The 55,998-nt window shown below is 60.8% G+C and carries 61 protein-coding genes and 4 pseudogenes (2 of these 65 cut by a window edge); 11 read left to right on the forward strand and 54 right to left on the reverse strand.

Going from position 1 to position 55,998, the window contains the following annotated elements:
* Positions 1-16, forward strand: partial view of a (Fe-S)-binding protein gene (locus tag IPK65_01105; GenBank protein ID MBK8161782.1) — the final stretch only. It extends 1,355 nt beyond the left edge of the window; 16 of the gene's 1,371 nt are visible here — the last part of the coding sequence; the start codon falls outside the window, past its left edge; its stop codon occupies positions 14-16.
* A gap of 43 nt (positions 17-59) precedes the next feature.
* Here IPK65_01105 and coq7 read toward each other — a convergent pair whose 3' ends face one another.
* From coq7 to IPK65_01125, 4 genes are all read right to left on the reverse strand, one after another.
* A complete protein-coding gene (coq7, locus tag IPK65_01110) occupies positions 60-704 on the reverse strand; it encodes a 2-polyprenyl-3-methyl-6-methoxy-1,4-benzoquinone monooxygenase (GenBank protein MBK8161783.1) in 645 nt (214 codons plus the stop codon).
* Positions 705-758: 54 nt separating this feature from the next.
* A complete protein-coding gene (gene speD / locus IPK65_01115) occupies positions 759-1,565 on the reverse strand; it encodes an adenosylmethionine decarboxylase (GenBank protein MBK8161784.1) in 807 nt (268 codons plus the stop codon).
* A gap of 75 nt (positions 1,566-1,640) precedes the next feature.
* Positions 1,641-2,099 carry a VOC family protein gene (locus IPK65_01120; GenBank protein ID MBK8161785.1) on the reverse strand — a complete coding sequence of 153 codons (459 nt, stop codon included), beginning with the start codon at positions 2,097-2,099 and terminating at the stop codon, positions 1,641-1,643.
* Positions 2,071-2,493, reverse strand: coding sequence for an OsmC family protein (locus IPK65_01125; protein MBK8161786.1), 423 nt, complete (start codon positions 2,491-2,493; stop codon positions 2,071-2,073). The genes IPK65_01120 and IPK65_01125 overlap by 29 nt, the downstream gene beginning before the upstream one ends.
* A gap of 98 nt (positions 2,494-2,591) precedes the next feature.
* Here IPK65_01125 and crp point away from each other — a divergent pair, with 98 nt between their 5' ends.
* Positions 2,592-3,230, forward strand: coding sequence for a cAMP-activated global transcriptional regulator CRP (gene crp, locus IPK65_01130; GenBank protein MBK8161787.1), 639 nt, complete (start codon positions 2,592-2,594; stop codon positions 3,228-3,230).
* A 136-nt stretch (positions 3,231-3,366) separates the two neighbouring features.
* On the opposite strand, the gene IPK65_01135 is transcribed toward crp, so the two are convergent.
* The 5 genes from IPK65_01135 to IPK65_01155 form a co-directional block, all read right to left on the reverse strand.
* Positions 3,367-4,719: a conjugal transfer protein TraF gene (locus tag IPK65_01135; GenBank protein ID MBK8161788.1), complete on the reverse strand. Its 1,353-nt coding sequence runs from the start codon at positions 4,717-4,719 to the stop codon at positions 3,367-3,369.
* Positions 4,720-4,848: 129 nt separating this feature from the next.
* The gene (locus tag IPK65_01140) at positions 4,849-6,090 is read right to left on the reverse strand and encodes a conjugal transfer protein TraF (protein MBK8161789.1); all 1,242 of its coding nucleotides are present in this window, start codon (positions 6,088-6,090) and stop codon (positions 4,849-4,851) included.
* Positions 6,091-6,266: 176 nt separating this feature from the next.
* Positions 6,267-7,064: an indole-3-glycerol phosphate synthase TrpC gene (gene trpC, locus IPK65_01145; protein MBK8161790.1), complete on the reverse strand. Its 798-nt coding sequence runs from the start codon at positions 7,062-7,064 to the stop codon at positions 6,267-6,269.
* Between the two features lie 76 nt (positions 7,065-7,140).
* Positions 7,141-8,166, reverse strand: coding sequence for an anthranilate phosphoribosyltransferase (trpD, locus tag IPK65_01150; GenBank protein ID MBK8161791.1), 1,026 nt, complete (start codon positions 8,164-8,166; stop codon positions 7,141-7,143).
* 20 nt (positions 8,167-8,186) lie between these two features.
* Positions 8,187-8,768, reverse strand: a complete 582-nt coding sequence (locus IPK65_01155; GenBank protein ID MBK8161792.1) for an aminodeoxychorismate/anthranilate synthase component II — start codon at positions 8,766-8,768, stop codon at positions 8,187-8,189.
* A 427-nt stretch (positions 8,769-9,195) separates the two neighbouring features.
* On the opposite strand from IPK65_01155, the gene yjjJ reads away from it, so the two are divergent.
* The 3 genes from yjjJ (at position 9,196) to IPK65_01170 (ending at position 11,733) form a co-directional block, all read left to right on the forward strand.
* Positions 9,196-10,515 (forward strand): type II toxin-antitoxin system HipA family toxin YjjJ, encoded by a 1,320-nt coding sequence (yjjJ, locus tag IPK65_01160; protein MBK8161793.1) that lies wholly within the window; start codon positions 9,196-9,198, stop codon positions 10,513-10,515.
* A 21-nt stretch (positions 10,516-10,536) separates the two neighbouring features.
* The gene (locus tag IPK65_01165; protein ID MBK8161794.1) at positions 10,537-10,839 is read left to right on the forward strand and encodes a HigA family addiction module antidote protein; all 303 of its coding nucleotides are present in this window, start codon (positions 10,537-10,539) and stop codon (positions 10,837-10,839) included.
* Between the two features lie 276 nt (positions 10,840-11,115).
* Positions 11,116-11,733 carry a hypothetical protein gene (locus IPK65_01170; GenBank protein ID MBK8161795.1) on the forward strand — a complete coding sequence of 206 codons (618 nt, stop codon included), beginning with the start codon at positions 11,116-11,118 and terminating at the stop codon, positions 11,731-11,733.
* 1,503 nt (positions 11,734-13,236) lie between these two features.
* On the opposite strand, the gene IPK65_01175 is transcribed toward IPK65_01170, so the two are convergent.
* From IPK65_01175 to IPK65_01190, 4 genes and pseudogenes are all read right to left on the reverse strand, one after another.
* On the reverse strand, positions 13,237-14,043 hold the full coding sequence (locus tag IPK65_01175; protein MBK8161796.1) for a DUF4935 domain-containing protein: 807 nt from the start codon (positions 14,041-14,043) through the stop codon (positions 13,237-13,239).
* 594 nt (positions 14,044-14,637) lie between these two features.
* Positions 14,638-15,871, reverse strand: a pseudogene (locus IPK65_01180) (DNA polymerase IV).
* Positions 15,872-15,874: 3 nt separating this feature from the next.
* Positions 15,875-16,474: a transcriptional repressor LexA gene (gene lexA / locus IPK65_01185; protein ID MBK8161797.1), complete on the reverse strand. Its 600-nt coding sequence runs from the start codon at positions 16,472-16,474 to the stop codon at positions 15,875-15,877.
* A gap of 89 nt (positions 16,475-16,563) precedes the next feature.
* Positions 16,564-17,230: pseudogene (locus tag IPK65_01190) on the reverse strand (SOS response-associated peptidase).
* A gap of 228 nt (positions 17,231-17,458) precedes the next feature.
* Between IPK65_01190 and IPK65_01195 the strand changes: the two are divergent.
* The 5 genes from IPK65_01195 (at position 17,459) to IPK65_01215 (ending at position 21,512) form a co-directional block, all read left to right on the forward strand.
* Positions 17,459-17,938, forward strand: coding sequence for a hypothetical protein (locus IPK65_01195; GenBank protein ID MBK8161798.1), 480 nt, complete (start codon positions 17,459-17,461; stop codon positions 17,936-17,938).
* Positions 17,939-18,012: 74 nt separating this feature from the next.
* Positions 18,013-18,645: a hypothetical protein gene (locus IPK65_01200; protein ID MBK8161799.1), complete on the forward strand. Its 633-nt coding sequence runs from the start codon at positions 18,013-18,015 to the stop codon at positions 18,643-18,645.
* 95 nt (positions 18,646-18,740) lie between these two features.
* The gene (locus tag IPK65_01205) at positions 18,741-19,754 is read left to right on the forward strand and encodes a restriction endonuclease (GenBank protein MBK8161800.1); all 1,014 of its coding nucleotides are present in this window, start codon (positions 18,741-18,743) and stop codon (positions 19,752-19,754) included.
* 193 nt (positions 19,755-19,947) lie between these two features.
* Positions 19,948-20,196: a hypothetical protein gene (locus tag IPK65_01210; protein ID MBK8161801.1), complete on the forward strand. Its 249-nt coding sequence runs from the start codon at positions 19,948-19,950 to the stop codon at positions 20,194-20,196.
* A gap of 89 nt (positions 20,197-20,285) precedes the next feature.
* Positions 20,286-21,512, forward strand: coding sequence for a hypothetical protein (locus IPK65_01215; GenBank protein ID MBK8161802.1), 1,227 nt, complete (start codon positions 20,286-20,288; stop codon positions 21,510-21,512).
* Positions 21,513-21,987: 475 nt separating this feature from the next.
* Here the strand turns inward: IPK65_01215 and IPK65_01220 are convergent, their stop codons facing one another.
* The 22 genes and pseudogenes from IPK65_01220 to IPK65_01325 form a co-directional block, all read right to left on the reverse strand.
* A complete protein-coding gene (locus IPK65_01220) occupies positions 21,988-22,221 on the reverse strand; it encodes a hypothetical protein (protein ID MBK8161803.1) in 234 nt (77 codons plus the stop codon).
* 153 nt (positions 22,222-22,374) lie between these two features.
* A complete protein-coding gene (locus tag IPK65_01225; GenBank protein MBK8161804.1) occupies positions 22,375-22,656 on the reverse strand; it encodes a hypothetical protein in 282 nt (93 codons plus the stop codon).
* Positions 22,657-23,661: 1,005 nt separating this feature from the next.
* Positions 23,662-24,621: a replicative DNA helicase gene (locus IPK65_01230; GenBank protein ID MBK8161805.1), complete on the reverse strand. Its 960-nt coding sequence runs from the start codon at positions 24,619-24,621 to the stop codon at positions 23,662-23,664.
* 102 nt (positions 24,622-24,723) lie between these two features.
* Positions 24,724-24,993: a hypothetical protein gene (locus IPK65_01235; GenBank protein MBK8161806.1), complete on the reverse strand. Its 270-nt coding sequence runs from the start codon at positions 24,991-24,993 to the stop codon at positions 24,724-24,726.
* A gap of 112 nt (positions 24,994-25,105) precedes the next feature.
* Positions 25,106-25,747, reverse strand: a complete 642-nt coding sequence (locus IPK65_01240) for a helix-turn-helix domain-containing protein (protein ID MBK8161807.1) — start codon at positions 25,745-25,747, stop codon at positions 25,106-25,108.
* 252 nt (positions 25,748-25,999) lie between these two features.
* Complete coding sequence (locus IPK65_01245) at positions 26,000-26,251, reverse strand: AlpA family phage regulatory protein (protein MBK8161808.1); 252 nt, start codon at positions 26,249-26,251, stop codon at positions 26,000-26,002.
* A 107-nt stretch (positions 26,252-26,358) separates the two neighbouring features.
* Positions 26,359-26,931 (reverse strand): hypothetical protein, encoded by a 573-nt coding sequence (locus IPK65_01250; GenBank protein ID MBK8161809.1) that lies wholly within the window; start codon positions 26,929-26,931, stop codon positions 26,359-26,361.
* Positions 26,883-27,209 carry a hypothetical protein gene (locus tag IPK65_01255; GenBank protein ID MBK8161810.1) on the reverse strand — a complete coding sequence of 109 codons (327 nt, stop codon included), beginning with the start codon at positions 27,207-27,209 and terminating at the stop codon, positions 26,883-26,885. The genes IPK65_01250 and IPK65_01255 overlap by 49 nt, the downstream gene beginning before the upstream one ends.
* A gap of 94 nt (positions 27,210-27,303) precedes the next feature.
* Positions 27,304-28,581 carry a tyrosine-type recombinase/integrase gene (locus IPK65_01260; protein MBK8161811.1) on the reverse strand — a complete coding sequence of 426 codons (1,278 nt, stop codon included), beginning with the start codon at positions 28,579-28,581 and terminating at the stop codon, positions 27,304-27,306.
* A 179-nt stretch (positions 28,582-28,760) separates the two neighbouring features.
* The gene (locus IPK65_01265; protein ID MBK8161812.1) at positions 28,761-29,570 is read right to left on the reverse strand and encodes a matrixin family metalloprotease; all 810 of its coding nucleotides are present in this window, start codon (positions 29,568-29,570) and stop codon (positions 28,761-28,763) included.
* Positions 29,567-30,139 (reverse strand): hypothetical protein, encoded by a 573-nt coding sequence (locus tag IPK65_01270; GenBank protein ID MBK8161813.1) that lies wholly within the window; start codon positions 30,137-30,139, stop codon positions 29,567-29,569. Before IPK65_01270 ends, IPK65_01265 begins: the two co-directional genes overlap by 4 nt.
* 208 nt (positions 30,140-30,347) lie before the next feature.
* A pseudogene (locus IPK65_01275) lies at positions 30,348-31,820 on the reverse strand (anthranilate synthase component I).
* Positions 31,821-31,858: 38 nt separating this feature from the next.
* Positions 31,859-32,542, reverse strand: a complete 684-nt coding sequence (locus IPK65_01280) for a phosphoglycolate phosphatase (GenBank protein ID MBK8161814.1) — start codon at positions 32,540-32,542, stop codon at positions 31,859-31,861.
* A gap of 33 nt (positions 32,543-32,575) precedes the next feature.
* Positions 32,576-33,249: pseudogene (gene rpe, locus IPK65_01285) on the reverse strand (ribulose-phosphate 3-epimerase).
* A gap of 165 nt (positions 33,250-33,414) precedes the next feature.
* Positions 33,415-34,455 carry a polysulfide reductase, NrfD gene (locus IPK65_01290; GenBank protein ID MBK8161815.1) on the reverse strand — a complete coding sequence of 347 codons (1,041 nt, stop codon included), beginning with the start codon at positions 34,453-34,455 and terminating at the stop codon, positions 33,415-33,417.
* Between the two features lie 29 nt (positions 34,456-34,484).
* Complete coding sequence (locus IPK65_01295) at positions 34,485-35,036, reverse strand: cytochrome c (protein MBK8161816.1); 552 nt, start codon at positions 35,034-35,036, stop codon at positions 34,485-34,487.
* Complete coding sequence (locus tag IPK65_01300) at positions 35,033-35,560, reverse strand: DUF3341 domain-containing protein (protein ID MBK8161817.1); 528 nt, start codon at positions 35,558-35,560, stop codon at positions 35,033-35,035. The genes IPK65_01295 and IPK65_01300 overlap by 4 nt, the downstream gene beginning before the upstream one ends.
* The gene (gene nrfD, locus IPK65_01305) at positions 35,557-36,978 is read right to left on the reverse strand and encodes a polysulfide reductase NrfD (protein MBK8161818.1); all 1,422 of its coding nucleotides are present in this window, start codon (positions 36,976-36,978) and stop codon (positions 35,557-35,559) included. Before nrfD ends, IPK65_01300 begins: the two co-directional genes overlap by 4 nt.
* Positions 36,979-37,017: 39 nt before the next feature.
* Complete coding sequence (locus IPK65_01310; protein ID MBK8161819.1) at positions 37,018-37,890, reverse strand: 4Fe-4S dicluster domain-containing protein; 873 nt, start codon at positions 37,888-37,890, stop codon at positions 37,018-37,020.
* Positions 37,890-40,112: a molybdopterin-dependent oxidoreductase gene (locus tag IPK65_01315; protein ID MBK8161820.1), complete on the reverse strand. Its 2,223-nt coding sequence runs from the start codon at positions 40,110-40,112 to the stop codon at positions 37,890-37,892. Before IPK65_01315 ends, IPK65_01310 begins: the two co-directional genes overlap by 1 nt.
* A 61-nt stretch (positions 40,113-40,173) precedes the next feature.
* Complete coding sequence (locus tag IPK65_01320) at positions 40,174-40,746, reverse strand: cytochrome c3 family protein (protein MBK8161821.1); 573 nt, start codon at positions 40,744-40,746, stop codon at positions 40,174-40,176.
* Positions 40,747-41,310: 564 nt separating this feature from the next.
* Positions 41,311-42,075, reverse strand: a complete 765-nt coding sequence (locus tag IPK65_01325) for a Nif3-like dinuclear metal center hexameric protein (GenBank protein MBK8161822.1) — start codon at positions 42,073-42,075, stop codon at positions 41,311-41,313.
* Positions 42,076-42,140: 65 nt separating this feature from the next.
* On the opposite strand from IPK65_01325, the gene IPK65_01330 reads away from it, so the two are divergent.
* Entirely contained in the window at positions 42,141-43,289 is a 1,149-nt protein-coding gene (locus IPK65_01330; GenBank protein MBK8161823.1) for a Do family serine endopeptidase, read from the forward strand.
* 5 nt (positions 43,290-43,294) lie between these two features.
* Here the strand turns inward: IPK65_01330 and tatC are convergent, their stop codons facing one another.
* The 19 genes from tatC to IPK65_01425 all read right to left on the reverse strand — a co-directional run.
* The gene (tatC, locus tag IPK65_01335) at positions 43,295-44,074 is read right to left on the reverse strand and encodes a twin-arginine translocase subunit TatC (protein MBK8161824.1); all 780 of its coding nucleotides are present in this window, start codon (positions 44,072-44,074) and stop codon (positions 43,295-43,297) included.
* Positions 44,061-44,417, reverse strand: a complete 357-nt coding sequence (tatB, locus tag IPK65_01340) for a twin-arginine translocase subunit TatB (GenBank protein ID MBK8161825.1) — start codon at positions 44,415-44,417, stop codon at positions 44,061-44,063. Before tatB ends, tatC begins: the two co-directional genes overlap by 14 nt.
* A gap of 102 nt (positions 44,418-44,519) precedes the next feature.
* A complete protein-coding gene (tatA, locus tag IPK65_01345; GenBank protein MBK8161826.1) occupies positions 44,520-44,768 on the reverse strand; it encodes a Sec-independent protein translocase subunit TatA in 249 nt (82 codons plus the stop codon).
* A 65-nt stretch (positions 44,769-44,833) separates the two neighbouring features.
* Positions 44,834-45,154, reverse strand: a complete 321-nt coding sequence (locus IPK65_01350; protein MBK8161827.1) for a phosphoribosyl-ATP diphosphatase — start codon at positions 45,152-45,154, stop codon at positions 44,834-44,836.
* Positions 45,155-45,203: 49 nt separating this feature from the next.
* The gene (gene hisI, locus IPK65_01355; protein ID MBK8161828.1) at positions 45,204-45,608 is read right to left on the reverse strand and encodes a phosphoribosyl-AMP cyclohydrolase; all 405 of its coding nucleotides are present in this window, start codon (positions 45,606-45,608) and stop codon (positions 45,204-45,206) included.
* 21 nt (positions 45,609-45,629) lie between these two features.
* Complete coding sequence (gene hisF / locus IPK65_01360; GenBank protein ID MBK8161829.1) at positions 45,630-46,406, reverse strand: imidazole glycerol phosphate synthase subunit HisF; 777 nt, start codon at positions 46,404-46,406, stop codon at positions 45,630-45,632.
* Positions 46,406-47,140 carry a 1-(5-phosphoribosyl)-5-[(5-phosphoribosylamino)methylideneamino]imidazole-4-carboxamide isomerase gene (gene hisA, locus IPK65_01365; protein ID MBK8161830.1) on the reverse strand — a complete coding sequence of 245 codons (735 nt, stop codon included), beginning with the start codon at positions 47,138-47,140 and terminating at the stop codon, positions 46,406-46,408. Before hisA ends, hisF begins: the two co-directional genes overlap by 1 nt.
* 65 nt (positions 47,141-47,205) lie before the next feature.
* Positions 47,206-47,850, reverse strand: a complete 645-nt coding sequence (gene hisH / locus IPK65_01370; protein ID MBK8161831.1) for an imidazole glycerol phosphate synthase subunit HisH — start codon at positions 47,848-47,850, stop codon at positions 47,206-47,208.
* Positions 47,851-47,899: 49 nt separating this feature from the next.
* Positions 47,900-48,493: an imidazoleglycerol-phosphate dehydratase HisB gene (hisB, locus tag IPK65_01375; protein ID MBK8161832.1), complete on the reverse strand. Its 594-nt coding sequence runs from the start codon at positions 48,491-48,493 to the stop codon at positions 47,900-47,902.
* Positions 48,494-48,561: 68 nt separating this feature from the next.
* Complete coding sequence (locus tag IPK65_01380) at positions 48,562-49,674, reverse strand: histidinol-phosphate transaminase (GenBank protein MBK8161833.1); 1,113 nt, start codon at positions 49,672-49,674, stop codon at positions 48,562-48,564.
* A 14-nt stretch (positions 49,675-49,688) separates the two neighbouring features.
* Positions 49,689-51,002: a histidinol dehydrogenase gene (gene hisD, locus IPK65_01385; GenBank protein MBK8161834.1), complete on the reverse strand. Its 1,314-nt coding sequence runs from the start codon at positions 51,000-51,002 to the stop codon at positions 49,689-49,691.
* Positions 51,003-51,031: 29 nt separating this feature from the next.
* A complete protein-coding gene (locus tag IPK65_01390) occupies positions 51,032-51,682 on the reverse strand; it encodes an ATP phosphoribosyltransferase (GenBank protein MBK8161835.1) in 651 nt (216 codons plus the stop codon).
* A gap of 22 nt (positions 51,683-51,704) precedes the next feature.
* Positions 51,705-52,967 (reverse strand): UDP-N-acetylglucosamine 1-carboxyvinyltransferase, encoded by a 1,263-nt coding sequence (gene murA, locus IPK65_01395; protein MBK8161836.1) that lies wholly within the window; start codon positions 52,965-52,967, stop codon positions 51,705-51,707.
* Between the two features lie 81 nt (positions 52,968-53,048).
* Positions 53,049-53,291, reverse strand: coding sequence for a BolA family transcriptional regulator (locus tag IPK65_01400; GenBank protein MBK8161837.1), 243 nt, complete (start codon positions 53,289-53,291; stop codon positions 53,049-53,051).
* A 64-nt stretch (positions 53,292-53,355) separates the two neighbouring features.
* On the reverse strand, positions 53,356-53,676 hold the full coding sequence (locus IPK65_01405) for an STAS domain-containing protein (GenBank protein ID MBK8161838.1): 321 nt from the start codon (positions 53,674-53,676) through the stop codon (positions 53,356-53,358).
* On the reverse strand, positions 53,669-54,316 hold the full coding sequence (locus IPK65_01410) for an ABC transporter substrate-binding protein (protein ID MBK8161839.1): 648 nt from the start codon (positions 54,314-54,316) through the stop codon (positions 53,669-53,671). Before IPK65_01410 ends, IPK65_01405 begins: the two co-directional genes overlap by 8 nt.
* Positions 54,317-54,324: 8 nt before the next feature.
* Positions 54,325-54,801: an outer membrane lipid asymmetry maintenance protein MlaD gene (mlaD, locus tag IPK65_01415; GenBank protein MBK8161840.1), complete on the reverse strand. Its 477-nt coding sequence runs from the start codon at positions 54,799-54,801 to the stop codon at positions 54,325-54,327.
* 1 nt (position 54,802) lies between these two features.
* Positions 54,803-55,585 carry a lipid asymmetry maintenance ABC transporter permease subunit MlaE gene (gene mlaE, locus IPK65_01420; protein ID MBK8161841.1) on the reverse strand — a complete coding sequence of 261 codons (783 nt, stop codon included), beginning with the start codon at positions 55,583-55,585 and terminating at the stop codon, positions 54,803-54,805.
* Positions 55,586-55,621: 36 nt separating this feature from the next.
* On the reverse strand, positions 55,622-55,998 hold the end of the coding sequence (locus IPK65_01425; GenBank protein ID MBK8161842.1) for an ABC transporter ATP-binding protein. 430 nt of this gene lie beyond the right edge of the window; only the last 377 of its 807 coding nucleotides appear in the window; its start codon lies beyond the right edge, outside the window — the gene reads right to left on this strand; its stop codon occupies positions 55,622-55,624.

A 55,998-nucleotide genomic window follows, 5' to 3' on the forward strand; every position in this document is an offset into this window, starting at 1 on the left:
GCAGGTCCGCGGCTAAAGGGGGCTCACGAGTGCAACCTCGTGCCGCCCCTGCACTTAACTCAGATCCAGTACGCCGTCTTCGTCATTACCTTCGAGGTGAGCGCCATCAGGCCGCGGACGGGCGCGGGCAGCGGCGCACCGCCGGCGTTGAGCGCGGTGGTGGCGTGGTGGGACTCGTCGATCTTCATCTGCTCGAGGATGGCGCGGCTCTTGCTATCGCGCGGCGACAGCCGGCGCAGGTGGTCCTCGAGATGGCGCACCACCTGGCGCTCCGTCTCGACGATGAATCCCAGGCTCCATTTGTCGCCGGCCCAGCCGGCGGCCGCGCCGATCGCGAGCGAGCCCGTGTACCAGAACGGATTCAGCAGGCTGGTGCGGCCGCCCAGCTCGCGGGTGCGGCGCGCGCACCACTCGAGGTGGTCGTTCTCCTCCAGCGCCGCCTGCTCCATCTTCTCGCGCACCTGCGGCAGGCGCGCGGTCAGCGCCTGCCCCTGGTAGAGGGCCTGCGCGGAGACCTCGCCGGAGTGATTCACGCGCATGAGACGCGCGGCCTCGTTCCGCTCCCGCGCACCGAGATCGGCCTCGGCACAGGCATCGGCCGGGTCCGGCCGCCCCGACGTCTCCGGCCGGCCGAACACCGTGCGCAGGCCGCGGTCGACATTGATGAGAAGGCGATCAAATGGGGAATAGTGTCGCGCGCTCATGTACTGAATCTCCCGCGCAGTAACGGCGGCGGGCACCGCCGCCGTTACTGCCAGTCACATCTTATGGATGTTCTGGCCGTAAAAGATTTCCGCCATCTCCTGCTGCAGCTGGCGCTTGATCTGGCGCTTCTCGGCCTCGTCCAGGTCTTTCTCACCGGTGCCGAACAGGTAGGTGTCGAGTCCGAATTCCTTCAGGATCATCTTGGTATGGAAGATATTTTCCTGGTACACGTTGACGTCGATGGTCTGGTAACGGTCCAGCGTGTCCTTGGAAAGGTAATTCTGGATCGAGTTGATCTTGTGGTCGATGTAGAGCTTCTTGCCCTTGACGTCGCGGGTAAAGCCGCGCACGCGGTAATCCATGATGACGATGTCCGACTCGAAGCTGTGGATCAGGTAATTGAGCGCCTTCAGCGGCGAGACGCGGCCGCAGGTCGACACGTCGATGTCGACGCGGAAGCTGCTGATGCCATTATCGGGATGGCTCTCGGGATAGGTGTGCACCGTGAGGTGGCTCTTGTCCAGGTGGGCGACGACCGCCTCCGGCAGCGGGCCGGGCGCCTCGATGTCCTCGAATATCTGCAGCGGTACAATGGACTCTTCCGCGATCAGCATCGTGACGCTCGCGCCCTGGGGATCGTAATCCTGGCGCGCGATGTTGAGGATGCTCGCCCCGATGATCTCGGAGACGTTGGTGAGGATCTGCGTAAGCCGCTCGGCGTTGTAGGCCTCGTCGATGTACTCGATATACTCCCGCCGGTGTTTGTCTGTCTTGGCGTAACAGATATCGTAGATGTTGAAGCTCAGGCTCTTGGTCAGATTGTTGAAGCCGTGCAACCTCAGTTTCTGATCTTTCGACATCTCACGTAACACCTCTCGGTCAAGTTGAAAGCGGAGTATGCTAACACATTCTGCCGCCGCCAGACGCCCTGCCCGCTACAGCGGCTTCCCCGCGATCGGCGGATGGTGGATCATCTGCACGATATTGCCGTCCGGGTCCGCGCAATAAAAGCTGCGCGCGCCGTCCCGATGGGTGCGCGGCGGCGCCTTGATCGGCACATCGTGCCGGCGCAGGAATTCGTGCCACTCGTCCACCTGTTCCGGCGTCCGGATGATAAATCCTATGTGATCAAGGCGTTGCGGCTTCAACGGAGTGAAATCCGCGGGCGCCCGGTGCAAGGCCAGGTTGTCCCCGCCGGAGGTGAGGTAGACGTTGTCCGGGTCCGGACGCCATTCGACGGTCATCCCGAGCAGCTCGACGTAGAAGCGCTCGACCGCGGCGAAGTCCCGCACGTATAGCGCCACGTGCCGCAGGCCCGCCGTCGGCGCGGGGCGCTGCAAATCCGCGGCCCCGGCGGAAGCCGCCTCAGGGACCTTCGACGATCTGGTAGTCATGACTGATGTCGACCCCGGCGCGCCGGAGCATGATCGAGGCCGAGCAGTATTTCTCGGCGGAAAGGTCCACCGCGCGCTTGACGGCCGACTCGCTCAGTCCCTTGCCGGTGACAATGAAGCGGATGTGGATGCGCGTGAACACCTTGGGGGCCTCTTCCGCCCGCTCGGCGTCTATCTCGACCACGCAATCCTGTATCGGCTGGCGGGACTTCTTCAGGATGTCGACCACATCGTAGGCGGTGCACCCGCCCGTCCCCAGCAGCACCATCTCCATGGGGCGCAGCCCGAGATTGCGCCCTCCGCCGTCCACCGGGCCGTCCATCACCACGGCATGGCCGCTGTCGCTGTTGCCGACGAACTGCGCCTGCTCCGTCCACTTGATCCTGGCCTTCATTAAACTTCTTCCCGCCCTTACCGATAAGTCATACGAAATAATAAGTTGACCGCCACAGCCGCTGTGCGCCACCCGGGCTGGGCATGCGAGGGTCCATCATGACGCAATTGCGACGAAAAATCACCAACACCACCATCGAACGATTCCTGGGCCACTGCCATCGCCGACGCTACCCCGCCAAGGGCGTGATCATCTACGCCAGCGATGCGCCGGACGCCCTGTATTACATCATCGAAGGCTCGGTCACGGTGCTGCACGAGGATGACGACGGCCACGAAATCGTGCTGGCGTATCTGAACGCGGGCGATTTCTTCGGCGAGATGGGACTGTTCGACAAGGAAAATCCCAGGCGCAGCGCCTGGGTGCGCGCCCGCACGCAATGCGAGCTGGCGGAGATAAACTACGAAAAGTTCCGCACGCTGGGCTCGCAGAATCCCGACATCCTGTTCGAACTGGCCAGCCAGATGGCCATGCGCCTGCGCCGCACCAGCAGCATGGTCGGCCGGCTCGCCTTCATGGACGTCGCCGGGCGCGTCGCCCGCACGCTGCTGGAGCTGTGCCAGCAGCCGGACGCCATCACCCACCCCGACGGGATGCAGATCCGCATCACGCGCCAGGAGCTGGGCCGCATCGTCGGCTGTTCACGCGAAATGGTCGGCCGTGTGCTGAAGAACCTGGAACAGCAGAACCTGATCACCGCCAAGGGCAAGACCATCGTAGTGTTCGGGACGCGGTAAGAACAGGACTAAGGACAAGCGTTCAGGAATGAGTAATACTCCCAAGACAAACAATAAAAAACAGAAACGGGACAGATTTGAAATCTGTCCCGTTGAAACAGAGAGGGGACGGATTTAAATCCGTCCCCTCTCTGTTTCAAAACCTGAACCCGAGCTGCATCGCCGCCCCGATTTCGTCGGCATTGCCGGCCACGCCCAGATCGAAGTGCACGCCAAAGGGCGAGAACCCGATCCCCGCCGCCGCCACACCCTGCTCGACGCCCGCCGGCACATCGCTCATGTTATGGCGATAGCCCAACCGCAGTTGGGCGGTATCGAACAGATCGAACTCGATGCCGACCGCCGCATACTGGGTTTTCGAATCAAATCCGGCCGGCTCGTTCTCCGTCAGGTCGATGTCCGCCGCGACGGTCACCCAGTCGTTCTGGCGTGCGACGCCCAGGCGCGCCATCGGCTCGATCCTGAATGTGTTTCCGAGCGCCGTCTCGTACTCGCGAGAGATCAGGTTTCTGATCGTCAGCGCCGTCTTCCAGCCGTCACCGTGATCCTTGGCGAAGCCGACGTCGACGTTGAACCCCGAATCCTTCCGCTCACCTTGGTCGAGATCGACTTCGGCATCGTCGATCTCGCTGCCGATGAAGCGATAATCGTAGGTTCTGGCACTGACGTATTTGGGCGTGAGGCCGACCGCAATCCCGCCCAGAACGTCGAACTCCCGCGCTATCGAAACGCCGACCTCGCTCAGGAAGGCGAAGCGCGCACTCACGGAGGAGGTCAGGGAGTCGGCCGGGTCGGTCACGGGCTGGGAATTCAGCGCGTCGTCGACAGTCTGCTGTATCACGGCAAGATCGGTATCGGTGATCTCGTCGGTAGCGCCGCCAACCACATAGGCATTGGCGAATACCGAGACGCCAAATTTCCGCCCCGGGATCCCGATAACGACAGCGGCATCGCCCTCGCCCGTCAGCGCCTTATCCGACAGATTCCGCAACTGTCCGATCAGGGCGTCGCCGGCGGCCTCAACGGCCGCTGACGTTGTCGCACCCGGCGTCGCGGTGTACGCATCGACGGCAGCGGAAAAATCGCCGATCGGATCCTGGCCACTGAACTCATCGATTGCGTCTATCAGCTCATCCGGATCGGAGATGCGCCCACCGACGATGGGCAGCTCCAGGCTGAAATCCTCGTCTTCACTCGCCACTGCCAGCAGGGCGGGATTCGTGAAGACGGCATTGGCGCTCGATCCGGCGGCCACGCCGACCCCGCCCATGCCGAATGAGCGCGGATCGAAAGAGCTGAATGGTACGGCGCCGGCTCTGGCCCCAAGCGACAACAGCCCCAGCGCAGCTGCACCCATGATGAATTTTTTACCGCGCATCGATATCTCCTCGTAGTCGTCTGCTGTTGGACAGGGTAGTGATAAACGCAACCGGACACCGGGCGATGAGCCTGCGCGCATGCAGACATGCGAAGCATTGGTGACAGTCAAGCTGTTGAATCGACTGACGCGGATGCGAACTTGAAGCAGCGCGCATCAGAATGGAAGAATAGTGAATACTGGACAGATTAAATGAATCTGTCCAGTTTCATTTATGGTGACGGGCTGTACGTCCGTCACCTAGAACCTGAATCCGAGTTGTAGGGCGGCGCCGGACTCGTCACCGTTGCCGGCAACGGCCAGATCGACCTGCGCGCCGAACGACGTGAATCCGAGTCCCGCGGTCATGATGTCCGTCTCGATCCCGGCGGGTATGTCGCTCAGGTTATGGCGGTAACCGAGGCGCAGTCGCGCGATCTCGAACAGGTAGAGCTCGACGCCGAGGGCGGCATAGCGGGTCCTGGGTTCGTAGCCGCCGGGATCGTTCTCGGTCAGGTCGAGATCCGCCGCCGCGGTCAGGCAGGAGTTGGTGTAGGCGATGCCGAGACGCGCCATGGGATCGAGACTGAACTCGTTATCGAGCGCCGTTTCATATTCCTGCGCGATCAGGTTCTTCACCGCCAGACCCAGCATCCAGCCGTTGTCGAACCCCTTGACCATCCCGGCATCCAGGTTCACGCCCGCATCGTCCTGCTGGCTCTCGCTCAGGCTGACCTCGGCGGTATCGATCTCGCTGCCGACGAAGCGGAAATCAAAGCTTCGCACCCCGACGAACTTGGGCGTGAGGCCGAGGGAGACTCCGCCGAGGAAGTCGTACTCCCGCGCAAGGGCGACACCAATTTCGGTGACGCGGATGAAGCGCGCGCTCACCGATGACGTAAGGGCATCAGTGGGATCGGTCACGGGCTGGAGGTTGATCGCATCGTCGATCGTCTGCTCGATCGCCGCGATATCGGCGTCGCTGACATCACCGACCGTTCCACCGAGCACGTTCACGTTCATGAAGACCGACATGCCGTATTTCGGATGCGGAACACCCACAACGACGGCGAAATCCGCCTCGGCGGACAACGCCTTGTCGGATATGCTCTCCAACCGATCGATGAGCAGTCCGCCGGCACTTTGCACCCCGGCCGCTGTTCCCGCGCCGGGTGCGGCGATATAGGCGTTGACGGCATCCTGAAACGTGCCGACCGGCTCGATCTCGTTGAACTCGTCGATGTCGTCCGCCAGCCCGCCCGGATCAGCGACCCGGCCGCCGATCACGGGCAGTTCCAGCCGATAGGATTCATCCCCCGCCGACGGCGCCAGCAACGCGGGATTGAGGAAGACGGCATTCGCACCGGTGCCGGCAGCCACACCCGCACCGCCCATGGCGTAGCTGCGCGCATCGAATGAACTGAACGGAGCCGCACCCGAACCGGTCGCCGCCGCCGCCATGACGAACGTGCCGGCCCACTGAATCGATTTCCTTCTGGACATGCGATCGGTTCCTCTCGTCTGGTGAACGCCGGCGCACCCCGGCCTCCTGCCGTATGACTCGATGCGGGGCGTGAAGCAGGAAGGGGGAACGGGCCGGTAAAGCGCCTGTCAGCGTATCGACTTTGTCCCGGCAGACTTTAGCCGGACGGCCGATGGCCAGGGTGAACGGGGCCGCGTCAGCCGAACAGTTTTCTCAGTTCGGCGCCGGGATCCGGGGCGCGCATGAAGGCTTCGCCGACCAGGAATGCGTTGACGCCGTGTGCACGCAGGCGCCGCACGTCCCCAACGGTATGGATGCCGCTCTCGGTCACCACCAGGCGTTCCCGCGGTATCCCGTCCAGCAGCTCCAGCGTCGTCTCGATGCGGGTTTCGAAGCTGCGCAGGTCGCGGTTGTTGATCCCCAGCAGCGGGGTAGCGAGCGCCAGCGCCCGCGCAAGTTCGCCGGCGTCGTGCACTTCGACGAGGACGTCCAATCCGAGTTGCGCGGCGAGCCCGGCGTATTCATGCATACGGTCATCCTCGAGCGCGGCGGCGATCAGCAGTATGCAGTCGGCGCCGAGATGGCGCGACTCGTAGACCTGATAGGCATCGACCACGAAATCCTTGCGCAGCACCGGGAGACCGCAGGCGGCGCGCGCCTCGGCCAGGTAGCGGTCGTCACCCTGGAAGAAGTCGCGGTCGGTCAGCACGGAGAGACAGGCGGCGCCGCCCGCCTCGTACGAGGCGGCGATGTCGGCGGGACGGAAATCGGCGCGCAGCACGCCGCGGCTCGGCGATGCCTTCTTGACCTCTGCAATCACGGCGGGTTGTCCGGCATCGATACGGCGGCGCAGCGCGGCCGTGAAGCCGCGTTGCGGGGGCAGACCATCGACACGCGCGCGCAGTTCCTCGAGCGACACGCGCGCTCGGCGTTCGACCACCTCTTCGGCCTTGCGGCGCAGGATGCGCTGCAGGATGTCAGATGTATTCGTCATGTGAGGCGGGAAGGGTGAGGGGTGAGGAGTGAAGCACCTCGGCCAAGGATTCTATCTGCGCCTCACTCTTCACGCCTCACGCCTCACCAAAGGAGTTCGTCAGCCGCACCAGCTCGTCCAGCCTGATGCGCGCCTTGCCGCTCGCGAGCACCGCGCGCGCCTTCTCGACGCCCTCGGCGAGGGTCCGTGTCAACCCGGCCACATAGATGGCGGCGCCGGCGTTGAGGGCGACGACGTCGCTCGCGGCGCCGGGCTTGCCGTCCAGCACGTCCTTCACCACGGCGAGGCTGTGCGCGGCATCCTCCACGACCAGGGCCGACGTCGCGGCGGGCGCCAGCCCGAACTGCTGCGGAGTGATCGTGTACAGGACGACATCGTTATTCCGCAGCTCGGCGATATGCGTGGGCGCGCCGAGGCTGATCTCGTCCATGCCGTCCTCGGAATGAACCACCAGGACGTGGCGGCTGCCCAGATTGCCGAGCACGCGCGCCAGCGGTTGCAGCCACTCGCGGGCAAACACGCCGATCACCTGGTTCGGCGCCCCCGCCGGATTGGTCAGGGGGCCGAGCAGATTGAACAGGGTACGCACCCCCATCTCGCGGCGCGGACCGATGGCGTGCTTCATCGCGCCGTGGTGGCGCGGGGCAAACATGAATCCTACGCCGACCTCGTCGACGCAGCGCGCAACCTGGGCCGGGGTGAGATCGAGCTTCACGCCCGCCGCCTCGAGCACGTCTGCGCTGCCGCAGCGGCTCGATACCGAGCGATTGCCGTGCTTTGCCACGCGGCCGCCCGCGGCGGCAACCACGAAGGCGCTGGCCGTCGAGATATTGAAGGTGCGCGCCCCGTCGCCTCCGGTGCCGCAGGTATCCACCAGGCGGTCCGGGGCCAGCTCCACCTTCTCGGCCAGGTCGCGCATGACCTGGGCGGCCGCCGCGATCTCGTCGATCGTCTCGCCCTTCATGCGCAGGCCGATGAGGAATCCGCCGATCTGAGCCGGGGTGGCCTGGCCGGTCATGATCAGGCGCATCACCGCGCCCATCTCCGCGCCGGACAGATCGCGGCGCTCGGTGACTGCGCGAATTGCAGAGGGCATGTCCATGTTCAGTCCTGCGGTTCTGATCAGCGTGTTTCGAGGAAATTCTTCAGCAGTTCGTGTCCCACCTGCGTCAGTATGGATTCAGGATGGAACTGTACGCCCTCGAGCGCGAACTCCCGGTGGCGCATCCCCATGATCTCGTCGAATTCGCCCGCCTCCGTCTGCGTCCAGGCGGTCACCTCGAGGCAGTCGGGCAGGCTGGCGCGCTCGACCACCAGTGAATGGTAACGCGTCGCCTCGAACGGGTTGGGCAGTCCGCGGAATACCCCGGCGCCGGTGTGGTGTATCAGCGAAGTCTTGCCGTGCATCACGCTGCGCGCATGCACCACCCTGCCGCCGAAGGCCTGGCCGATCGCCTGGTGGCCGAGGCAGACGCCCAGCAACGGGACGCGCCCGGCAAAGGTCCTGATCACCTCCAGCGACACCCCCGCCTCGTTCGGCGTGCAGGGTCCGGGCGAGATCACGATACGCTCAGGGGCCAGCGCGGCGATCTCATCGAGCCCGATCTGGTCATTGCGCACGACCCTCACCTCGGCGCCCAGCTCACCCAGGTACTGAACCAGGTTATAGGTGAAGGAATCGTAATTGTCGATCATCAGCAACAATTGTAATATATCCTTTTGATAAAAATATAAAAATATTCTTTACAATGTGTAGAATACCCGCTCTGATACCCGCTTTTTACTCTAATACTATATCTTGGGAGCAGCCCGTTATCCTGCTATGGCCTGCGCGCAATTATGCCCGAACTGTGCGCACTGAAGATACTTTCGGGCAACTCGTCTCTCAAAGCCGTTATGTCAACAGAATCGAAAATCAGCGACATATCCCTCTGACGTGGAGTCGCTAACACATAGGAGAATTTAGTCAATTCTCCTTAATTAGGTAGTTGAATCTTGCAGCATTCAGCATTAAATTCCGATATAGTCATAAGTATCTATTCATGAAGCAACTATTAATTTTACTATGTATATGATTATAATATTATATATTATATAATCTCCATATTATTTTCTATTCACGAATGTTGAGATGAGCCAAGAAATTCTGAGTCGCCTTGCTCGCGGGACAGCAACTGCCAGTGAACTCTGCGCGGTATCGGGACTACCACAACCCACCTTATCCCGCCGCCTAATGGCCCTGCGGGGACAGGTGTTGCCGCTGGGTGCTTCCCGTGCGAGGCGCTATGGGCTGCTACGCCGCATTCGTGACTTAGAGCCAGAGATTGCTGTACATCAAATCAACGCCTCAGGTGAAGCTCAGCGTTACGGCACACTTTATAGCCTTGCTGCAGACGAGTTCTGGTTTGAAGGTGTTAACAGTGGCCAGGCAGCAACTGGGCTATTTCCTGGTCTGCCATGGTTCTTTAATGACGCACGTCCACAGGGATTCTTAGGACGACTGTTTCCTCGCCAACACCCGGAACTCGATCTGCCAACCGATATTCGAGACTGGTCAGATGATATGGCGCTCTATGCATTGGCTCGACGTGGAGATGATGTGCCTGGCGATCTGATTCTCGGCGATGTCTCATTTTCACGATGGTGGGAACGCGCCCGCCAATCACCACTGGTATTAGAAGAATCTCAACGGCAGGCCCGTTATCCGCAACTGGCCGCACAAGTAACACAAGGCGTTGATCCTGGCTCTTCAGCTGCAGGTGAGCAACCAAAGTTCGTTGGACAGTTAAATTCTCAGGAAGGAGTGCGTTCTGTCATCGTAAAGTTCTCGCCTTCCATACATGAAAGTGTTGGACGACGCTGGGCTGATCTTCTGATAGCTGAGTCGCTCGCACTCGAGACCTTGCGTACCGCAGGAATAGACACCGTCTCGACTGAAATCATAGAAGCTGATTCTCGGATATTCCTTGAGGTAACTCGCTTTGATAGAGTACATGCACATGGCAGGCGACCTGTAGTCACCCTCGCATCTGCAGATGCTGAGTTTGCAGGCGTCGGCTTGCACTGGCCCACTATCGCACGCGAACTCGTCGCACAAAGACGCTTGACCAGTGATGATGCCGAACGCATCAATCGCGCACATGCCTTTGGACTACTTATTGCCAACACGGATATGCACAACGGCAATCTTGCATTAATGCATGAGGAGTATGGAAGTTTTCTTCTGGCACCGATTTATGACATGCTGCCAATGCGATATGCCCCTGTGGGTGGCGAAGTTTCAACACCCGAGTTTATTCCACCACCTCCAACAGGCGGTGTCCTTGAGAATTACATGGCAATGCGCGGACTAGCACGCGAGTTTTGGATGCGTGTTGCATCAGACACGCGAGTATCAGCTGACTTTCGACGATTGGCGGCAAGCAATGGGAATAGGGTGGCATTGATCTAAGTATCAGGAGGATTATCACTGATGACCACTTTACGAAACCCCAAGCGCCGGCCTACCCACCCGGGCGCCATTCTGCGCGAGGACGTGCTGACGGCGCTCGACATGAGCCAGACCGAGTTCGCTAAGCGGCTGGGCGTTAGCCGTCTCACCGTGTCTGATCTGCTGCTCGAAAAGCACGCACTCTCTCCCGACATGGCGATGCGCATCAGCCGTCTGACCAACACGACGCCGGAGAGCTGGCTGCGGATGCAGGAGGCGCTGGATCTGTGGGAGCTGGGGCAGGAGCCTGAGCGGTATAGAGACATCGAGCCTGTTGCCGCCTAGTGGAATCCACCCTGCACAAAACTCGCCCATGTCCTCGATGCGGATCGGCACAGGTCGCCCGGGTCGTCTATGGATACCCTACTGAGGACACCATCGCGGCATCGGCCCGTGGAGAGGTAGAGATCGGCGGCTGCGTGTTGTCTGACGACTCGCCGACCCGATCCTGTCGAGATTGTGGACATACTTGGTGAGATGGGCAATCGGAATTTGCGTGACATATTAAGAAAGCTGCACACCATCTCGGGCTTGATCCAAATGATCGAGTAGTTTATACGCATGAAAATAGGTATGTGGGAGCGACTTAAAAACTGGAATCGAGGCACCTATGTGCCACCACCGGAGAACGACCCCGACAGCCCACTAATCATAATTTCCCCTGGCTATTATAAACGGCCACTATTAGCCAAGGTCTTTGAAACTATATGCCAGTTTTTCCAGCGACAAGGTGCGGGCATAATTGCAGGAATTATGATATCCGTTGTTGCGGGAATCTTGCTTTATCTCATACTCCCCAGTAATTTGAAATTCGTTTCGACAACAGAACCATCTCTGCAACACTGGCCAGCATTAACCTCAGCTCAACAGAGCTTACTGGGTGCCAAGCTGCCTACCCCGCCGTCACCAATCACTATTATTTGCGTTTCGAACAATTGCATGGACTTTGCCAAGAGTCTTGCTACGGCGTTCAGAGAGCAGGGTTGGGAGGTTACAATGCAGAATGAACATATCATCTGGGGGATGGGTCCGCATATCCGTATTGCTCCCGCGGGTGCGCGGTCGGAAGCCATAGGGAAGGCCATCGAATATGTCACGGGCACTAAGGCTGTGATATCTCCAGAGCAAGATGATGAATCGCAGATATACCTTGCCATTGGAGAGCGATTGGATCCTTAGGCTATGAACCAATTACCTTGCTCGACCCGAGAGAGGAGATATGGCCACATTTTCTAAACGCCTCGGTGTAGGTGACCCCCAAGGCTCCCGCTCTTCTGAATGGGTTGTGATGTGGAAATCTGATAAAGGTGATGTCTATCTAGCGGGACGTACTCTCGGCCAGTCGTTCAGAGTCAGCCTTCACGAATCTGGGGTATGTTTCATTCGGGCGCCAGATCCTAACAAATGGACGTCACCCGGACCTCCCCCTCGATCCACCTATCGATGGACAATAAATCCACATAGCCAATTCGAGTTCCCCTTTGGCATAGTCATTCCCACCTCAGAACTCAGATCTGGCGAATGGGCTAAGCATAGAGATAAGGGCACTATCTGGATCCCGGCTGCGACAACCAGAGAACGCGCGATCGAGATTGCTGTATTTCTGACACGCGCCGAGCCGCGGCCTATTAATCAGCTCTCTGCCGCTGGCTGGAAAAATATCATTGTTCTGGAACGTCTCCCCGATGGCCGAGATCTCTGGGTTGTTGCCGGAGAAACTGAGGGATTCCCAATAGATAAGCGAGCTGAGCTCGAACAGATCAAGATCCAAGCTAAGTTATTGAACTCTAAACTTACATGCCAACCAGTCAATCCACGACTCTTATTATGTGCGATTGAGGCGAAGGGAACACGTCGCTTTGTTGAGGCAGCGGCCTAGAAAATGATGAGAGAGTCCACCATAGGAGTCATGTACCTCATTGCTCTATTAATTGCCTCAATATCTCTCGGAGGAATAGCGCAATATGCTGTGAATCTATCAAATTTTCTTCAGGGTCATATCATCACGATCTCGCATGAGGAGTTTAAATCAGACTTCTGGATGGCAGTTATATGGGGGCTCGGAATTTTCATCCTTACCTGTGGTTCCAGAGCATGGAATGGATATTGGCCTCATGAGAAAAAGTGATAAAAAGGTGGGGGTGCGCGGCCGAGTGTCCGCCGTACCACGCCACAATTGAGCACATTGATCGTCACCTGGTGGCAAGTAAGGCAAGCCTTTGGCTAATACCACGGATCGCTGTTGCCAGTTCGAGCTGTACAAGTACCCATTCGATATAGATACATATGAAACGAGAACCTTTGGTATAGAGATTAAAATAAGTTGGCCCCACATTTGTCACACTGCTCAGCAGTATCACTTGTGATTGGTTGATTGCACTTCCGACACCATCCATAGAAATCAGCTATATCCACTTCGTAGCTCTCGATCTCATTATCAATATCGAGTTTTAGTACAACACTTATTCTAAAAGGAACTCTGACAGTTATTTTCCCAAACATATAATGATCATTCCAATCATCATCTTCTATCTCTATATTCAGAGATCTCCTCGATACCGTAATAATCAGATTTATAGATAAAGACATCTAGGATGAGATCAGCGGCGACTTCATATTCGAGGAAGAGCCTATTATCATCTAGCTCATACGCATCAGTGATATCGGAGCTTTCAAAATCTTCTAAATAGCTAACACTGTCGGACTTTCCAGCTCCGCCGGCAGATTTAGTTGATTAAGGCGATCTAACTGGACATTTAATAGACTACTAATTTTCTCCCGATTCTCCCCATAAAACTCCGAGAACTTGAATTTCCTATACGTGTCATTCTGAATCGCGCTGATGATATCTTTATTTGTGGGCAAGCAAGGTTTGATTTTTTGATCTATAAACTCCGAAAGAGTTCGAGTGATGTTAACGTCTGCTTTCGATAAATTTCGTTCCGTGAGGTCATCAACTAAATGTGGGTGAAGATCAGAGTCTTGACTACAAAAATCTTTAGTATTATTCGTCACAAGAATGCACAGCTCGCCATTTATTAGGGTATTGCGCAATAAAGTTTCCCATAACAACGCGTCACGATATCCTTTCCCACTCTCTTGAAATGGGCGACGCCTCTTAAGATCACGCCTGACGATATCTTCCTGTGGAATTTCTTTATAGCTAGGGCGGGCTGCTCTTAATTCATGAAGTAGGCGGTCAAATGATGTAATAAAAGTTTGGACTTCATTTTCAATATTGATCGACGGTATTTGTATTTGTTGACTACCAGCTAATATAGAATTTAGAGCATCTATTTTTTTATTTACTTCTTTCAGAGATTCTATTAGATTTTCTCGATACTTGTTTATCGTTTCCTCAACTATAATTTCAGGAACAACAAGTTCAACAAACCCTTTAGATATCGCTTCCTTTAATATCGATATATGTGGTCCGTCTAGACGGAACTTCCTCTGTACAAACGCATTCGTATCTAAAACAAGCTTCATTGATCTCAATAATCAATTGGCAACGGTGATGGCTTCTATAAACCCTTGTTTAATCTTCTTGTTACGAACTTCATTCTAGATGCTTTTTGAGGACATCTCGCCATTGCATCGGGCAAACCTGCTCAGGTTAATCAATCAGAAAGGGCTTGTTATTAAGAGAAATGCCGAATAGCAACCGGCAGTATTGAAGCAAGATAGGGTATCCAAATATGCCTATTCCTTATTAGAACTATATCTACCTATAACTAGACGGTCAATTATTTAGATTTATACTCATTAATCCGCTTACTTCGTTAGTAACGATACACTTACATCTCACCTCACATCTTTCATTTGGTAGCATTACACTTGATAATTTTCTCTCACCCTGCCTTCCGGATACGTGCATACACCTTCAATTTCTAGTCGTGGCTCGAATTTGTATACCCTTGCATCATCACGATAATGGTGAGGATCTCGAACTTCATAATTGATCGATGCATCGATGGCAACATCATACTTACTGATTTTGATGGCGAGAAAAGCATGAATCTTCTTTTCTGTTTTTTTCTAGTTGCCATCAGATATATCAACCTATTTGCTAACAATCAATTACTAGATCGTCTGACGATGGCCATAGGGTTTCCACGCTGGCGCAATAACGTTTGGCATATCTGACCGGTTGATCATATAACCGGGTGCCAGCGTAAACTCGCCATACTTCTCGTTGACCCGATCCATCACCTCGTTGAGCTGGATCCGCACCTCGCCCTGGCCTTCAAACATATCAACTTGTTGTCCCCTCGGCTTCGGATCTAGCACGGTGATCTGCACCTGGAAGATGCCTTCGCCCTTCCACATATTGGTTAAGACGAATTGGCAGAGCTGAAAGATCGACCGGCTGTCGCTGGTCGGAGACTTGGTGCGGAAACGGTCTCCGATCCAGCCGTCGATCTTGCGCAGTCCGATCAAAAACTCCTGGCCTTCCATTTTATTCTTGCGCAGTCGCTGCCCGACCTTCTCGCTCATGTGGGTGAGATAGGTGACGAGGGTGTCTCGGTCCTTGGTGTTCGGCGGCAGTACCTTGCCGTGCCCCATCGACTTCGGCGCCGGGACATCGGTGTGGATCTTGTCGGGGTCTGCCCCTGGCACATCAGCCAGATCCTCCGGCCGAGGTTCCCGAAGCGCTGGCCCAGGATGCTGATCGGGAGTTTGTGCATGTCCCCGCACACCTGGACGCCGTATTGGGCGAGGAAATTACCGATGCCGGTGGCAATTCCGCAGAGCTGGGTGACCGGGACATCTTTCAGCCTCTCGGCCGCCTCCCAGGGCGGGATCACGGTTAATCCGTTTGGCTTCTGCAGCTTCGCGGCAAATTTGGCGGTCGTCTTGTCCCCGGCGATCCCGACCGAGCACAGCAGGCCCGAAGCGTTGAACACGATCTGCTTGACCATCTTCCCCATTCGGACAGGGGTTCCATGCAGCTTCTGGCAGCGGGTGACCTCGAGGAAGGCTTCGTCACAGGAGAACACCTCAAGATCAGGGGTCACGGCCTCCAGAGACTTCATGATGCCGGTGGAGATTCGGGCATAGACCTCGGGGCGGGCTGGGCGCTGGATCAGTTTTGGACACATCTTCAGCCCCTCCTTCACCCGCATCCCCGTTTTGATTCCAAAGGCCCGGGCCTCGTAACTTGAGGTGATGATGCACGTTCCGGTTAAGCCATTGGTCACCGCCACGGGTTTCCCCCGGAGCTGCGGGAGTCCCGCTGCTCGACGGACGCGAAGAAGGCGCTCATGTCCACGTGGATGACGGCACGTGGCCAGAGGACTGGGCAGTGGTCTTCCATTGTTCACCGATAGGAGCGGAACACGCCGACCACGACCCCCTGGATGTGGACCCGCTCGGCGGAGTAGATCATCGGGGCGATTGAGGCATTGGCCGGGGTGAGCTGGATACTGCCGTCTTTCCGTCGCTTGAGGCGCTTCAGGGTCGTTTCGGACTCATCGATCAGGGCGACGACCATCTCCCCGTCCCGGGCAGCGTCCCGGGCCTCGATAACGACGGTATCGCCGTTCAGGATACCGGCCTCGATCATGGAGTCCCCCTTCACCCGGAGTGCATAGCGGTTGCTTCCCACCACGAAGGTGGACAGATCGAAGGTCTCCTCGCCCCGGATGGCCTCGATGGGCTGACCGGCAGCGATACGGCCGAGGAGCGGCAGACCGATTCCCGGAGTCTCCGGAATCTCGACCAACCTCAGCCCCCGCTTGCGGCCCGGGGTCTGGACCACATAGCCGGCCTCGATCAGGGCCTGCACGTAGCGGTGGATGACACCCTTGGAGGTGATCCCGATCCCGGCCGCGATCTCAGTAAGACTGGGGCTGTGGCCGTGTTTCCGCCAGTACTGGCGGAGGTAATCGAGGGTTTTTTGTTGCGCGAGTGTAAGCATGTCTGGCCTCCGGATATCCTGCCAGACTAGAGAACTTTAAGAGAACTTACAAGTGATCAAAACACTGCCTTGAATTTCAGGCAGTTGGGTCAGTGTAGAGGGAGGATGAGGTCGGGGTCGGTGTTCTTCGGGCTGTTGACCCGGGTGCTGACCGGGTAGGCGATCATGGGTTGCCGGGTGTAGGGCACGAGCAACTCTTGCAGAGCCTCCTGGGGTGTCTCCGGATTCAGCCAGAGAGAGTAATCGTCAGGATCAACGATCACTGGCATCCGACCATGGATCTGCCTCGTCGCGTCATTCGCTTCTGTCGTAATGATCGTGCAGGACACAATGACTTCATCCCTCCCAGTACTCCCATAATCCGGCGAAAGAGAACACTTCACTATCAGGAATTTGGATGTAATACGGTTGCTTGGTTTTCGCTCCGGTGGGCATCCATTCGTAGTAGCCGGAAGCGGGAATCAGGCAGCGGTGCTTCTTGAACGGGGTACGGAAGGATGGCTTCTCGGCGAGGGTTTCGCCGACGGCGTTGATCATGTGGTAGCCGATCTTCTTGTCCTTGGCCCAGTGCGGGATCAGGCCCCAATGCATGGGCGTCAGGATTCGGCGCGGCGGCTCAAGCGAAAGTCGTACTACAGGGACATCCTGTGAGGGGGCGATGTTGTACCTGGGTCTGTAGGACTCGATTTTGTCCTCAAGCGCGTAGTGCTCAAGTATTACATCGAGCGAGGGGGTGAGTGTGTAGCGGCCGCACATATACCCAGCATACACTTACATCTGCGGTATGTGGACACGTGCCGAACATAGGAGGATGCAATATACACAGCATCTCCGTCTCTGATTAGTTACCGCAATAATCGGACAGGATTCTGTAGGAAGTTATATGCAACAACCAAATATCGCATTATCACGGCCGTCTCTATATTAATAAATGTCCGGACCAATGGATCTCTTGATTAACAGTTATAAGCCTTAGGACATAGCTTGGAAGTGGTAGACACAAAATGGATGTTTGTAGGTGCAGCTGCAATTGCGACTGTATCGTCACTTCTGTTTTCAGTTGGCGTCATGAATCCCTTGGTGCCGATGCCATTTTATTTGGTAATGCTTGCTTGGATTCTCTCTTACGGCTTCGTCGTCGTGTTGCCTCTGGTCTACTTGATAGAGTTCAAGCTGCTTAGTAAAAGAGAAAATCTCGGCGTACTCGTACTAATCATTGCATCTCTGTTTTCGGTTTTGAGCATTATATATTTTTGGGGTTTCTGGGAATACGGTGTCAAGTATCAAGGTAAAATGCATACTCAAGTTGTGGCCGCTGAGAATATTGTCGACTTTATTGCACTTGTTGTATTGGCATATCTAGGAATGAGCAGGAAATCAAAAGTATTGCAGTATTCTGCAAATCTATTGTTATTTTTACTCCTCTCTTGGTGCGCTTTTCCGTACCTAGGAGAACTGCCATGAAAAAGGCTTATAACAAGGCGGCCAAGCGGGACGGCTTCGCCGCCGCTTGCCATGGTCGTTAGCGGGCGCGACCGATGAACGAGGTCGTTACGTTCCTTAACCAGTGGCAGACTCTCCTGGGAGCGGTGATCACTGCGGCTGCCGCGTTCGCCGTGGCATTCCTCGTTTCACACATCGACCGCCGTCGCGAGAATCTCGCCGCAGCGATGGTCATAACCAGTGATTTGACGACAGTTGTGGGCGCCGAACGAGTCTTGAATGAGATAGCTGACCACGAGGGCATCGCAGACGAACATCTCGCGATCTGGACTGCCCAGAGATTGACCTCTTTACGTCCACGCTTGTCTCCATTGTTTGACGGTTACATCGCCCGACTGATGCTTGTTGACGTCAAGCTTTCCGCCTATCTCGAATTGTTCAAGGTCGTATATCGAGATGTGGAGTATAAGCTCGAGCGCCTTGAAGCTGATATTCAACACTACAACGTCAATGATCGATTTCCGCGTCCCGAGGAAGATGTGCGAAGAGATCTGGATCTTGTGGGCACAGGATTCCGCCGTGCAGCGGGTTACGCACGTTGTGCTGAGCGTCTACTCAACATACTCGTCCTCAGCAACTGGCCCTCGTTACACCGCCTACGGCGAACGCTATACCGCACCAAAGTGGAGAAAGACTGTGAGAAGATTCTCAAGAGCGGCGCCCTCTAACCAGCACATCGAATCGTGCTCTTCGCGCACTCGGACGCGCGTACCGCGCGCCGTCCATGTGTGTCGTTATGTTTCTTAATGGATGGCAAATAAATATGGGAGGCATGATTTTTGATCCGGGAACCTTATCTGATGGTATCTCTGAACAGGTTGGTTATAAATCAGGCATAGCACTTTCCATCGAAGCAATGTGTGATTTTCTTGCTGATACTAAATACGCTGACCTGATAGTAGATTCTGAAGAGTACATGGTAAGAATAAGATCAGAAGAATATGAAGAACTATTTTTTAAGCTGCTGCATCGTATTGGCCACACTGAAGAACAATTTACTGGTGATTACACCGGCGCATATATATGGCACAAATATAAAGACCATCGAGATGTAGTTAGCGGAGTAACTGAACTATTTGTTCAAATGTGGCCTATTTTAATGAAGGAAACGGAAAAATCTGGGGGCAGGTCAATTGATCCGACACCGTTCATACATGAGGCACACTCAAGGTATGGGCGACTAGGTCTTGATATAGCCTATGAAAGAATTATGGCTATTAGTAGGGGCTCTGAGATAAATCCGCATTCCATTATAAGGCGAGTAGACTGGAAAGAAATTAAGCAGCTTGAGGCTTTATTTAAAGGTAGTGACGACTCACCTGAGTATGGAAGGTTTATTGATCAGAGATTTATTGATTACCTCTCGAATAACCCTCATCACCTAGGAACAATGCAGTGGAGAAAGTTTGAGGAATTAACCGATGAGTATTTTCAAAGGCAAGGGTATTCAGTTGAGCTAGGTCCTGGAAGAAACGATGAAGGTGTTGATGTCCGCATTTGGCACCCCGAAAAATCACCAACAGATAGTCCTAGCGCAATAATTCAATGCAAAAGACAAAAAGAAAAAGTTCAAAAAGTAATTGTTAAAGGACTTTTTGCTGATGTTTTGTTTGAGGATGCACAATACGGGCTTATTGTAACATCTTCAGAATTATCACCCGGGTCACGTAATACTATTTTAGCAAGAGGCTATCCTATTGAAGAAGTTAATCATGAAATGCTTACTAAATGGTTATCAGAGCTAAGAACACCGGGAACAGGTATTGTTAGGGTATAGAACATAACAAGCGCCTCCACTCGACGCAAAAAAGCGGCGCGAGTGAGGCTATTCGTTAGGGCTGCCCGATGACAACGACATTCCTCCATTTCACGCCATGCGGCCTGCTATTCGATGTTGTCGGCATAGTCCTGCTTGGATTCGCGTTCTTCCTAAAGACCACAGAGTCGATGATCGAGGAATCGGGAACAACGTGGGACTCAAAGCTTACGTCACCGTCGTCGAGAACAAGAGTGATGGGATCTTTGGCACCACATTATTGTTCGTTGGCTTCGTTTATCAGACGCTCGGCTACACCCGCGTCGAATGTGCCGTAGCGGTCATTGCCAGCTACGCTGGCCTCGTTCTATTTCTGTTCGCGTACTGCACATTCTTGCGTAAAAAGATAGTCAGGAAGTGGGTGGGCAACATAGAGGCCAAGTTTCGTGAAAGGCAGCCCTAACAACCGGCTCCAGGGCGAACGCGGTGGAGGCGCGCCGTTTCTCTCTAGGTTCTGTGGCCTGCGCCGCTGAGCCTGAACGTTAGCCCGCCATGATCACTATCGAGCACCCATCAATCCGGAAGTCTGTGGCCGATCTAGGCTACGGCTTGCTTCCGGTCTTTTTTAGGGAAACAGAGAAGTACGCTTTGATTGTGAAAGCCCCAAAGGAAGCGATTCTTACCGCCCGTATAAATCAAGAAATGAGCCTCTATCTGGTGCCTGATGGCTCTAGGAGATCGCATTCACTGGGGATAATCACCGCCTTCTATGATGATCACGATGAGCCTCTGGTCTTGTTCACTCCGATGTACTCAGGTAATCAGCTCCAAATCGATATTGGCAGGGTGCTAAACCAAGACGCCTTCGAGGTGTTTTTCTTTGATGAAAATCATAGAGAAATGATGGGGGTGCGAGTTCGAGTGAACGATTCCGCGAAAGTCCGCGCAAAACTCGAGCAACAAGATTTCAACGATCTGGTTCTTGATCAAGTGGGTAATGATCTTGAGGCAATGAGGGCTTGGTTCGGAATGCGGTCAACATCAGACGACGATGCAGCATTCGTGCTGCGGTTTGAGGATAGGCTCTATCCAGATGATCTGGTATTTATAGACGCCAACCCCAATGCGTATGACTTTCATGGGGCAGAAGGAAGTCCAGCGTACACGAGTCTAGAAAGGCGGGAACCGGGCGGGTTCCAGGAACGCGATATCGTTGGGCTTCTGAAACGATCTTTTCCAGCAAGTTCCATTTATCTAAACCCGATTCGTTTAGATAGTGGAAAGGAATACGCCGATATCTTGTGTTTAACTGACGAAATCATGTTAGTGGTTCAGGGCAAAGACAGCCCAAACACCGAAGCCTCTCTACGCAGGAGCATAGAAAGGAAGAGATCTGTGATTCGTGCTCACATCGGAAAGGCATCACAACAGCTGCGAGGTGCGCTATCGTTCGCAAAAGGGCTGGGGCCAAATGCGCTCAAGGTCGGCACTTCAGATAGCGAACATTCACTGAACATACACGGTCGCCTAACCTGCGGTTTAGTTGTGGTTCGGGAATTGTTAGATGATGATTATCGCGCTTGTAGCACACCGGTATTAAACATCTCAATTGAATGCGAATTACCGTGTGTGCTTACCGATTATTCTGCGTTACATATGATGACAATGCATTTGACGTCGCCTGCCCGTTTGATGAGCGGGTTCCTTCAGCTGTTTGATGTCGGGGTAGAGAATGGTGAATTTCCGAAGCCGCGGTTCCTTGGCCCACCAGCGGGTTAACAACACGTTGAACCGTATAACTCAACAGATCAAAGATGCCGCGATCGTTGTCCTGCGTATCCTCGGCCTACGCCCTCGCCTTACTGTACGTCGGGATGGAATCCCAATTATCATGCACGGCGATAGCGATCTCGCAGGCGAGGTTGATCCGTCTGACGATCCACCAAGCAGCCAACGTATCTGTATTCTTCGCAGGACAATTAAAATAGATATTCTCTGCTTGACCGTACCGTATCATGTCAACTCGGATTTCTTGGGACTATCCGAGGATTTTTCCGGAGAGTTGACCTCCTTCAGCAGATACTTTCCCAGGAAGGGTGACGCATTGGAATAGGGCAATATTTCTGCCCCCATCCACAGAGGGCGTCTGACAAAGAGATGTACTACGTTGCCCAACTTGTACGTTACAGGCTTCTCGCTCATGCAATCATGATAGCGCAGATACCCTCTGCCGGCTCGATAATGTACGAACCCACTACTCCTTCTCGGAGATAGAACACTTTGTGATGGTGACCTTACTACCCGGTGGCTGTCGCTTCAACCAATCCACGATGCTCTCCCCTTCCCAACGATCATAATACGCCGCCAACATGCGCTTGCGCAGCTCCATGGCCTCCTGGCTTAGAGTGACATCTTCCCCGCGCGCAGTGAGTTTCGTATAGGCCCTGAGCTCTTTGAGCAACGCGTCGTTCGGCTTGGAATTTTCCATTGACTGAATCCTGACAACTTTGAACAACAAATCAGCATCACACCACTTTATGATCCAGCCTATCTAAATCCGATGCCCCACCGAAAAGTCGCTTCTAGGCTGAGGCCAGAACCGCTGGTCATCCGGTACATGACACAGTATCATTTCAACATGCTAAAACGCTTTTTTCTCACCGCACGTACGCTCATTCTCCGCCCAATTGAGAACCTCGGCAGGAAGGGCTTCCTCCGTTTCTACGGTGTAGATCTTAACGCCGTAAAGCCCGCACCCCCTAGCGATTCGATCCGAGATCAATTCATCGAGATCAAAACCAAGAATGGCTGGCGTGTCATCCCAAAAGCCGTCTTTGATTCTCGCTCCGTTGCGGATCGTCTTCCGTATTGAAAAATCTGCGCATTTTCTTGACGGCAATTTTCGGTGGAACTTTTTCGTCATTGTTGACGAAAATATATCTGCCCGCTTGTGCCCTGTGGAATCGACGGCCAGGCTGCGGTATGTGACGGCCTAGCGACGGAACGGAGCTTCCAGTCTGCCGCAGGCTTTCGGATCGAGTTCGACCGCGCTCGACCCAAACGGGCGTCACCCATTTTCCGGAAGAACCAACCCTCGCCGCCGGTCATTCGGCTGTGTTACGAACCCGTCTGAGATTTCCCGCAACCTTGGCCTTACCTTCAGGTGTTTTCGGACCAGTGCTGAGACCGCCGTGGAGCATGCAGCGGCCGTTCTGAAGAGCCTTACACTGGCAGGGCGTCCCCTTCCGGGTTTTCGCCTCACAGCGTTCGCCTTTCACAGGGATCTGCCTGGCTCGGGCGTTCGCTGTCACGATGCTGGCCAGTGCAGCCTGGATGCTTTTCCCCTCGACGTTCACCAAGTACTTGATTCTTTCCTTCCGTTGTTCGCTCCATGCCGGATATGGGACTGGCCTCTTTTTCCTATCCACGGCAAACCCCATGACACGCGCGCGCATACAGTCCAACTACTGATAATCTGATTCGCTCCATACCCACTATTTCTCCTCTCCTTCTAGCTCCACATGTCCTAACCTCATGACGCGCACATGCGCGTGCGCCTGTCGCCGAAGCCATCCACCCACCCCTCAAATACCCAGACATCTCCGGACATTCATTAGGAAAACATTGAGCGTGAACATCCCAAACCCCATGATGCGGGCGCGCGATACTTGTGGCAAAATCCTGAGATACCCACTGATCTTTGCTATACAAATACTCGTGTTTTTCCCCCAATATCCCAGACCCCATAACACGCGCGCGCGCGCATGCGCGTACCTGTCTGGAAACCCCCACATCTCTCTACATGGGCATGGTTTCTGAAGCGTGACATCTCGTGACATTGGCCAAGTGATTACATGAGGGTTTTATCGTTGTACGGTCCAAACCCCATGAGAGGTGCCCGTGCTTCACATCCTCAATGCGCTGGCCTTCAGAGTTCGTCATAAATACCTCGAGCGTTCCCCTGATTCTTACGTGCCATCCAACCGCGCTGAGATCCATGATCGGCGTTGCTGAAACCCGTGCTCTCGGCCTGGAAGGTCAGAAGAATTGTTTTGCACGGTCCCTGCCGTTGTTTCGCGATGCTCAGCTCAGCCAAACCCTTGTCATGGCTGCCCTCGCGGTAAACCTCATCCCGGTAGATAAAAGCAACCAGGTCCGCGTCCTGCTCAATATCCCCGGAGTCACGCAAATCGGAGAGCTTGGGCCGGGAGTCAGTCCGCTGCTCGAGGCTCCGGTTCAGCTGCGCGAGACACAGGACCGGGACAGACAGCTCCTTCGCCAGGGCTTTCAAGTCGCGCGAGATATTCCCGATCTCTCGGGTACGATTCTCCCCGGGTCCACGAATCAGGCCGAGATAGTCGATCACGAGCAGATCGAGGCCCTGCTTCTGCTTGTGCCGGCGTGCTCTGGCCCGGATAGCTGTGGTCGTCAAAGCAGGCGTGTCGTCGATTTTGAGCGACAGACGCACCAACTCGGCCGCCGCGGCACTCGTGCGCTCAGTCTCGTCCTCAGATAGCTGGCCACCCCTGAGCGCCTGCAGATCAACCCGCCCGCGCTGGGCAACCAATCGATCGAACAGATCGACTCCGGGCATCTCCAGCGAGAAGATCAGCACCGAATGCCCTTGGGAGGCCACTTGGCGCGCGATATCGAGGGCGAGCGAGGTCTTGCCCATGCCGGGCCGGGCCGCCAGGTAGACGAGTTCCCCGGGATGCAGGCCGTGGGTGGCGGCATCGAAGTCGACGAAACCAGTCTTCAGTCCTGTCATCCCGATTTCGCGCTCAGCCTGCCGTGCCACCCATTCCCGAGCAATCGTATCCATACCGCGCGGCCCACCACTGCGCGGAGCATCGACCGCCAATATCTCCCGTCCGGCCCACTCTGACACCGCCTGTAGCTCCTCTGGGCCGGCGGCGCGCTCCTGCAACTCACCGGCGATGCGCAGGAGGTTACGGCGCCGGGCGCGATCGGATACTACCCGGGCATAGGGTCAAGTGATGTTCACGGGGCTCGCCGTTTCAGCGACCAGCGCGACAACCAGCTCGCGGTCGACCGTTTTGCAGTCCGCCAGGGTTACCGCGTCCGGAGCCTCCCCATTGGCCGCCCGGCGGGCGATCTCGGCGAACAACGTCCGATGCGCCGCGATGTAGAAGTCGCCTTCCTGGATGATCTCCGCGACGTCCGGCCAGCGATCCGGAGCGAGCAGGAGCCCACCCAGTACAGCCTGCTCGGCTTCACGGGAATGCGGGAGAGCGGTCATCGGCCGTTTCCTCCCTGGCGGTTGGCATAGCGCCCCTCAATTACCCTCGCGAAGTGATCAGGCTCGATCAGCCATTCAAAATCTGCCGCCCATGGTCCACCTGTCCTGCCCATCAGCCAGTCACTGGCGTGCACCGCATGGAAGAATTTCCGCCACCAGTCGAGATTCTGGTACTGCAATCTGAACACCACCGCGCCCGCAGATGTTTACGCCGCTTATCGGTCAGTACTTTGACCTTCGGGAGTTCCGGCAGAATCTCATGGTAGAGTGCGACGATCTGCTCAGCGGGACATGTGTGTATTTCGGGGATGGAACTCGTCGCCACGCCTTCAGGCTGGCGACGAATATGTTTTATCTTTTGGTTCTTGATGGATGGGGTGACATGGGTGTCACCCTTTTTGACCTTGGATGTCACCCTTTTGGTCGATAGGGCGACATGGGCGTCACCCTTTATGGGAGAAAGGGTGACGTTAGTGTCATCCTTTTCCGGTACGTTGAGCCGATCAATCCGAAGCCGATATTCGCGTGCCCGGCCCCGGCCACCATTCGCATGTGCGACAACCTCGATCCAGTTATCCGCAATCAAGCCGTGCATGATCCGCTGCACCTGGCGCTTGGTCGAACGCACATACTTGGCTATGGTAGCAACGGAGGGAAAAACGTTCTCGCCAGCGTCATCGGCGTAGTCTGCAAGCTTCAGCATCGTGAGGAGTTGGGTACCACTCCCGGGAAAGTGGTCCCAGACCGCGGTCATGAGGCGGACACTCATTTGCCCTCCCTCAAAAACCGGGAGAATGCGTTCAGCGCCTGACCGAGCTCGTTCCAATATGCACACTGGAAGCACAGCCGTCGCCATTTATCGCCAGGCCTCCGGGGCACCCGACAGATTTCACAGCAGGTTGCGTGCTTGCCGGGAAGGCGATAACATTGCTGCGCGATGCGTTACCCAAGCCCGCTTTCCCGGTCGGCAGCCGGGGCGGGCTTTTCTTTTCGTCCATGCGCCCCCCTACGCTGCCGTCTTCCTGGCAGCGATGAGCCGGCGCACGAGCGCGTGGACCTCCTCCTCGGACTTACCAGCAATGCGAGCTTCGAGCACCGCGTCCACCTCATGTTCGGGCCAACCGGAACACCGCGGACCCAGCGAGATGGGCGGCGGAAAAACACCTTTTTGGATATCTTTCCGAACAGTTGAACGAGCCCGCCCCACCTTGTTACAGGTAGCAGGCTCCCGCAATATGCGGAGATTACGTGATTGCATTTTGAAAACCCCTTTATGTCTGATAATGCCTCCCTAAGGCTATCAGGGGTTTTCTGTGGAAAACGGGTACGGTATTGACGAAACCCAGAAGAAATGTAACCGCTCAGCTATTTCAAAGAAATCTTCCTCGTTTTTACTGCTCGTCGTTTATTTCGATTCACAGCACCCCTAACTGTCTCCCCAGTAACGGAGCGATCAATCACAATTCGCGTAATAGCAGCAACTACTTCATGAAGAGGTTTTCTGATAGCGCCTTCCAAGTGCTTAGAGATTGAGAGAATGAAATAATCTCTAGCAGCAGTTTCCTCTCCAGGCTTAGAAAGCAACGGCCAACCAACTAGATATGGCTCAAAGAATTTTTCACCATAAAACTCCTGGGAGTTATTCACTTGCATTGCATATACAGCCAACAGATCCAAAATTTCACTCATTCTAGGTGCTGGAAGGATCGACCCAGCAAATTCCTTGATATCGATTCTGCCCATTTTATTGTCGAAATCAGATTGATCTATAAAAGATTGGTCCAACAACTTAATAATTGCTTTGCAATAAGTATCGTTGAAATAGCGGTATACACTGACGTCATACGGGGTATCCTGGAGCAGCTCTTTCAGGCGCAACGCAGACTCCCCTATTTTTTCGCGTGCAGCAGTTGTTCCTTCCTTGTGCGTCTCTCCCAAGAAGGAACCTCATACCCAACAAGATGCACGAAATAAAAGAATTGAAGCGGGTCACCATAGCCATGCTTCTTCAGCGTTTCCCAAATAAATTTTGCATCACTGAGATGGGTTTTTACCTGACCAGCCAAAGCTTCCAGCAACGATAGATAAGCATTCTTTTCCAGGCTGCTCTTCGCGAGTTTCTTGGCCTCTACTTCATGTAGGCCAGATAATTCCTCAGGAACCCACTTTGAATACTTCGGCTTTCTTCCCACATGATATTTAGGCCAACTACTCATTTCGCTACCCTTCGCGCGCCTATACAAGAAGAAATTGCCACTGCCGTGCAAGGATTTCCCGATTTTCGTCCCGTCGGGTAGGTACGACGACTCATCATACCGATTTGCTGTGCAGCGGGATCACCTCCGCGCCCGCCTTAAGCTGGTCGAGGTAATCGGCCCACTGCTGCATCATTTCCCGCCTCTCCGCGAGGTATTCTGCGCGGTTATAGCTTGCTCGAGTCTTGTTCCGTTCCTTGTGCGCAAGCTGGCGCTCGATGACATCGAGCCGGTAGCCCATCTCATTCAACATCGTTGAGGCGGTTGCGCGGAATCCGTGTGCAGAGAATCCAATGCTGTCCTTGCCATTGAAGCCCATACGCTCCAGGGCGCGGTTAAGCGTCGTGGCCGACATGCACTCCTTCGGGCGCCGGTAGTTCGGGAACAGGAACTCGCGATACCCGGTAAGCTTGAGAAGCTCTTTAATCAGGTCAATGGCGTGCCTAGACCGGGGCACAATATGCTCCTCGCGCATCTTCATCCTTTCGGCCGGGATGCGCCATTCCGCATGTTCAATATCGATTTCAGCCCACCGCGCTGCACGCAGCTCAACCGGTCTGACGAAGGTCAGAATCCCCAAACGCAGCGCAATCACCGTGGTGCTGTAGCCCCCGGACGAATCGAGCTGGGTAAGGAATTTACTGATCTCGGCCCGGGAGAGCGGTTTGCGGTGCTCGACCTTTGGGCGATGAATTGAACCTCTCAAAGCGGCTGCCGGGTCATTGTCTGCACGGAGCGTAGCGACGGCATATCTGAATATGGCCGATACCCACTGACGAATCATCAGGGCGACGGTCTCCGCGCCGCGGCCTTCCACCCGACTGATGATCTCTAGCAGATGCGCTGCAGTGACTTGCCTGATCGGCAGGTTTCCAATAAAGGGAAACACATCAGCCTCGGTCACATTGATAACCTGGCGCAGGTAAGATGGTGACCACCTCGCGGATTTCTTCTCAATCCACTCGCGCGCTACCGCCTCGATAGTATTGGCGGCCGCAGCGGCTTGCGCAGCCCTGTGGGCCTTCCGAGTATGGGAAGGGTGGACGCCCTGCTTGACCAAGCCACGGCAGCGGTCACGCTCCTGGCGGGCCTCTGAGAGGGTGAGACGACCCGAACTCCGCCGCAAGGCCGCATCAGCCTCAGACTCACCAGGCGGCGCCTGGCAGTAGGCACCAACAGCGAATAGGTTTTCCTTACCCCCGATACGGTATCGGTATCTCCACAGCCTGGAGCCATTCGGCCGGATCTCGAGCACAAGCCCACCCCCATCGGGTAACTTAATGGGCTTCTCTCCAGGCTTTGTGTTTCGGATTTTCGCGTCGGTCAGGGACATTTTGCGGGTACCGGGTCTTTGATACCCGCAACGATACCCGCATTAATCGGGGATGACAATGGACAATGATAGACAGTTTTGGACTATAAGACCTTGTTTAACAAAGGAAGACTTGCCTTAATAGACGACTATGGACCTCTATGGATAGCGATGTTTATTTTCGATCATCAGCAACATGATTAGGTCTTCCCGCCCCGTCGAACCCGCATCATACCGCGCCGCCCGCGGCGGTTAAACGCCCGCCGCGCGCCCCATCCCAGCAGCGCCAGCGCGGCCAGGGCGCCGTCGGCACCGCCGCTGTCGTCCCGGGACAAGGCGCCTGTGCTTGTGTCGGTGCCTTCATACAGATACTCCAGTCCGCGGATGTCATCGTCCTGCAGAGTGTCGATGTCGCTGATGCGTGAATTCATGATCGCCGTCACTGCCTGGTCCGCATCATCAGGATGCTCCAGGCCGAGCGCGTGCCCGAGTTCATGGACGAAGACGCGGTGAAAATCATACTGACCGCTGACCAGGGGCCCGTCGCGGTGCGCCAGCCAGGGCTGGCGCCCGGAGTTCACGATGATATCGGCGTCGCTGATCTCCCAGCGGCCGTTCCTCCGGGTGTGGGTAATGAGCGTGACGGCCAGGGTGTCGCCGAAGTTGCTGCCGTCGCAGCTCGTCGCCCTCCAGCCGGCGGCATTGACGCCGTCGCTGGTGTCGCAGGGCTGCGCCGCCGCCGTCCCGGCGCGGTACTGCAGAGGTGTGCCGACCGAGTTCCATTCCGACTGCATGGCCTCGATGGCGCTGTCCCGGTATGTGTCCTCGAAATTCAGCGTCATCGCCACCTCGACCTCGTCGGCTGGCCAGACGATCGGGCTTCCCTCGGTCTGCAGTGGCTGCGGGTTACCGACACCGGCATCGGGCTGCCCGAAGAAGGCGTATGCCTGCGCCGCCGCCGGCGTGACGGACAACAGCAGCGCGCAGCCGAGCAAGACGGCTTTCCTCATGGCGCGGGGGACAGCTCCGTGGCGGGCATCTGTTCCCGGATGCGTGCGGTGAATTCCTCCAGGGTCGGCTGTGACGGCAGGACGAGGGCGCGCACGACCAGGCTGTCGCGCCGGTCCGCGCGCAGGACACGCTGCTGGCCGTCCGGATCAGTCAGCACCCGGTACAGACCCTGATAGGCTCCGACCAGGGGTATCAGCTCGCTCCGGTTGCCACGCACGAACAGCACGTAGCGCCCGCCCTTGACGAGCTGCGGCATCCCGGGATAGGTCTGTGCCGTGTCACCCACGATTCCGCCCGGCAGGATCAGTTCAAAGGGCACCGACGGCACCTCTCCCTTGATCAGCTCGAGATCGACCAGGTTCACCGTGGTGGATATGGTCCTTGCGTCCGCTGACCAGGCGCTGCGCGCGCCGTCGACGGTCCCCACCACGATCAGCTCGGCCTGCTGGACCAGCTCCGGAAACGCGCGCTGGACCACGGTCAGGGCCTGCGCACCCGCCGCCGACAACAGGGTGATCAGGGCCAGCATTCCCCCGGCCACACGCCTGAAGGTCTGGATTTGATTCATATTCTGGACTGCCTTCAACAAGATGCGGGCCACGGCCGCTGTCGGCACTGCTCCGCCGGGTTTCCGCCTGATCTTATCCTATATGGACCGGGGGACGGCGCAATAATTCCCGCCGCGGCGCGGCCCGGGGGCTGGTCCGCCTCACCTGACACTGAGACGGGAGATTACCACGCCGGGTGCCCCGGACCCGCGGAACGCGGCGGCCGTTTCACTTCAGCCCGGTCCCGACCAGCGATACCGCACGGAACATGGCGCGCCCCTTGTTCATGGTCTCCTCCCATTCGAGGGCGGGGACGGAATCGGCGACGATGCCGGCGCCGGCCTGGATGTGCAGGCGACCGTCCTTGATCACCGCGGTGCGGATCGCGATCGCGGTGTCCATGTTGCCGTTCCAGCCGATGTAGCCAACGGCGCCCGCATAGATGCCGCGCTTGAGCGGCTCGAGTTCGTCGATGATCTCCATCGCGCGCACCTTCGGCGCGCCCGACACCGTGCCGGCCGGAAACGTCGCGCGCAGCACGTCGATCGCCGACAGGCCGGGCGCAACGCGCCCACGACATTGGAGACGATGTGCATCACATGGGAGTAGCGCTCGATCACCATGCGCTCGGTCACGCGCACGCTGCCGGTCTGTGCCACGCGGCCGACGTCGTTGCGGCCGAGGTCGATCAGCATCAGATGCTCGGCGCGCTCCTTCGGATCGGCCAGCAGTTCCCGTTCCAGCGCCAGGTCCTTGTCCCCGTTTGCGCCGCGCGGCCGTGTGCCGGCGATCGGGCGCACGGTCACCTCGCCGTCCTCCAGGCGCACCAGGATCTCCGGCGAGGAGCCGACGATGTGGAAATCCTTCAGGTTGAGGTAATACATGTAGGGCGAGGGGTTGAGGATGCGCAGTCCGCGGTACAGGTCGAGCGGGGCGGCGCGGAACGGCACCGTCAGGCGCTGCGACAGCACCACCTGCATCAGGTCGCCGTCGACGATGTAGCGCTTGCGCGCTCCACCCCGCCTCGAACCCGGCGCGGGTGAACTCCGACACGAAGTCCTCTTCACCGACCGCGAAGGTGGCGGATGGCGTCAGGTCGCGCGTCACCGCCTGGCGCAGCCGCGCCTCCAGCCGGTCCAGCTCGCGCTCGGCCTCGGTCAGCGACGTCACGGCGCCCGGGTCCGCGTACAGCACGATGTAGAGCTTGCCCGCCAGATTGTCGAACACCACGACGCGTTCGCTCAGCATGAGCAGGATGTCCGGCGTGCCCAGCGTGTCGCGTCCCGGACACTCGGCCAGCCGGGGTTCGATGTAACGCACCGTATCGTAGGAAAAGTAACCGACCAGGCCGCCGCTGAAGCGCGGCAGGCCGGCGATCTCCGGCACCCGGTACGCGGCGCGGAACGACTCGATCCAGGCCAGCGGGTCGACCGCCTCCTCGCGGTGTGTCTCGCGGCCGTCGGTCTCGATCGTGACGGTGTGCCCGCCGACGCGCACCACGGTGCGGCAGGGCAGACCGATGATGGAATAGCGGCCCCACTTTTCGCCGCCCTGGACGGACTCAAAGAGATAGGTATAGGGCTGGTCGGCGAGCTTGAGGTAGGTGCTGAGGGGTGTGTCGAGGTCGGCCAGGACCTCGCGCATCACCGGTATGCGGGTGTAGCCCTGGGCACGCAGGGCCGCGAATGTTTCAGGCGTCATAATCATGGCCGGGGCATGGCGTGACGCGCCGGCGCCGCTTACAGGGATTCCAGCAACTCGCGCAGTTCAAGCAGCGAGCCTATGACGGCATCCGGCGCGGCATCGCGGATATCCATGCCGTGATTGTATCCGTAATTGACGCAGACCACCTTGAATCCGGCGGCGCGCGCCGCCTCCACGTCATTGATCGAATCGCCCACCATGAGCGATTCCCCGGGCGCAACCCCCAGGACCTTCGCCGCGTGCAGCAGCGGGGCCGGATGCGGCTTCTTCTCCGCCAGGGTATCTCCGCTGATCACGGCCTGGAAGCGCTCGCGCAGGCCGAGCTGCAGCAGCAGCGGTTCGGTAAAGCGCGCGGGCTTGTTGGTGACGCAGCCGAGACGGTAGCCGGCGCGATCGAGATACTCGACGCCTTCCATCACCCCCGGGAACGGACGGCTGTAGGTGCAGACGTCGCGCGCGTAGGCCTCGAGGAAGATCGGATAGGCGCGGCGGTAGAGCCCTTCGTCCGGCTCGCCGTCGTAGGCATTGACCAGGGCGCGCCGCACCAGCCGCTCGGCGCCGTTGCCGATCCACTCGCGCACGCGCGACTCACCGCGCTCCGGCAGGCCGATCTCGCGCATCATGACGTCGACCGCATGGGCGAGGTCCGGCACGCTGTCCACCAGGGTGCCGTCGAGATCGATCAAGACCATCCGCGGCCGCGCCGCCAGTCCATGCATGGGATATCGTCTCGCGTGGATGGCGCGGCCGGGTCAGCGCCGCGCCTTGGCGAGCTCGGCGCGCATCGCGTCGATGGTCGCCTTGTAGTCCGGCGTGCTGAAGATGGCCGAACCGGCGACGAATGTGTCCGCCCCCGCTTCGGCGATGGCGCGGATGTTGTCCACCTTCACCCCGCCGTCGATCTCGAGCCGGATGTCGCGCCCGCTCGCATCGATGATCTTGCGCGCCTCACGCAGCTTGTCGAGCGCCGCCGGGATGAAGCTCTGGCCGCCGAAGCCCGGGTTGACCGACATCAGCAGGACCATGTCGATCTTGTCGATCACGTATTTCAGGTAGTCGAGCGGCGTCGCCGGGTTGAACACCAGGCCGGCCTTGCACTTGCAGTCGCGAATGAGCTGCAGGGTGCGGTCGACATGCTCGCTCGCCTCGGGGTGGAAGGTGATATAGCTGGCCCCGGCCTTGGCGAAATCCGGGACGATGCGATCGACCGGTTTCACCATCAGGTGCACGTCGATCTCGGCGGTGACCCGTGCTTGCGCAGGGCCTCGCAGATGAGCGGCCCGATGGTCAGGTTGGGGACGTAATGATTGTCCATGACATCGAAGTGCACGATGTCGGCGCCCGCCTTCAGCACGGTGGTGACCTCCTCGCCCAGGCGGGCGAAATCAGCCGACAGGATCGAAGGGGCGATGACGTAGTTCTTCATGGAATGCCTCTGTTAGCAAACTGGCTGCGGAGCAGGGTTAACACTTTACCCGAATGCGGGAAACTTATCACGCCGCGGGTGAAACGGAAACGCGAGGGTGGACGGTCGCCCGGAAATGCAGCGGGGCGGGGGCCCGCACCGGGCCGCGTGCCCCGCTCAATGGTCTCAGGCGCGGACGAGGCCGTACTTCTGCAGCGTGCGCTGCACCGCCCACCAGCAGACGCCGATGATCGCCAGCGTCACCACGATGTCGAACATCGAGGTCATCGGCAGGTGATAGTACTGGCTGTCCACCGAGCCGGCGATCCAGGTGTAGCGCTCGAGCCAGGTGCCGACCACGATGAAGCAGGCGACCAGCGTGATGATGACCGGATTGTGGCGGTTGGGCGTGATGGCCAGCGTGCAGAACGGAATGATGAACTTGAAGGTCAGGAACGTCCACCACAGCGGGCCGAAGCCCTCCAGCATCATACTCTGGTAGCGGTGCGTCTCCTCCGGCAGGCGGCCGTACCACATGATCAGGTACTGGGTGAAATAGAGATAGGTCCACAGGATGGTCATCGCCAGCATGAACTGCGCCATGTAGTTGAAGATGTAATGCTGGAACGGCGCCGTCAGCTTGCCCGAACGGTTGATGAAAAACAGGAATATGGTGAAGAAGCCGAGGAACATGTGGAAATTGCTCTGGAAATGATAGGCGCCGTAGCTCGCGCTGTGCCAGCCGGGCATCTGCGTCATTTCGAAGTCCCAGGCCACCATGGATCCGTAAATGAAATAGGCGAACGGGATCAGCAGCGCGATATTGCGGAAACGGCGCTGTGCCGCGTATGAGCTGTCGATCTCGCTCTGGTGCTGGTACTTGATGAACAGGCCGTAGAGGATCACCACCGCGATGAAGCCGCCGATCTCGCGCAGCACCAGGAAGGTGTAATTGTGCCAGCCGTTCAGGTGGTGCCCCTCGTCGTGGGCGTGGGCCATCCACTGGAAGGTGGCCTCGCCGTTCGCGAGGAGGATCAGCAGCAGCACGCCCGCGATGGGGAACAGCACGGCGAAGGCGCAGGCCAGCTTGCGGACCTGGAAGCGCCATTTCCCGTTGACCAGGTGCAGCACCGAGGACAGGGTCACACCGCCGAGCGCGATGTAAAGCGTCATCAGGAAGTTCGTCGTCAGTATCGACCAGCTGCCAAAATCTTCTGCGTTCGCCATCCCCGCCTCTCGTATTCTGTCGTTGAGACCTATTGCGCCGCCGCCGTCCGGGTCGGCTCGGCCGCGGCGTCCTGCACCAGCTGGTGGCGCACGTAACTGACGACCTGCCAGCGTTCTTCCACGGACAGGTCGTTGGAGCCGCGCCCGTCCTCACGGGCCTGCGGCTTGCCGTACGCCGGCATGATGTAGCTGCCGAAGGTGATGGTGCCCCAGATCCATCCCTCGGTCAGGGTCTTTTGCACGTAATCGTCCACCAGGGGTATCGCGCCGATCTTGCTCGCGACCGGAGAGTCCGCCTTGCCGGTCAGGCCGTGGCAGGCGGCGCAGTAGATCCGGAACAGCGTGCGGCCCTGCGCCAGATTGGCGGCGGTCGGCTGGATCGGGCTGGTGAGCGGCTTGGCCTCATCGCGGTTAGCCACCTCGGTGGCGATGCCGCCGACCGGCACCGACCGCTGCGGGAAGGCGCGCATCTCGCCCTCCTGCGGCTTGATGCTGGGCTGGTTCACCATGTCGGTCGACCACGGCCAGGCCCATGCCGCGACCGGAAACAACGCTGCCGCAACCGCCATCCTGTATTTCATTGGATAACCTCTTCCCGAATCTCGAGCGCCTGATGCTGGCGGAACAGCTTCTTGATCGGCTCGACGTATTTCTCTTCCAGCTCCATCTCGATGCCGACCTGGTCCAGGCTGACCTTCTCGCTGTACAGGCTCTTGCGCTTGCGCAGCAGACGCGCGCCGATCAGCAGGCCGGACAGGGTGAACAGCACGCTGAACAGGATCAGCATCTCGTAGGTGAGGACGATGTTGGATGGCAGCGGTATCACCGGCTTGCCGCCCTGCGGCTGCACGGTGAAGTTCGCCTGCGCCGACGCCAGGAACAGGAACCCGAAGGTTGATCCGCACAGGGCGCCGATGAGGGTGAACTTCGGCACGTGCGCCGGCCGTTCACCCAGCACCTCCTCGATCTCGGGATGCTCGATCGGCGAGATCACCGTCACGTCGTCGACGGACACCCCCGGCACCTTGTAATGGCGGATGTCCGATATGGCGGCGAAGGCCTCGTCGAAATTGGAAAACAACGCCAGGATGCGCGATTTCTTCATGGCTTTGCCCCCTCCAGGCCGGGCTCACCGGACGGTTTCGCGTCACCCGCCCGGCGGTGCATTACACTCGCGATGTCCTTGTGCGCGAGGTGACGGCGATGGAATACCATCTCCTTGACCTCGTACATCGAAACCGACGGAATCACCTTGACGAAGACCAGGAACAGCAGGCCGAACCACCCGAAGCTGCCGGCCACAATGAACCACTGCACCCAGCTCGGCCAGCTGACGTCGAAGGAGAACGGCGCATAGGACATCGACAGCGTCGGGCCGACGATCATCCAGCGCTCCAGCCACATGCCGATATTGAGGATGATCGACACCACGAACATGGTCGGGATGTGGCGCCGCCATTTTTCAACGGCCAGCGCGAACGGCACCACCGAGCCGCAGAACAGCATGGCCCAGAAGTAGGGCGAATAGGGACCGGTGAATTTCGCGATCAGCAGCTCCTTGGCCACGGCGTCGTGGCCGTACCACACCGAGCTGAACTCGATCAGGTTGAGGTAGGTCCACACCATCGCGATCGCAAACGTCAGCTTGCAGGTCTTCTCGAGGATGGGGATCGTCATGTAATCCTCGAAGCGGAAGTAGTAGCGCAGCAGCACGAACAGCGTGATGATGCCCGCGCAGCCCGAATACAGCGCCCCGGCGACGAAGTACGGCGGGAAGGTCGTGACGTGCCAGCCCGGCATGATCGACATGGCGAAGTCGGACGACACGATGGAGTGCACCGACACTGCCAGCGGAATCAGGAAGCAGGCCATGATCAGGTAGGCCTTGCGGAAATGGCGCCACTGGCGGTCGTCGCCGCGCCAGCCGAGCGAGAGCATGGTATAGAGCTTCTTGCGCCAGCCCTTGGCATTATCGCGGCAGATCGCCAGGTCGGGGATCGAGCCGATGTAGAGGAACAGGGCGGACGAGGTCAGGTAGGTGCCGATCGCGAAGGCGTCCCATACCAGCGGCGAGCGGAAGTTCGGCCAGATGCCGCGGTCGCTGTAATACGGCAGCACCCAGTACATGTTCCACAGGCGCCCGAGGTGGATGATCGGGAACAGGCCCGCCGTCATCAGCGTGAAGGTGGTCATGGCCTCGGCGAAGCGGTAGATCGGCTTGCGCCAGTCGGCGTGCGTGATGTGCAGGATCGCGGACAGCAGAGTGCCGGAGTGGCTCATGCCGATCCAGAAGATGAAGGTTGCGATGTACAGGCCCCACATCTGCGGCCAGTTCAGGTTGGCGACGCCGATACCGGTCCGGTACTGGTAAACCTCCGCGATCACCGCCAGCGAAAGCAGGGCGAGACACACCGCTACCGAGACCCAGTACCCCATGCGCGGATTTTCCATCGAGCGCAGGACGTCCTCGTTGATCTTCGCCCAGCGGATGTCTTCGTTGATGTCTTTGGTTTGATCGCTCATTTCCGGGTCCGTCGCTTCGCCATGAGTTGTTGTCCGGGTTTACACTTCACGCACGCGTTCCAGATACAGAACCTTGGGATCCGTGTTCAGGCCCTCGAAGACGCGGTACCCGCGCAGCTCCGGATTCTGTTTGACCTGCCTGGACTTGCCGAGCTCGACCTGGTGCTTGCGCCACAGCGCGGCGGCCTGCGTGTTATCCACCCCCTCGCCGGGGGTGTGCATATCGAGCAGGTCGCCGAAGGTCATGGCCGTGGTCGGGCAGGTCTGCACGCAGGCCGGCTGGACCTCGCCGTCGAGCACCTTGCGGTCCTCCATCTTCGCCTTGTCCTTGGCGGTGCGGATGCGCTGCACGCAGAACGTGCACTTCTCCATCACGCCCTTGTCGCGCACGGTCAGGTCGGGGTTGAGCTGCATGTGCAGCGGCGCCGGCCAGGACGTCTCGTAATAGGAGAAGAAGTTGAAGTAGCGCAGGCGGTACGGACAGTTGTTGGAGCAGTAACGCGACCCGATGCAGCGGTTGTAGACCTGCGCGTTCAGGCCGTCGGGCGTGTGGTAGGTCGCCGCGACCGGACACACGGGTTCGCAGGTGGCCGCGTTGCACTGCTGGCACATCATCGGCAGGAAGGATCCGCCGTGGTGCTGGAATTCGGATACACCGCCCTCGCCGAGATCGGGCTCGTCCCAGTAGCGCTCGATGCGCAGCCAGTGCATGGCGTGGCCGTCATCGAAGCGATCCTTGCCGACCACGGCGAGATTGTTCTCGGCGTAACAGGCAACCACGCAGGCGCCGCACCCGGTGCATTTGTTGAGATCGACGACCATGCCCCACATGTGCTCGTAATCGTGGAAGCCGCCCTCTTCCAGGCCCTTACGGTACTTGGACCAGTCGGTGAGAATGTTCTCCAGGGACATCAGGCATCTCCTTCAGTACGCGCGTACACGTCCGCGGTCACGGTGGCCACCAGCTTGCGGCCGAGCTGAACCTCGCTGCCGCCCAGCTTGACGAGCGTGTCCCCCGCCTTGTCCGCGATGCGCGTGACCTGGACGCGCGTGGCGTGGTGCGCCAGCTCGCCGGTCCTGCTCTCGGTGGCAAGGCCGAGGATCTTGAGCGGATTGACGCCGCGCCCCTGCGCATAACGGCCGTAAGCCTCGTGACCCTGGCCGAGTGGCACCGCGATGGCGTCCGGATGGACGCCCTTGTACACATAGACCTTCGCCTCGATCGCCCCGTTCTCGGACTCGATGCGGACACGCTCACCGGTCTTGACGCCGATCCTGGCCGCCGTGGACGGGTGCATCTCGGCCCAGGAGTCCCATACCACCTTGCTGATCGGGTCGGGGAGTTCCTGCAGCCAGGGCAGGTTGGCGTAACGGCCATCCTGCAGGTTCGCGCCCGCGCTCGGGATCAGGGTGTAGGGCCTGCCCTCGGCGGCGGGCTCCGCCACGGTAAAGGCGGCGACCCTCGGCACCAGGCTGCCGCCGCCGGTGCCAACCTCGATCAGGCCCTTCTGCACGGCGCGATTCCAGAACTGCTGGTCGCTGACGGCCCCCTGCTTGAGGCCGGAGGGCAGTGCGGCGAAGGCGTTGCGCAGGTAGGCGTAATAGTCGTCGAATGCGGCGTACTGGGGCACCTTGCGCAGCTTGAGCAGGGCAAGCAGGGTGTCACCGAAGCCGCGGGTGTCGGGATACAGCGGTTCCATCAGGGGCTGCTGCATGCTGATCAGCATGCGCTCGGGCTGCGCGGCAGGCACATGCGTGCCCCAGTCCTCCAGGGACGAGCGGAGCGGCAGCACCAGATCGGCCTGCAGCGTGGTCTCGTCCTCGAACTGCGCGAAGGCGACCTTGAACGGCACGCCGGCGAGCTTGTCCTTGAGATTGAGCGCCTCGGGCGCCGTGAACACCGGGTTGGCCCCCTTGAAGAACACCACGTCGAAACTCTTGGCCTCGAGCGCGGCGGCAAACGCGAGCAGCTCCTTGTTGCCGCCCGTCTTCGCGGCCAGCTGAGGGAACGGGAAGCCCGCCCCGGACTCGATCGTCTTGCCCACGTTCCCGAGCACGATGTTCAGCAGCATGGCGGCTGCGACGCTGTCGTAACCGCGCGCGTGGCCCGCGGCGGATGCGCCCGCCAGCACCAGGCTCGGCGACCGCTCGTTGAGCAGGCCGGCGATTCTGACGATGTGCTCGCCGGTCACGCCGGTGATGCGCACCGCATTGTCGAGGTCGTAGGCGCGGATCTGTTCCTGCGCGGCGGCGGGGAGGTTCGAGATGTCGCGGTGGTGCTTGCTCACCAGCACATGCGCTACGGCCAGCGCCAGCACGCCCTCGGCGCCCGGACGTACCGGCACCCACAGATCGGCGTTGGCGCCCGTCACCGTCATCTTCGGCTCGGCCTGGATCAGGACGCCGCGCGGCGCGGTGCGGAACTCGGCATAGCGAGTCGAGTTATATATGGGCGAACCCCAGGTCGACAGGAAGTCCGCGCCGAAGGAGAGGATGACGCGGGCCTTGTCCACGCGCAGGCGCGGGTTCTCGTCGCCCAGCATGTCGCGGCACACCGCGCGCCAGACTGCATCGTTGACGGCCTCGTGCACGTAGTGGTGCGGAGACCCCACGGCGTCCATCCAGGCCTTCACCAGCACGGCCTGGTGGCCGCTCACGGTGTCGGTCATCCAGGCGAAACGCGCGCCGGACAGCCCGGACGACGGCCCGGTCTTTTCCTCCAGCAGCGCCAGCGCCTGTTCCCAGGTGATGTCCTCGAACTGGCCGTTCCTGCGCGCGCGCGGGCGCGTGATGCGATCCGGATTGTAGTGCGCCTGCAGGGACGCCTGGCCGGCGGAGCAGAGCCTGCCGCGGTTGACCTGCGAATCGGGATTTCCTTCCAGCTTGAGCACGCGGCCCTCGCGCACGCGGCCGTGCACGCCGCAGCCGGAACCGCACTGCGCACAGGTGGAGGCGAACCAGACGCCGACGCCCGGGATGACGTATTCCTCCGGGGCGAGGTAGGCGACCACCTCCTCCTTGCCTTCTTCCAGCGTAACGTAGCTGGGCATGTCGCAGCCGGCCAGGGTCGTGCCGACGCCGCTCCAGCCCATCACCCTGAGAAACTCTCTTCGCTTCATTTTATCGAGACTCATCGCGGGACCACTCCGTTCAATCACGCATCATCAGGCGCAGTGTCGTGTCAGCCGACACGCATCACTTGTGACATTTCCAACAGTCGAAGGGACCGTCGTTGTCCTCGTGACAACGCCTGCAGAACCCCATGGTCAGCGGTCTCTCCTTCTTCGCGACGGTCATGTTCTTGACGTCGCCGTGACAGAACGCGCAGACCTCGGAGACCTGCTCCACCGGCAGGTCGGGGTTGTCGAAGACGAACCGTTTGAGATGTTTCTCATGGGTGAAATGCACGTAATCGGGTACGTCGTGCACCTTGAGCCAGCGCGGCGGTTCGCGCTTCTCCCAGTACTCGGTCAGCTGCTGGATACGCGGCTTGTCCGTCGCGATCACACTGTGACAGCCCATGCACTTGCTGGTCGGCGGTATGCCCGCCACCTTGCTGCGGCGCGCATAGGTGTGGCAGTACATGCAGTTGATGCCGTTGATCTTGGCATGGATATCGTGGGGGAACTCGATCGGCTGCGGAACATCCGCGCCGGCGAAGGTCTCCTCCGGAGGAACCGCGTTGGGCACTCCCGTCTCCGCGGAGACCGTGTGCGGGGCCCACAGGAGGAAAAGCGCGGCGACGAATGCCAGGAATCCCGCCGCCAACGGCGCACCGGCGCTGCCGCCGGCAGGGATCCCCGCTCCTGGGATGGACCATCGTCCTGAGAAAAGTTGCCGAATGCCTGACATCTCCCCCTCAACCTATGTTGTGAACCTGTGGCAAGCCGCCCGCCGCAGAACGGGCGAATAACGGCTCATCATGTCCAGGGGCATACCGCAATGAACAGCAGCCCCGAGCTTTATTGTTCAGACTGAAGCTATACCGGCGCGAAATACGGAAGGACTACATTCATTGAACCGCATCCTCCTCCAAGCCGTCGTCGTTTCATCCGCAACGGTCTGTCATCAACCTCGCTCACCGCAGTCACGCATGCGGGGGCGGGTTTGTTTTGTATTCTTGTCTTTTCTCTCAAGCTCGACAACGCAGAGCGGGGCCGAGCGTTGAATCGTAGATCAATCTCAGCGGGGCTGTCAACGCTGGATCGGAAGCATCGACGAAACATGCGCGGCGCGAAGGAAACGGCGCACAAGCCGCATAAACCGCGTGGGTTAAGGGGAGCGCCCGCGCGGCGCTACCCCAAATGCGGTAGCCGGCCCCGCGGCGCGCGCCTAGACCGGATTGTCGATATCGACGAAACGCGTCTCGACGTCGAATTTCGCGCCGATGTGCTCGAGCAGCGCGCGCACTCCGTAGCGCTCCGTCGCATGATGTCCCGCGGCGTAGAAATGCACGCCGCTTTCGCGCGCCAGATGCGTGGTGCGCTCGGAGGCCTCGCCGGTGATGAATGCGTCCACGCCCGCGGCAGCGGCATGCTCGAGATAATCCTGCGCGGCGCCGGTGCTCCATGCAACGTCGCGCACAAGCGGGCGGGCGCCCGCCACGTACAGCGGCTCGCGCGCCAGACGCTGCGCGAGATGGCGGCCAAGCTGCTGGCCGCTCACGGCGACGGGCAGGCGCCCGCGCAGCAACAGTCCGCTCTCGCCGCGCCCGGTGTCGAGCGAGCCGGTGATCTCGATGTCCAGCACGCGTGCGAGCTGCACGTTGTTGCCGAACTCGGCATGCGCATCAAGCGGCAGATGGTAGGCGATCAGGCTCAGATCACCGCACAGCAGCGCGTGCAGGCGACGGCGCTTGATGCCGCACACGCGCGGATCCTCGTTGCGCCAGAACCAGCCGTGATGGACGAGGATCGCATCCGCGCCCCAGTCGAGCGCCTGCTCGACCAGTGCATGACTCGCGCTGACGCCGCCGAGGATCCTGCGCACCTCGGCGCGGCCTTCGACCTGCAGTCCGTTGGGCGCGTAGTCAGCGAAGCGCCCGGCATCCAGCAGGCGGTCCAGGTAGTCGGTGAGCGCGGACAAGGTCATTGGCATGAGTGAGGCTCCGTGCGGACGTTCCGGGGCGGACCGGCCGGCCGCTATGATAGAGTATCCGCACTATGCAGATCCGCCGGCTCCTGCCCTATCTCAGTCAAGGCGTCATCGTCGGCCTGGCCGTCGGCCTGATCGCGGTCCTGGTCATGACGGACACGTTCACCAAGCGTCCGGTGGTCGAATTCAAGGAGTCGACACAGGCCGAACCCCTGGCGGTCCCGCAGGCCACCGTATCCTACGCCGGCGCTGTCGGCAAGGCCGCCCCGGCAGTGGTCAACATCCACACCAGCAAAACGGTCACGCGGCAGATCAGCCCGCTGCTCGACGACCCGTTTTTCCGGCGCTTCTTCAACGCGCCGGCCGTGCCGCGCCAACAGCAGCAGACCAGCCTGGGCTCGGGCGTGATCGTCAGCGCGGACGGTTATGTGCTCACCAACTACCACGTCATCGACGGTTCGGACGAGATCCTGGTGGCGCTCCACGACGGCCGCACGGCGCCGGCGCGCATCATCGGCACCGATCCTGAAAGCGATCTCGCCGTGCTCAGGATCGATCTGAACGACCTGTCCGTGATCACGCTCGGCGATTCGAATGCGCTGCAGGTCGGCGACGTGGTGCTCGCGATCGGCAACCCCTTCGGCGTCGGCCAGACCGTCACCCAGGGAATTGTCAGCGCCACCGGCCGCAGCCAGCTCGGCATCTCGACCTTCGAAAACTTCATCCAGACGGACGCGGCGATCAACCCGGGCAACTCCGGGGGGGCGCTCATCAACCCCTACGGCCAGCTGATCGGCATCAATACCGCGATCTTTTCCCGCAGCGGCGGCTCCCAGGGGATCGGATTCGCGATCCCGACCAGCCTGGCGAAGAGCGTCATGACGCAGATCATCGAGCACGGGGAGGCGATCCGCGGCTGGCTCGGGGTGGAGATCCAGACCCTGACGCCGGCGCTGGCGGAATCCTTCGGGCTGCGCGACGGGCGGGGCCTGATCATCGCCGGCGTGCTTGCCGACGGACCGGCCGCGGCGGCCGGGCTGGAGGCGGGCGACATCATCACCGAGATCGACGGCACGCCGGTGACGGACGCCAGCGTCGGGCTGAACATGATCGCGCAGACCGAACCGGGCAGTACGATCACCCTGCAGGGGCTGCGCCAGGGGGAGCCGTTCACCCGCAAGGTGGCCGTCAGCAAGCGCCCGGCGCCGGCGCGCTAGCCCGGTCAGTCCGCGCCCTTGTCCTGCGCCGGCTCGTCCTCCTCCGGTTCCTTGCGCACATAGGCGCGCGAGAGCAGCAGCCCGACCTCGAACAGCAGCCACATCGGCACCGCCAGCATGATCTGGGACAGCGCGTCCGGCGGCGTGATCACCGCCGCCACGACGAAGCATCCCACGATGATGTAGGACCGCTTGGACTTCAGCCCTTCCGGCGTCACCAGGCCGGTCCACACCAGCAGGATGGTCGCCACCGGCACCTCGAAGGCGAGGCCGAAGGCGAAGAACAGCAGCAGGATGAAGCTCAGGTAACTGCCGATGTCGGTCATCATGGTGACGCCCTCCGGCGTGGTGCCCACCATGAAAGTGAACACCATCGGCATCACGATGTAGTACGCGAACGCCATGCCGGCGTAGAACAGCAGCGTGCTCGAGACCAGCAGCGGGAAGATCAGCCGCCGTTCGCTCTTGTATAGCCCGGGTGCCACGAAGCCCCATACCTGGTACAGCACGAGCGGTATGGCGACGAAAAACGCGAGCACCAGGGTGAACTTGAGCGGCACCATGAAGGCGCCGACGACCTGGGTGGAGATCATGGTGGCGCCCTGCGGCAGGCGCTCCATGAGCGGCTGCGCCACCGTGGTGTAGATCGGGTTGGCGAACGGCACCATCGCCAGGAAGACGACGCCGACGCCGATCAGGATGCGCATCAGGCGCGTGCGCAGCTCGATCAGATGACCGAACAGCGGCATCTCCGCCTCGGGCGGGTACTTCTCAGGCGCTGCCATCGGTCTTGCCCCCGCCGGACGGCGCGGGCCCTGAGGGGTTCGTCTTCTCCCCGCCGGCGGCCGGTGCGCCGCCCACCGGGGCGTTGATCGGTATGGTGGCCTTGGTCTCGTCGATCACCTTGTGGAGCTCGGCGATCTCGGTCTCGCGCTCGATCCGGCGGGCGAGTTCCTCGGTCCTGGCCAGTTCCTGATTAAACTCGTTCCGCACCTCGCTGGCGACCGACCGTGCCTTGCCCAGCCAGCGGCCGATGGTGCGCACGAGCGCCGGGAACTCCTTCGGCCCGACGACCAGGATCGCCACCACGGCGATGATGAGAATTTCACTGAACCCTATGTCGAACATCGGCTTGGCAATCCGAGCGGCCGCCCGGGGCGGATAGAGGGGATCTCAGGGAACCCGGCGGCGGAGCACACTGCGGGATGGCGGCTCTGACACGGCGGAAGGCTAGACCTGGTTCTTTTCCCGTGACTCGGTCTTGCCCTCGCCCGCCTTGGGTGCATCGGCCTGCTTGAGGCGCGGGGCCTCCTTCGCCTCATCGCCCTCCTCCTCCGCCTCGTTCGGATTGCGCATGGCATCGCGGAATCCCTTCACCGCGCCGCCCATGTCCTTGCCGATCGAGGCGAGCTTCTTGGTCCCGAACAGCAGAAGAACAATCACCAACACCACCAACAAATGCCAGATACTGAATCCCATGACCTTGCACCTCAATCACATTGATGTTCGTATGTCTGCGCGCAGACCGGCGCACTCCGTCCGCCTTACTGTCCGGCCCGACCGTTCTTCTCCTCGATACCGGAGGTTCCGCTGCGCCGGCCGAGCTCGGCCAGCACATCCTGCGGCCCCAGCCCGCGATGCGCGAGCAGGATCAGGGTATGAAACCACAGGTCCGCCACCTCGCGCACCAGCGCCTCATCCCCCTCGGACTGGCCTGCCAGCACCACCTCGGTGGCCTCCTCGCCGACCTTTTTCAGGATGGCGGGAAGGCCCTTATTATAGAGCCGGGCTACGTAGGATGTCTCCGGGTCCCCCTGCTTGCGCTGCTCGAGGACGCGCGCCAGATCTGCAAGTATGGTATCCATTTTTCAAAGCCGTGACCGTAACACGCAATGATTACAAATATACCGCCTTTCAACGGCCCGTATCACCATATATATCGGTGGGATTCTTCAATACCGGATCGACCGTTTCCCAGCGGCCGTCCCTGAGGCGGCGGAAAAAGCAGCTCTGGCGCCCGGTATGGCAGGCAATGCCGCCCTCCTGCTCCACCTGGAGCAGGACCGTGTCGCCGTCACAGTCCAGGCGCAGCTCGCGCACGCGCTGGACATGGCCCGACTGCTCGCCCTTTCGCCACAGGCTGCGGCGCGAACGGGACCAGAACACCGCGCGCCCGGTGGCGGCGGTTTCCTCCAGGGCCGCGCGGTTCATCCAGGCGACCATCAGCACGCGGCCGCTGGTGAAATCCTGCACGATGGCCGGCACCAGGCCGTCCCCTGTCCATTTCACCTCCGCCAGCCAGTCCGTTCCCGCCTGCATGCCCCCGCCCTCCGTGCCAGCCTATCGCCGCACCGGGATGCCGCGCCCGGCCAGGTAGCGCTTGGCGTCCTGAACGGTGTGCTGCCCGTAGTGAAATATGCTGGCGGCCAGCACCGCGTCAGCGCGCCCGCGGAGGATGCCGTCGGCGAGATGCTCCAGCTCACCCACCCCGCCGGAGGCGATCACCGGGATGCCGACCGCGGCGCTGACCGCGGCGGTCAGTTCGAGGTCGTAACCGTCGCGGGTGCCGTCCCGGTCCATGCTGGTCAGCAGGATCTCCCCGGCGCCGAGGTCGGCCATCTTCCGCGCCCAGGCCACGGCGTCGATCCCGGTCGCCTTGCGGCCGCCGTGGGTGAAGATCTCCCACGCCGGCGCCCCGTCCGGCCGGGTGACGCGCTTCGCGTCGATCGCGACCACGATGCACTGCGAACCGAAGCGCTCGGCCGCGATGCGGACGAACTCCGGATTGGCGATCGCCGCCGTATTGACGGCGACCTTGTCGGCCCCCGCGTTGAGCATGCGCCGGATGTCGGTGACCTCGCGGATGCCGCCACCGACGGTCAGCGGGATGAAGACCTGCGCCGCCACCTGCTCGACCACGTGCACCATGGTGGCGCGCTCCTCGGCGCTGGCGGTGATGTCGAGGAACACCAGCTCGTCGGCGCCCTGCGCATCGTAGACCCGCGCAATCTCGACCGGATCGCCGGCATCGGTAATGTTGACGAAGCGGACACCCTTGACGACGCGGCCCTTGTCGACGTCGAGGCAGGGGATGATGCGTTTGGCGAGGTCCGACATCAGGCAAAGCCGTCGGCGAGGCTTTGCGCCTCGCCGAAATCCAGCGTCCCCTCGTAGAGGGCGCGTCCGAGCACCGCGCCCATGATGCCGTCGCGGGCATGCTTGCCGAGCAGCCTGATGTCCTCGATGTTTGCAATGCCGCCGGAGGCGATCACCGGGATGGTGACCGACTGCGCGAGCTTGACGGTGGCCTCGATATTGATACCGCCCATCATGCCGTCGCGGCTGATGTCGGTGTATACGATGGCGACGACCCCGTCGCGCTCAAAATGCTGCGCGAGGTCGATCACGTCGTGGTTCGACAGCTTGGACCAGCCGTCGATGGCCACCTTCCCGCCGCGCGCGTCCAGCGCCACGATCACATGGCCGGGATAGGCGATGGCGGCATCGGCGACGAAATGGGGTTCATTGACCGCGCTGGTTCCGATGATCACGAAGCTGACGCCGATGTCGAGGTAGGCATCGATCGTGTCCTCGTCGCGGATGCCGCCGCCGATCTGGATCGGCACGTCGGGAAAGGCGCTTGCGATGTCCTTGATGATGCGCATGTTCACCGGCCGCCCGGCGAACGCGCCGTTGAGATCGACGATGTGCAGGCGGCGCGCCCCGGCCTCGACCCAGCGGCCGGCGACCTGCACCGGATCGTCGGAGAACACGGTGGCGTCCTCCATGCGCCCCTGACGCAGGCGCACGCACTGGCCATCCTTCAGATCGATGGCGGGTATCAACAACATGGTACTGTCCTCATGCGAAGTGTCACTGGCTTGGCAAAATCAGGCGTCGTCACGGCGCCGGCCGCTCACGCACCGCCGTCCCAGGCGAGGAAATTCGCCAGCAATTTCAGGCCCGCCTGCTGGCTTTTCTCCGGATGGAACTGCACGGCAAATATGTTACCGCGCGCGAGCGCGGCGGCAAACGACACGCCATAATCGGTCGTCGCGGCGACCACCGCGCGCTCGCGCGGCGCGACGTAGTAGCTGTGGACGAAATAGAAGTAACAGTCCTGGTCGATGCCTTCCCACAGCGCATGGGCGCGGACCTGGTGGACGCGGTCCCAGCCCATGTGCGGAATCTTCAGGCGTTCCGCGCCGGGAGCGGTTTCCCCGCCGGGAAACAACAAGGTCTGGCCGGGGATGATTCCCAGGCCGGGCGTACCACCGTTCTCCTCGCTGGCGTCCAGCAGCGCCTGCATGCCGAGGCAGATGCCGAGGAAGGGGCGGGTGCGGGCGCATTCGCGGATCACGTCGTCGAGCTCGAGGCGCTGCAGCTCCGACATGCAGTCGCGCAGGGCGCCGACGCCGGGGAACACCACGTGGTCGGCGTGCAGGATGCGCTCGGGATCGTACGTGACCTGGACCTGGGCATCGCCGCCGGCGTATTCCAGCGCCTTGGACACCGAGCGGATGTTGCCCATGCCGTAGTCGATCACCGCTACCGTCGTCATGGGGTTGTATCCATTTTCCGTTCGAACGGGAAACTCGATCCGGGAGGTTTCAGAGGCTGCCCTTGGTCGACGGCATGATGCCCTGTCCGCGCGGATCCGCCTCCACCGCCGCGCGCAGCGCGCGGCCGAAGGCCTTGAACACGGTCTCCGCGATATGGTGCGCGTTGACGCCGCGCAGGCAGTCGATGTGCAGCGTGGCGAGCGCGTGATTGACGAAGCCGCGGAAGAATTCCTGCAGCAGGTCGACGTCCAACTCGCCGATGCGCGCGCGCGGAAAGGCGACGTGGTATTCCAGGCCGGGGCGCCCGGACAGGTCGATCACCACGCGCGACAGCGCCTCGTCCAGCGGCACGTAGGCGTGGCCGTAGCGGCGGATGCCGCGCTTCTCGCCGAGCGCCTGTGCCACGGCCTGCCCGAACACGATGCCGATGTCCTCCACCGTGTGGTGGGCATCGATATGGATGTCGCCCTCGGCATGCAGCTCGATATCGATCATGCCGTGGCGCGCCACCTGATCCAGCATGTGGTCGAGAAACGGCACCGGGGAATGCAATTCGGCCTTGCCGGTGCCGTCGAGATTGACCGACACGGCGATGCGGGTCTCCCTGGTGTCGCGCTTGACTGCGGCTTTACGGTCTCCCATCACATCCTTCTCCAGCAATCACGCCAATATAATGGCACATCCTGTCGTGCCGTGCGAATCCGCAGCACTCACAGCAGCGCGGTCAGCGCCGTCAGAAAGGCCTGGTTTTCCTCGGGGGTTCCGACGGTGACGCGCAGGCAGTCGCGCAGCGGCTCGCCGGCGCCGTCGAGGTTCTTGATCAGTACCCCGCGCTCGCGCAGGCCGGCGAAGATCGCGCCGCCGCGCCCGGCCGGGGCGCGGAACAGGATGAAGTTCGCGCGGCTGGGATAGACGGTCAGACCGCGGCAGCCGCGCAGCGACGCGGACAGGGACTCGCGATCCGCGCGAATGCGCCCCGCCTGCTCCTCCAGCATGGCGCGGTGGCGCAGCGCGAACTCGGCGCTCGCCTGCGTCAGCACATTGATGTTGTAGGGCAGGCGGATCTTGTCCAGTTCCTCGATCCATTCACGGCGGCCGGCGAGCATGCCGAGGCGCAGGCCGGCCAGCCCCATCTTCGACAGGGTGCGCAGCACCAGCAGGTTGGGACAGTCGTGCAGCCAGTCCATCAGCGTCGCTTCGGAAAAGGCCTGGTAGGCCTCGTCGACCACCACGATACCCGGCGCGGCCTCGATCACGGCGCGCACGGTATCCCGCTCGAACAGCCCCCCGGTCGGATTGTTCGGATAGTCGAGCAGCACCAGGGCGGGCCGGTGGCGGGCGATGGCCGCCAGCATCGCCTCGCGTTCAAGACCGAAATCGCCGGCGCGCAGCGGCACGCCGGTGAATTCGAGCCCGGAGAAGATCGAGATCATGCGATACATGCTGAAGGCCGGCTGCGCGGCCAGCGCCGTGCGCCCCGGGGCCGCCAGGGCGAGCGCGACGATCTGGATCAGTTCGTCCGAACCGTTGCCGAGCAGCAGTTCCATCTCCGGAGGCACGCCGAAGAAGGCGCGCAGTTCCCGCTTGAGTGCCTGCGCGGAAGGATCGGGGTAGCGGTTCAGGCTGACGCCGCGCAGGTGCTCCAGCCAGTCATCGACCACCGGCTGCGGCCAGCGGTAGGGGTTCTCCATCGCATCGAGCTTGATCAGCCCGGCCGCGGGAGGCACGTGATAGGCGTTGAGCGCGCGGATCTCCGGGCGGATCCACTGCTCGGCGCGCGCCCGCGCGGCCGCGGCGACGGACGAAGTGAGGGGCTGCTTCATGGCGCGCCGCCCTGCTACCGCCCGCCTTCGCCGTCGACGCGGTACTGCGCCGAACGCGCGTGGGCGGTGAGCCCCTCGCTGCGCGCAAGCGCCGCGGCGGTCTTGCCCAGCACGGCCGCGCCGGCCGGCGTGCACATGATCAGGCTGGAGCGTTTCTGGAAGTCGTACACGCCGAGCGGCGAGGAAAAGCGCGCGGTGCGCGAGGTCGGCAGCACGTGGTTGGGGCCGGCGATGTAGTCACCAATCGCCTCCGCCGTATGCCGTCCGAGGAAGATTGCGCCGGCGTGGCGGATCTTGCGCGCCAGCGCGAGCGGGTCCGCCACCGACAGCTCGAGGTGCTCGGGCGCGATGTGGTTGGCCACCGCCGCGGCGTCGTCGAGGTCGCGCACGCGGATCAGGGCCGCGCGCTTCGCCATCGAGGTGCGGATGATGTCGGCGCGCTCCATCTGCGGCAGCAGGCGCGCGATGCTCTGCTCGACGCGGTCGAGATAGGCGGCCTCCGGGCAGAGCAGGATCGACTGCGCGTCCTCGTCGTGCTCGGCCTGCGAAAACAGGTCCATCGCGATCCAGTCGGGGTTGGTGGCGCCGTCGCAGATGACGAGGATCTCCGACGGCCCGGCGATCATGTCGATGCCGACCGTGCCGAAGACCATGCCCTTGGCGGTGGCGACGTAGATGTTGCCGGGACCGACGATCTTGTCGACGCGCGGGATCGTCGCGGTGCCATAGGCGAGCGCGGCGACCGCCTGCGCCCCGCCGAGCGCGAACACGCGGTCGACGCCGGACAGGCACGCCGCGGCAAGCACCAGCTCGTTCACCACGCCGTCCGGCGTCGGCGCCACCATGATCAGCTCGGGCACGCCGGCCACCTTGGCCGGGATCGCATTCATGATCACCGTGGAGGGATAGGAGGCCTTGCCGCCCGGGACATAGAGCCCGACGCGGTCGAGCGGCGTCACCTGCTGGCCGAGCAGCGTGCCGTCCGCCTCGGTGTACGTCCACGAGTCGGCCTTCTGGTGCTCGTGGTAGCTGCGCACGCGCGCGGCGGCCAGCTCCAGGTCCGCGCGCTGATCCGCCGAGAGTCCGTCGAGCGCCCGGCGCAGGCGCGCGGCCGGGATCTCGAGATCGCGCAGCGACGCCGCCTCGACGCGGTCGAAGCGCCGTGTGTATTCCAGCAGCGCGTCGTCGCCGCGCCGGCGCACGTCATCGAGGATCGCGCGCACCGTCGCGTTGATCGTCGCGTCGGAGACGCTCTCCCAGGCCAGCAGTTCGTCAAGCCGGGGGTAGAATTCGGGTTCCGCCGTGTCCAGTCTCTTGATTCCGGGCATATGTCACCGATGCAATGGATTGGCTGCGCTCAATGCCCGCGCCGCTCGGGCGCCGCCTTGCGCGCCACCGCCGCCTCGAGCTGCGCGATCAGGCCCTTGACCTGTTCGTGCTTCATCTTCATCGCCGCCTTGTTGACGATCAGGCGGGAGCTGATGTCGGCGATGTTCTCGTACGGCCGCAGCCCGTTGGCGCGCAGCGTGCTGCCGCTGTCAACCAGGTCGACGATCAGGTCCGCCAGCCCCACCAGGGGCGCCAGCTCCATCGAGCCGTACAGCTTGACGATCTCGACCTGCTCGCCGCGCGCCGCGAAATAGCGCCGCGCCGTCTCCACGTACTTGGTCGCGACGCGCATGCGCCGGCCGCGCGGCGCCGCCTGCTCCGGCCCGGCGAGCATCAGGCGGCAGCGCGCGATGCGCAGGTCGAGGGGTTCGTACAGACCGGAGCCGCCGTACTCCATCAGCACGTCCTTGCCGGCGATGCCCATGTCGGCCGCACCGTACTCGACGAAGGTCGGCACGTCGGCGGCGCGGATCACCACCAGCCGGACATCGGCGCGGTTGGTGTCGAAGATCAGCTTGCGGCTGGTGTGCGGGTCGTCGGCGGGCGTGATGCCGCAATCCGCCAGCAGCGGCAGCGCCTCGAGCAGGATGCGCCCCTTGGAGATCGCGATCGTGATCATGAGCGGCCCCGGCCGGCGTCCGTCACAGCTTCGGCACCCGCCGGATGTCGGCCCCGAGCGATGACAGTTTTTCCTCGATGCATTCGTAACCGCGGTCGATGTGGTAGATGCGGTCGACCACGGTCCTCCCCTCGGCCACCAGGCCGGCCAGCACCAGGCTGGCCGAGGCGCGCAGGTCGGTCGCCATCACAGGCGCGCCGGCCAGCGTGTCCGTGCCGCGGCTGAACACCGTGTTGCCCTCCAGGCGCAGGTCCGCCCCCATGCGCTGCAGCTCGGGGACGTGCATGAAGCGGTTCTCGAACACCGTCTCGGTGATGGTCCCCGAACCCTCGGCGACAGAGTTCAGGGCGGCGAACTGCGCCTGCATATCGGTCGGAAACGCCGGATAGGGCGCGGTCCGCACGTCGACCGCCTCGGGCCGCCGGCCTCCCATGTCGAGCTCGATCCAGTTGTCGCCGGTCTCGATATCGGCCCCGGCCTCGCGCAGCTTCGCCAGCACCGCGTCGAGGAGATCGGGGCGCGTCTTCTTCACCCGGATGCGCCCGCCGGTGATGGCGGCGGCGACCAGGTAGGTGCCGGTCTCGATGCGGTCGGGCAGGATGGAATACGTGGTCCCGGTGAGCCGCTCGACACCTTCGACGACGATGGTGTCGGACCCGGCGCCACTGATCCTGGCACCCATCTGGTTCAGGCAGTTCGCCAGATCGACCACTTCGGGCTCGCGCGCCGCGTTCTCGATCACCGTCGTGCCCTCGGCGAGCGTGGCGGCCATCATGATGTTCTCCGTACCGGTCACCGTCACCATGTCCAGGAACAGGCGCACGCCCTTCAGGCGCGGAGCCCGCGCGCGGATGTAGCCGCCCTTCACCTCGATCTGCGCGCCCATCGCCTCAAGCGCGCTGATGTGCAGGTCCACCGGCCGCGTGCCGATGGCGCAGCCGCCGGGCAGCGATACGTCGGCCTGCCCGAAGCGCGCCAGCAGCGGGCCGAGCACAAGAATGGAGGCGCGCATGGTCTTGACCAGGTCATATGGTGCGCAGAATTCGCGGACATCGGAGGCGTCGACCTCGATATTCATGCTCTCGTCCACCACCAGCCGCACACCCATGCGGCCGAGCAGCTCCATGGTGGTGGTGATGTCGTGCAGGTGCGGCACGTTGCAGATGGTCACCGGTTCGCTGGTCAGCAGCGTCGCCGCCATGATGGGAAGGGCGGCGTTCTTCGCGCCGGAGATGCTGACGGAGCCGTCGAGCGGCGCGCCGCCGGTGATGATCAGTTTGTCCATGAAGGGGTGGGTCGTCCGCTCGTCCAGAAATGATTCATAGTGCCCGCGCGCAGATCCGGGTGGACCGGCGCCCGGACCGCTTCAGCGCGCGCCGCGCCGCTCCCATTCCGCCGGCGTGTACGGCCGGATCGAAAGGGCGTGGATGGCGCCGCGCATGCCGTCGCCGAGCGTCGCGTACACCATGCGGTGTTTCTCCAGCAGCGACTTGCCGCCGAAGGCCTCGGATATGACGGCCGCCTCGAAGTGGGTCCCGTCCCCGCTCACATGCGCCTCGCTGCCGGGGAGGCCCGCCTCGATCAAACGCTTGATGTCGTCCGCCTGCATATTTTCCCGTAAAAGCCTGCAAGTTGAAAGTACGACGGCGCGTGCGCCGTCCGCCGTTCCGGGCTCAGGTCTCGCCTTGCGTTCCGCCCGGGGGAAGGATGCCGTCGAGCCCGCACACGCGGGCGATCGCCCGCAGTTGCTCCGGCATGTTCATGATCTCGAGGCTCGCACGGCGGCTGCGTGCGAGACGCAGCCATTCGACCAGCAGCGCCAGACCGGCGCTGTCCGCCCGGGTCACACCGCCCAGGTCGAGCCGGATACGGCCGCCGCCCGCGGCAAGCAGCGCGGCGCCCCGCTCGAGCAGCGCGGGCACGGTGGCGAAGCTGAGCTCACCGCTCACGCTCAGCGCGGACGGGTCGCCGGGATCGGCGCGGACATCACTCATCCGCCGCCTGCCGGTTGCGCTCGCGCAGCTTCTGGATCAGAGCTCCTACGCCGCCTCCGCTGCGGATCTCGCTGGCGAAGGTGCCGCGGTAATTCACCACCAGGCTGACGCTGTCTATCTTCACGTCGAATACCTTCCAGGCATCGCCCTTGCGGTACAGGCGGTAATCGATCGGGATCGGTGGTCCGCCGGCCTGTTCGACCTCGGTCTGGACGACCGCCTCATCCTCGCCGCCCTTGCCGCGATCCGGCAGATAGCTGATCTTCTGGTCGGAGTACTTGAGCATCGCCGTGGCGTAGGTGCGCACCAGCAGCAGTCGGAATTCCTCGATGAACTGGGTCCGCTCCTCCGGTGTGGCGGTGCGCCAGCTCTTGCCCAGCACCAGCTGCGACATGCGCTCGAAATCGAAATGGGGGAGGATGTATTCCTCGACCACCCCGTAGATCAGCCCCGGCTTCCGTTCCAGCTCGGCGTGGCGCTGCTGCAGGATCTTCTGCACCTCGGTCGAGGTGGCGCGTACCAGCTCCTGGGCGCCGCCCTCGACGACGCCGGCGCGCGCCGGGGCGGTGCCCAGCACGAGCGCGAGCAGCACCCCCCCCAGGCCGCGCCGGAGCACGAGTGTGCGCGAAATCCCGAACATTGACATGGCTATTGCTGTTCCGCGCCGTCCGCGGCCTGGCTGAACAGGTACTGGCCTATGCTCTGCTCCAGCACCAGCGCCGACTGGGTCAGGCTCAGGCGGTCGCCGTCCTTGAGGAAGCTCTCTGCGCCGCCCGGTTCCAGGCTGATGTACTGTTCACCGAGCAGCCCGGAGGTGTATATGCCGGCGGAGGTGTCCGTCGGCAGGCGGTTATACCGCGGGTCGATCATCATGCTGACCTCCGCCTCGTAGCTGTCCTGATCGTAATCGATCGCCACCACGCGGCCGACCCTGACCCCGCTGGCGCTCACCGGCGACTGTACCTTGAGTCCCCCGATGTTGTCGAAGCGCGCCGTCAGGCTGTAGCCGTCCTTCACGCTGAATGCGCTCAGATTGCTGACCTTCATCGCGAGCATGAACAGCGCGGCGATTCCCGCCGCGACGAACAGCCCCACCATTATCTCGACCATCTTTCCATTTGTCATATCAAACGTCCCCGAACATCAGCGCGGTCAACACGAAATCCAGCCCGAGCACGGCCAGCGAAGCGTACACCACGGTGCGCGTGGTGGCGCGGCTGACGCCCTCCGTCGTCGGAACGGCGTCATAGCCCTCGAACACCGCGATCCAGGTCACCACCACGCCGAAGGCGACGCTCTTGATGATGCCGTTGATCACGTCCTCGCGCCAGTCGACCTTGGACTGCATCTGGGACCAGAAGGCCCCGTCGTCGACGCCGAGCAGACCCACGCCGACGAAATATCCGCCCAGGATTCCGACGGCGCTGAAGATCGTCGCGAGCAGGGGCATGGATATGATACCGGCAAGGAAGCGCGGGGCGACAATGCGCCGGATCGGATCCACCGCCATCATCTCCATGCCGGAGAGCTGCTCGGTCGCCTTCATCAGCCCGATCTCCGCCGTCAGGGCCGAGCCGGCCCGCCCGGCGAACAGCAGCGCCGCCACCACCGGTCCGAGCTCGCGCAGCAGCGACAGGGCCACTACCGGTCCGAGCGTGGATTCGGCCCCGAAATCCACCAGGGTATTGTACGTCTGCAGCCCCAGCACCATGCCGACGTTAAGGCCGGACACCACGATGATGACCAGCGACAGCACCCCCACCGAGTGGAGCTGGGCGATCACCAGGCCGGGATGGGCGGCCAGGGCCGGGATGCCGGCGATGACGCGCAGCACGAACAGGTTCGCGCGCCCCAGGCGTTCGAAGAAGCCGAGCCCGCTGCGCCCGAGGTGCTGCAGGAGATGGATCATGCGCGCGGACCCCCGTCCCGCCGCCGTGCCCGTGCCTCACGCATCGAGCAGATCCTGCGCCAGGTCCGCGGCCGGGTAATGGAACGGCACCGGGCCGTCCGGCTGGGCATCGAGGAACTGCCTGACCCAGGGCGAGTCGGAGCGCCCGAGCTCGGCCGGCGAACCCTGGCCGATCACCTTGCCGTTCGAGATCATGTAGATGTAGTCGGAGATGGCGGAGACCTCCTGCACATCGTGCGACACGATGATGCTGGTCATGCCGAGGCTGTCGTTGATCATGCGGATCAGCTTCATGATGACGCCCACGGTGATGGGATCCTGGCCGGTAAAGGGCTCGTCGTACATGATCATCATCGGGTCGAGCGCGATGGCGCGCGCCAGCGCGACGCGGCGGGCCATGCCGCCGGACAGCT

Source organism: Gammaproteobacteria bacterium (assembly GCA_016712635.1).
Classification (GTDB): domain Bacteria; phylum Pseudomonadota; class Gammaproteobacteria; order SZUA-140; family SZUA-140; genus JADJWH01.

Coding starts and splice junctions, on each gene's coding strand:
- coq7 (MBK8161783.1), bottom strand. CDS start 704: ATGAGCGCGCGACACTATTCCCCATTTGATCGCCTTCTCATCAATGTC.
- speD (MBK8161784.1), bottom strand. CDS start 1,565: ATGTCGAAAGATCAGAAACTGAGGTTGCACGGCTTCAACAATCTGACC.
- IPK65_01120 (MBK8161785.1), bottom strand. CDS start 2,099: ATGACTACCAGATCGTCGAAGGTCCCTGAGGCGGCTTCCGCCGGGGCC.
- IPK65_01125 (MBK8161786.1), bottom strand. CDS start 2,493: ATGAAGGCCAGGATCAAGTGGACGGAGCAGGCGCAGTTCGTCGGCAAC.
- crp (MBK8161787.1), top strand. CDS start 2,592: ATGACGCAATTGCGACGAAAAATCACCAACACCACCATCGAACGATTC.
- IPK65_01140 (MBK8161789.1), bottom strand. CDS start 6,090: ATGTCCAGAAGGAAATCGATTCAGTGGGCCGGCACGTTCGTCATGGCG.
- trpC (MBK8161790.1), bottom strand. CDS start 7,064: ATGACGAATACATCTGACATCCTGCAGCGCATCCTGCGCCGCAAGGCC.
- trpD (MBK8161791.1), bottom strand. CDS start 8,166: ATGGACATGCCCTCTGCAATTCGCGCAGTCACCGAGCGCCGCGATCTG.
- yjjJ (MBK8161793.1), top strand. CDS start 9,196: ATGAGCCAAGAAATTCTGAGTCGCCTTGCTCGCGGGACAGCAACTGCC.
- IPK65_01165 (MBK8161794.1), top strand. CDS start 10,537: ATGACCACTTTACGAAACCCCAAGCGCCGGCCTACCCACCCGGGCGCC.
- IPK65_01170 (MBK8161795.1), top strand. CDS start 11,116: ATGAAAATAGGTATGTGGGAGCGACTTAAAAACTGGAATCGAGGCACC.
- IPK65_01175 (MBK8161796.1), bottom strand. CDS start 14,043: ATGAAGCTTGTTTTAGATACGAATGCGTTTGTACAGAGGAAGTTCCGT.
- lexA (MBK8161797.1), bottom strand. CDS start 16,474: ATGCTTACACTCGCGCAACAAAAAACCCTCGATTACCTCCGCCAGTAC.
- IPK65_01200 (MBK8161799.1), top strand. CDS start 18,013: ATGAACGAGGTCGTTACGTTCCTTAACCAGTGGCAGACTCTCCTGGGA.
- IPK65_01205 (MBK8161800.1), top strand. CDS start 18,741: ATGGGAGGCATGATTTTTGATCCGGGAACCTTATCTGATGGTATCTCT.
- IPK65_01215 (MBK8161802.1), top strand. CDS start 20,286: ATGATCACTATCGAGCACCCATCAATCCGGAAGTCTGTGGCCGATCTA.
- IPK65_01220 (MBK8161803.1), bottom strand. CDS start 22,221: ATGGAAAATTCCAAGCCGAACGACGCGTTGCTCAAAGAGCTCAGGGCC.
- IPK65_01225 (MBK8161804.1), bottom strand. CDS start 22,656: ATGACGAAAAAGTTCCACCGAAAATTGCCGTCAAGAAAATGCGCAGAT.
- IPK65_01235 (MBK8161806.1), bottom strand. CDS start 24,993: ATGACCGCTCTCCCGCATTCCCGTGAAGCCGAGCAGGCTGTACTGGGT.
- IPK65_01240 (MBK8161807.1), bottom strand. CDS start 25,747: ATGACCGCGGTCTGGGACCACTTTCCCGGGAGTGGTACCCAACTCCTC.
- IPK65_01245 (MBK8161808.1), bottom strand. CDS start 26,251: ATGCAATCACGTAATCTCCGCATATTGCGGGAGCCTGCTACCTGTAAC.
- IPK65_01255 (MBK8161810.1), bottom strand. CDS start 27,209: ATGAGTAGTTGGCCTAAATATCATGTGGGAAGAAAGCCGAAGTATTCA.
- IPK65_01260 (MBK8161811.1), bottom strand. CDS start 28,581: ATGTCCCTGACCGACGCGAAAATCCGAAACACAAAGCCTGGAGAGAAG.
- IPK65_01265 (MBK8161812.1), bottom strand. CDS start 29,570: ATGAGGAAAGCCGTCTTGCTCGGCTGCGCGCTGCTGTTGTCCGTCACG.
- IPK65_01270 (MBK8161813.1), bottom strand. CDS start 30,139: ATGAATCAAATCCAGACCTTCAGGCGTGTGGCCGGGGGAATGCTGGCC.
- IPK65_01280 (MBK8161814.1), bottom strand. CDS start 32,542: ATGCATGGACTGGCGGCGCGGCCGCGGATGGTCTTGATCGATCTCGAC.
- IPK65_01290 (MBK8161815.1), bottom strand. CDS start 34,455: ATGGCGAACGCAGAAGATTTTGGCAGCTGGTCGATACTGACGACGAAC.
- IPK65_01295 (MBK8161816.1), bottom strand. CDS start 35,036: ATGAAATACAGGATGGCGGTTGCGGCAGCGTTGTTTCCGGTCGCGGCA.
- IPK65_01300 (MBK8161817.1), bottom strand. CDS start 35,560: ATGAAGAAATCGCGCATCCTGGCGTTGTTTTCCAATTTCGACGAGGCC.
- nrfD (MBK8161818.1), bottom strand. CDS start 36,978: ATGAGCGATCAAACCAAAGACATCAACGAAGACATCCGCTGGGCGAAG.
- IPK65_01310 (MBK8161819.1), bottom strand. CDS start 37,890: ATGTCCCTGGAGAACATTCTCACCGACTGGTCCAAGTACCGTAAGGGC.
- IPK65_01315 (MBK8161820.1), bottom strand. CDS start 40,112: ATGAGTCTCGATAAAATGAAGCGAAGAGAGTTTCTCAGGGTGATGGGC.
- IPK65_01325 (MBK8161822.1), bottom strand. CDS start 42,075: ATGCCAATGACCTTGTCCGCGCTCACCGACTACCTGGACCGCCTGCTG.
- IPK65_01330 (MBK8161823.1), top strand. CDS start 42,141: ATGCAGATCCGCCGGCTCCTGCCCTATCTCAGTCAAGGCGTCATCGTC.
- tatC (MBK8161824.1), bottom strand. CDS start 44,074: ATGGCAGCGCCTGAGAAGTACCCGCCCGAGGCGGAGATGCCGCTGTTC.
- tatB (MBK8161825.1), bottom strand. CDS start 44,417: ATGTTCGACATAGGGTTCAGTGAAATTCTCATCATCGCCGTGGTGGCG.
- tatA (MBK8161826.1), bottom strand. CDS start 44,768: ATGGGATTCAGTATCTGGCATTTGTTGGTGGTGTTGGTGATTGTTCTT.
- IPK65_01350 (MBK8161827.1), bottom strand. CDS start 45,154: ATGGATACCATACTTGCAGATCTGGCGCGCGTCCTCGAGCAGCGCAAG.
- hisI (MBK8161828.1), bottom strand. CDS start 45,608: ATGCAGGCGGGAACGGACTGGCTGGCGGAGGTGAAATGGACAGGGGAC.
- hisF (MBK8161829.1), bottom strand. CDS start 46,406: ATGTCGGACCTCGCCAAACGCATCATCCCCTGCCTCGACGTCGACAAG.
- hisA (MBK8161830.1), bottom strand. CDS start 47,140: ATGTTGTTGATACCCGCCATCGATCTGAAGGATGGCCAGTGCGTGCGC.
- hisH (MBK8161831.1), bottom strand. CDS start 47,850: ATGACGACGGTAGCGGTGATCGACTACGGCATGGGCAACATCCGCTCG.
- hisB (MBK8161832.1), bottom strand. CDS start 48,493: ATGGGAGACCGTAAAGCCGCAGTCAAGCGCGACACCAGGGAGACCCGC.
- IPK65_01380 (MBK8161833.1), bottom strand. CDS start 49,674: ATGAAGCAGCCCCTCACTTCGTCCGTCGCCGCGGCCGCGCGGGCGCGC.
- hisD (MBK8161834.1), bottom strand. CDS start 51,002: ATGCCCGGAATCAAGAGACTGGACACGGCGGAACCCGAATTCTACCCC.
- IPK65_01390 (MBK8161835.1), bottom strand. CDS start 51,682: ATGATCACGATCGCGATCTCCAAGGGGCGCATCCTGCTCGAGGCGCTG.
- murA (MBK8161836.1), bottom strand. CDS start 52,967: ATGGACAAACTGATCATCACCGGCGGCGCGCCGCTCGACGGCTCCGTC.
- IPK65_01400 (MBK8161837.1), bottom strand. CDS start 53,291: ATGCAGGCGGACGACATCAAGCGTTTGATCGAGGCGGGCCTCCCCGGC.
- IPK65_01405 (MBK8161838.1), bottom strand. CDS start 53,676: ATGAGTGATGTCCGCGCCGATCCCGGCGACCCGTCCGCGCTGAGCGTG.
- IPK65_01410 (MBK8161839.1), bottom strand. CDS start 54,316: ATGTTCGGGATTTCGCGCACACTCGTGCTCCGGCGCGGCCTGGGGGGG.
- mlaD (MBK8161840.1), bottom strand. CDS start 54,801: ATGACAAATGGAAAGATGGTCGAGATAATGGTGGGGCTGTTCGTCGCG.
- mlaE (MBK8161841.1), bottom strand. CDS start 55,585: ATGATCCATCTCCTGCAGCACCTCGGGCGCAGCGGGCTCGGCTTCTTC.